57 protein-coding genes, 2 pseudogenes and 1 riboswitch (1 of these 60 running past the window's edge) are annotated in these 57,671 nt (G+C 40.0%); of the genes and pseudogenes, 15 read left to right on the top strand and 44 right to left on the bottom strand.

Going from position 1 to position 57,671, the window contains the following annotated elements:
- The 9 genes and pseudogenes from N0M92_RS17815 to N0M92_RS17775 form a co-directional block, all read right to left on the bottom strand.
- Positions 1-367, bottom strand: the 5' portion of a protein-coding gene (locus tag N0M92_RS17815) for a response regulator transcription factor (RefSeq protein ID WP_260287072.1). The gene continues 326 nt to the left of window position 1, outside the view; the window shows 367 of its 693 coding nt (coding positions 1-367); it begins with the start codon at positions 365-367; the stop codon falls past the left edge of the window.
- Positions 368-462: 95 nt separating this feature from the next.
- Positions 463-619: pseudogene (locus N0M92_RS17810) on the bottom strand (ankyrin repeat domain-containing protein); the annotation flags it as partial.
- Positions 620-857: 238 nt separating this feature from the next.
- A pseudogene (locus tag N0M92_RS17805) lies at positions 858-1,164 on the bottom strand (SMI1/KNR4 family protein).
- Between the two features lie 166 nt (positions 1,165-1,330).
- Entirely contained in the window at positions 1,331-1,666 is a 336-nt protein-coding gene (locus N0M92_RS17800) for a tRNA-Val4 (RefSeq protein ID WP_260287071.1), read from the bottom strand.
- Positions 1,667-1,687: 21 nt separating this feature from the next.
- Positions 1,688-3,418 (bottom strand): T7SS effector LXG polymorphic toxin, encoded by a 1,731-nt coding sequence (locus N0M92_RS17795; protein WP_260287070.1) that lies wholly within the window; start codon positions 3,416-3,418, stop codon positions 1,688-1,690.
- 241 nt (positions 3,419-3,659) lie between these two features.
- Positions 3,660-4,487 (bottom strand): MetQ/NlpA family ABC transporter substrate-binding protein, encoded by an 828-nt coding sequence (locus tag N0M92_RS17790; protein WP_260287069.1) that lies wholly within the window; start codon positions 4,485-4,487, stop codon positions 3,660-3,662.
- Between the two features lie 18 nt (positions 4,488-4,505).
- Positions 4,506-5,168: a methionine ABC transporter permease gene (locus N0M92_RS17785; protein WP_260287068.1), complete on the bottom strand. Its 663-nt coding sequence runs from the start codon at positions 5,166-5,168 to the stop codon at positions 4,506-4,508.
- Positions 5,161-5,910, bottom strand: coding sequence for a methionine ABC transporter ATP-binding protein (locus N0M92_RS17780; protein ID WP_260287067.1), 750 nt, complete (start codon positions 5,908-5,910; stop codon positions 5,161-5,163). Before N0M92_RS17780 ends, N0M92_RS17785 begins: the two co-directional genes overlap by 8 nt.
- A gap of 228 nt (positions 5,911-6,138) precedes the next feature.
- Complete coding sequence (locus tag N0M92_RS17775) at positions 6,139-6,651, bottom strand: helix-turn-helix domain-containing protein (protein WP_260287066.1); 513 nt, start codon at positions 6,649-6,651, stop codon at positions 6,139-6,141.
- Between the two features lie 174 nt (positions 6,652-6,825).
- Between N0M92_RS17775 and N0M92_RS17770 the strand changes: the two genes are divergently transcribed.
- From N0M92_RS17770 to N0M92_RS17760, 3 genes are all read left to right on the top strand, one after another.
- Complete coding sequence (locus N0M92_RS17770; protein ID WP_260287065.1) at positions 6,826-8,124, top strand: MFS transporter; 1,299 nt, start codon at positions 6,826-6,828, stop codon at positions 8,122-8,124.
- A gap of 32 nt (positions 8,125-8,156) precedes the next feature.
- Positions 8,157-9,140 carry an ornithine cyclodeaminase family protein gene (locus N0M92_RS17765; protein ID WP_260287064.1) on the top strand — a complete coding sequence of 328 codons (984 nt, stop codon included), beginning with the start codon at positions 8,157-8,159 and terminating at the stop codon, positions 9,138-9,140.
- A gap of 606 nt (positions 9,141-9,746) precedes the next feature.
- The gene (locus tag N0M92_RS17760) at positions 9,747-11,015 is read left to right on the top strand and encodes an ATP-binding protein (protein WP_260287063.1); all 1,269 of its coding nucleotides are present in this window, start codon (positions 9,747-9,749) and stop codon (positions 11,013-11,015) included.
- Positions 11,016-12,142: 1,127 nt separating this feature from the next.
- Here N0M92_RS17760 and N0M92_RS17755 read toward each other — a convergent pair.
- From N0M92_RS17755 to helD, 4 genes are all read right to left on the bottom strand, one after another.
- Positions 12,143-15,310 (bottom strand): ATP-binding cassette domain-containing protein, encoded by a 3,168-nt coding sequence (locus N0M92_RS17755; protein ID WP_260287062.1) that lies wholly within the window; start codon positions 15,308-15,310, stop codon positions 12,143-12,145.
- A gap of 448 nt (positions 15,311-15,758) precedes the next feature.
- The gene (gene sspL, locus N0M92_RS17750; RefSeq protein WP_034304091.1) at positions 15,759-15,890 is read right to left on the bottom strand and encodes a small, acid-soluble spore protein L; all 132 of its coding nucleotides are present in this window, start codon (positions 15,888-15,890) and stop codon (positions 15,759-15,761) included.
- Between the two features lie 139 nt (positions 15,891-16,029).
- Complete coding sequence (locus N0M92_RS17745; protein ID WP_260287061.1) at positions 16,030-16,266, bottom strand: hypothetical protein; 237 nt, start codon at positions 16,264-16,266, stop codon at positions 16,030-16,032.
- A 78-nt stretch (positions 16,267-16,344) separates the two neighbouring features.
- The gene (gene helD, locus N0M92_RS17740; RefSeq protein WP_260287060.1) at positions 16,345-18,681 is read right to left on the bottom strand and encodes an RNA polymerase recycling motor HelD; all 2,337 of its coding nucleotides are present in this window, start codon (positions 18,679-18,681) and stop codon (positions 16,345-16,347) included.
- Between the two features lie 406 nt (positions 18,682-19,087).
- On the opposite strand from helD, the gene N0M92_RS17735 reads away from it, so the two are divergent.
- Positions 19,088-19,345, top strand: a complete 258-nt coding sequence (locus N0M92_RS17735; RefSeq protein ID WP_260287059.1) for a zinc ribbon domain-containing protein — start codon at positions 19,088-19,090, stop codon at positions 19,343-19,345.
- A 474-nt stretch (positions 19,346-19,819) separates the two neighbouring features.
- Here N0M92_RS17735 and N0M92_RS17730 read toward each other — a convergent pair whose 3' ends face one another.
- On the bottom strand, positions 19,820-20,797 hold the full coding sequence (locus N0M92_RS17730) for a 2-hydroxyacid dehydrogenase (RefSeq protein WP_260287127.1): 978 nt from the start codon (positions 20,795-20,797) through the stop codon (positions 19,820-19,822).
- Positions 20,798-20,892: 95 nt separating this feature from the next.
- Entirely contained in the window at positions 20,893-22,215 is a 1,323-nt protein-coding gene (locus N0M92_RS17725; RefSeq protein ID WP_260287126.1) for an Nramp family divalent metal transporter, read from the bottom strand.
- A 445-nt stretch (positions 22,216-22,660) separates the two neighbouring features.
- On the opposite strand from N0M92_RS17725, the gene N0M92_RS17720 reads away from it, so the two are divergent.
- The gene (locus tag N0M92_RS17720) at positions 22,661-22,957 is read left to right on the top strand and encodes a hypothetical protein (protein ID WP_260287057.1); all 297 of its coding nucleotides are present in this window, start codon (positions 22,661-22,663) and stop codon (positions 22,955-22,957) included.
- A gap of 495 nt (positions 22,958-23,452) precedes the next feature.
- Here N0M92_RS17720 and N0M92_RS17715 read toward each other — a convergent pair whose 3' ends face one another.
- The 4 genes from N0M92_RS17715 to N0M92_RS17700 all read right to left on the bottom strand — a co-directional run bounded on the left by N0M92_RS17715 (position 23,453) and on the right by N0M92_RS17700 (position 26,295).
- Entirely contained in the window at positions 23,453-23,722 is a 270-nt protein-coding gene (locus N0M92_RS17715) for an excalibur calcium-binding domain-containing protein (protein ID WP_098370146.1), read from the bottom strand.
- 163 nt (positions 23,723-23,885) lie between these two features.
- A complete protein-coding gene (locus tag N0M92_RS17710) occupies positions 23,886-24,440 on the bottom strand; it encodes a competence protein ComK (protein WP_260287056.1) in 555 nt (184 codons plus the stop codon).
- A 452-nt stretch (positions 24,441-24,892) separates the two neighbouring features.
- Positions 24,893-25,204, bottom strand: a complete 312-nt coding sequence (locus tag N0M92_RS17705; protein WP_260287055.1) for a protealysin inhibitor emfourin — start codon at positions 25,202-25,204, stop codon at positions 24,893-24,895.
- Between the two features lie 32 nt (positions 25,205-25,236).
- A complete protein-coding gene (locus N0M92_RS17700) occupies positions 25,237-26,295 on the bottom strand; it encodes a M4 family metallopeptidase (RefSeq protein ID WP_260287054.1) in 1,059 nt (352 codons plus the stop codon).
- A gap of 272 nt (positions 26,296-26,567) precedes the next feature.
- On the opposite strand from N0M92_RS17700, the gene N0M92_RS17695 reads away from it, so the two are divergent.
- The 3 genes from N0M92_RS17695 to N0M92_RS17685 all read left to right on the top strand — a co-directional run bounded on the left by N0M92_RS17695 (position 26,568) and on the right by N0M92_RS17685 (position 27,746).
- Positions 26,568-27,026, top strand: coding sequence for a hypothetical protein (locus N0M92_RS17695; protein ID WP_260287053.1), 459 nt, complete (start codon positions 26,568-26,570; stop codon positions 27,024-27,026).
- Positions 27,027-27,450: 424 nt separating this feature from the next.
- Positions 27,451-27,582, top strand: coding sequence for a hypothetical protein (locus N0M92_RS17690; RefSeq protein ID WP_260287052.1), 132 nt, complete (start codon positions 27,451-27,453; stop codon positions 27,580-27,582).
- The gene (locus N0M92_RS17685; RefSeq protein ID WP_192206401.1) at positions 27,579-27,746 is read left to right on the top strand and encodes a hypothetical protein; all 168 of its coding nucleotides are present in this window, start codon (positions 27,579-27,581) and stop codon (positions 27,744-27,746) included. Before N0M92_RS17690 ends, N0M92_RS17685 begins: the two co-directional genes overlap by 4 nt.
- Positions 27,747-27,981: 235 nt before the next feature.
- Here N0M92_RS17685 and N0M92_RS17680 read toward each other — a convergent pair whose 3' ends face one another.
- The 10 genes from N0M92_RS17680 to N0M92_RS17635 all read right to left on the bottom strand — a co-directional run bounded on the left by N0M92_RS17680 (position 27,982) and on the right by N0M92_RS17635 (position 36,791).
- The gene (locus N0M92_RS17680; RefSeq protein ID WP_260287051.1) at positions 27,982-29,181 is read right to left on the bottom strand and encodes a phosphoglycerate dehydrogenase; all 1,200 of its coding nucleotides are present in this window, start codon (positions 29,179-29,181) and stop codon (positions 27,982-27,984) included.
- Between the two features lie 137 nt (positions 29,182-29,318).
- A riboswitch (ZMP/ZTP riboswitch) is annotated at positions 29,319-29,397 on the bottom strand.
- A 110-nt stretch (positions 29,398-29,507) separates the two neighbouring features.
- Positions 29,508-30,848: a sugar porter family MFS transporter gene (locus tag N0M92_RS17675; protein ID WP_260287050.1), complete on the bottom strand. Its 1,341-nt coding sequence runs from the start codon at positions 30,846-30,848 to the stop codon at positions 29,508-29,510.
- A 23-nt stretch (positions 30,849-30,871) separates the two neighbouring features.
- Positions 30,872-31,297, bottom strand: coding sequence for an RbsD/FucU family protein (locus tag N0M92_RS17670; RefSeq protein WP_192206403.1), 426 nt, complete (start codon positions 31,295-31,297; stop codon positions 30,872-30,874).
- The gene (locus N0M92_RS17665; protein WP_260287049.1) at positions 31,290-32,204 is read right to left on the bottom strand and encodes a fumarylacetoacetate hydrolase family protein; all 915 of its coding nucleotides are present in this window, start codon (positions 32,202-32,204) and stop codon (positions 31,290-31,292) included. Before N0M92_RS17665 ends, N0M92_RS17670 begins: the two co-directional genes overlap by 8 nt.
- A gap of 15 nt (positions 32,205-32,219) precedes the next feature.
- Complete coding sequence (locus N0M92_RS17660; RefSeq protein WP_260287048.1) at positions 32,220-32,993, bottom strand: SDR family NAD(P)-dependent oxidoreductase; 774 nt, start codon at positions 32,991-32,993, stop codon at positions 32,220-32,222.
- On the bottom strand, positions 32,990-33,805 hold the full coding sequence (locus N0M92_RS17655) for an SDR family NAD(P)-dependent oxidoreductase (protein ID WP_260287047.1): 816 nt from the start codon (positions 33,803-33,805) through the stop codon (positions 32,990-32,992). Before N0M92_RS17655 ends, N0M92_RS17660 begins: the two co-directional genes overlap by 4 nt.
- A gap of 30 nt (positions 33,806-33,835) precedes the next feature.
- Positions 33,836-34,999 carry a UxaA family hydrolase gene (locus N0M92_RS17650; protein ID WP_260287046.1) on the bottom strand — a complete coding sequence of 388 codons (1,164 nt, stop codon included), beginning with the start codon at positions 34,997-34,999 and terminating at the stop codon, positions 33,836-33,838.
- Positions 34,996-35,325 carry a UxaA family hydrolase gene (locus tag N0M92_RS17645; RefSeq protein ID WP_260287045.1) on the bottom strand — a complete coding sequence of 110 codons (330 nt, stop codon included), beginning with the start codon at positions 35,323-35,325 and terminating at the stop codon, positions 34,996-34,998. The genes N0M92_RS17650 and N0M92_RS17645 overlap by 4 nt, the downstream gene beginning before the upstream one ends.
- Positions 35,306-36,172 carry an amidohydrolase family protein gene (locus tag N0M92_RS17640; protein ID WP_260287044.1) on the bottom strand — a complete coding sequence of 289 codons (867 nt, stop codon included), beginning with the start codon at positions 36,170-36,172 and terminating at the stop codon, positions 35,306-35,308. The genes N0M92_RS17645 and N0M92_RS17640 overlap by 20 nt, the downstream gene beginning before the upstream one ends.
- Positions 36,173-36,344: 172 nt before the next feature.
- On the bottom strand, positions 36,345-36,791 hold the full coding sequence (locus tag N0M92_RS17635) for an ATP-dependent metallopeptidase FtsH/Yme1/Tma family protein (RefSeq protein ID WP_260287043.1): 447 nt from the start codon (positions 36,789-36,791) through the stop codon (positions 36,345-36,347).
- A gap of 153 nt (positions 36,792-36,944) precedes the next feature.
- On the opposite strand from N0M92_RS17635, the gene N0M92_RS17630 reads away from it, so the two are divergent.
- Positions 36,945-37,724, top strand: coding sequence for a VOC family protein (locus N0M92_RS17630; protein ID WP_260287042.1), 780 nt, complete (start codon positions 36,945-36,947; stop codon positions 37,722-37,724).
- Between the two features lie 38 nt (positions 37,725-37,762).
- Positions 37,763-38,278, top strand: a complete 516-nt coding sequence (locus N0M92_RS17625; protein ID WP_260287041.1) for a GNAT family N-acetyltransferase — start codon at positions 37,763-37,765, stop codon at positions 38,276-38,278.
- 54 nt (positions 38,279-38,332) lie between these two features.
- Here the strand turns inward: N0M92_RS17625 and N0M92_RS17620 are convergent, their stop codons facing one another.
- The 5 genes from N0M92_RS17620 to N0M92_RS17600 form a co-directional block, all read right to left on the bottom strand.
- Positions 38,333-39,349, bottom strand: coding sequence for a LacI family DNA-binding transcriptional regulator (locus N0M92_RS17620; RefSeq protein ID WP_260287040.1), 1,017 nt, complete (start codon positions 39,347-39,349; stop codon positions 38,333-38,335).
- Positions 39,350-39,505: 156 nt separating this feature from the next.
- On the bottom strand, positions 39,506-39,922 hold the full coding sequence (locus N0M92_RS17615) for a VOC family protein (protein ID WP_260287039.1): 417 nt from the start codon (positions 39,920-39,922) through the stop codon (positions 39,506-39,508).
- Positions 39,923-40,026: 104 nt separating this feature from the next.
- The gene (locus tag N0M92_RS17610) at positions 40,027-40,518 is read right to left on the bottom strand and encodes a PTS sugar transporter subunit IIA (RefSeq protein WP_260287038.1); all 492 of its coding nucleotides are present in this window, start codon (positions 40,516-40,518) and stop codon (positions 40,027-40,029) included.
- A 69-nt stretch (positions 40,519-40,587) separates the two neighbouring features.
- Positions 40,588-40,977 carry an iron chaperone gene (locus tag N0M92_RS17605; RefSeq protein ID WP_260287036.1) on the bottom strand — a complete coding sequence of 130 codons (390 nt, stop codon included), beginning with the start codon at positions 40,975-40,977 and terminating at the stop codon, positions 40,588-40,590.
- 294 nt (positions 40,978-41,271) lie between these two features.
- Positions 41,272-42,042, bottom strand: coding sequence for an SDR family NAD(P)-dependent oxidoreductase (locus N0M92_RS17600; protein ID WP_260287035.1), 771 nt, complete (start codon positions 42,040-42,042; stop codon positions 41,272-41,274).
- Between the two features lie 260 nt (positions 42,043-42,302).
- Here N0M92_RS17600 and N0M92_RS17595 point away from each other — a divergent pair, with 260 nt between their 5' ends.
- Complete coding sequence (locus N0M92_RS17595; RefSeq protein WP_260287034.1) at positions 42,303-42,899, top strand: TetR/AcrR family transcriptional regulator; 597 nt, start codon at positions 42,303-42,305, stop codon at positions 42,897-42,899.
- A 66-nt stretch (positions 42,900-42,965) separates the two neighbouring features.
- On the opposite strand, the gene N0M92_RS17590 is transcribed toward N0M92_RS17595, so the two are convergent.
- Positions 42,966-43,610 carry an alpha/beta hydrolase gene (locus tag N0M92_RS17590; RefSeq protein WP_260287033.1) on the bottom strand — a complete coding sequence of 215 codons (645 nt, stop codon included), beginning with the start codon at positions 43,608-43,610 and terminating at the stop codon, positions 42,966-42,968.
- A gap of 208 nt (positions 43,611-43,818) precedes the next feature.
- Here N0M92_RS17590 and blaOXA point away from each other — a divergent pair, with 208 nt between their 5' ends.
- Positions 43,819-44,610: a class D beta-lactamase gene (blaOXA, locus tag N0M92_RS17585; RefSeq protein WP_260287032.1), complete on the top strand. Its 792-nt coding sequence runs from the start codon at positions 43,819-43,821 to the stop codon at positions 44,608-44,610.
- 387 nt (positions 44,611-44,997) lie between these two features.
- On the opposite strand, the gene ppsA is transcribed toward blaOXA, so the two are convergent.
- Entirely contained in the window at positions 44,998-47,613 is a 2,616-nt protein-coding gene (gene ppsA / locus N0M92_RS17580) for a phosphoenolpyruvate synthase (protein WP_260287031.1), read from the bottom strand.
- A gap of 897 nt (positions 47,614-48,510) precedes the next feature.
- Here ppsA and N0M92_RS17575 point away from each other — a divergent pair.
- Positions 48,511-48,915: a VOC family protein gene (locus N0M92_RS17575; RefSeq protein ID WP_260287030.1), complete on the top strand. Its 405-nt coding sequence runs from the start codon at positions 48,511-48,513 to the stop codon at positions 48,913-48,915.
- Positions 48,916-49,092: 177 nt separating this feature from the next.
- Here N0M92_RS17575 and N0M92_RS17570 read toward each other — a convergent pair whose 3' ends face one another.
- The 3 genes from N0M92_RS17570 to N0M92_RS17560 all read right to left on the bottom strand — a co-directional run bounded on the left by N0M92_RS17570 (position 49,093) and on the right by N0M92_RS17560 (position 51,186).
- Positions 49,093-49,380, bottom strand: a complete 288-nt coding sequence (locus tag N0M92_RS17570; protein ID WP_260287029.1) for a hypothetical protein — start codon at positions 49,378-49,380, stop codon at positions 49,093-49,095.
- Between the two features lie 302 nt (positions 49,381-49,682).
- On the bottom strand, positions 49,683-50,741 hold the full coding sequence (locus N0M92_RS17565; protein ID WP_260287028.1) for a threonine aldolase family protein: 1,059 nt from the start codon (positions 50,739-50,741) through the stop codon (positions 49,683-49,685).
- 1 nt (position 50,742) lies between these two features.
- Positions 50,743-51,186: a MarR family winged helix-turn-helix transcriptional regulator gene (locus N0M92_RS17560; RefSeq protein ID WP_260287027.1), complete on the bottom strand. Its 444-nt coding sequence runs from the start codon at positions 51,184-51,186 to the stop codon at positions 50,743-50,745.
- 361 nt (positions 51,187-51,547) lie between these two features.
- On the opposite strand from N0M92_RS17560, the gene N0M92_RS17555 reads away from it, so the two are divergent.
- The gene (locus N0M92_RS17555; protein ID WP_260287026.1) at positions 51,548-51,763 is read left to right on the top strand and encodes a hypothetical protein; all 216 of its coding nucleotides are present in this window, start codon (positions 51,548-51,550) and stop codon (positions 51,761-51,763) included.
- Positions 51,764-51,968: 205 nt separating this feature from the next.
- Here N0M92_RS17555 and N0M92_RS17550 read toward each other — a convergent pair whose 3' ends face one another.
- The 4 genes from N0M92_RS17550 to N0M92_RS17535 form a co-directional block, all read right to left on the bottom strand.
- Positions 51,969-52,373 carry a DUF1259 domain-containing protein gene (locus N0M92_RS17550; RefSeq protein ID WP_260287025.1) on the bottom strand — a complete coding sequence of 135 codons (405 nt, stop codon included), beginning with the start codon at positions 52,371-52,373 and terminating at the stop codon, positions 51,969-51,971.
- Between the two features lie 473 nt (positions 52,374-52,846).
- On the bottom strand, positions 52,847-53,254 hold the full coding sequence (locus N0M92_RS17545; protein ID WP_260287024.1) for a YbaN family protein: 408 nt from the start codon (positions 53,252-53,254) through the stop codon (positions 52,847-52,849).
- Between the two features lie 139 nt (positions 53,255-53,393).
- On the bottom strand, positions 53,394-54,038 hold the full coding sequence (locus N0M92_RS17540; protein ID WP_260287023.1) for an MBL fold metallo-hydrolase: 645 nt from the start codon (positions 54,036-54,038) through the stop codon (positions 53,394-53,396).
- A 211-nt stretch (positions 54,039-54,249) separates the two neighbouring features.
- Entirely contained in the window at positions 54,250-54,795 is a 546-nt protein-coding gene (locus N0M92_RS17535; protein ID WP_260287022.1) for a cupin domain-containing protein, read from the bottom strand.
- Between the two features lie 151 nt (positions 54,796-54,946).
- Between N0M92_RS17535 and N0M92_RS17530 the strand changes: the two genes are divergently transcribed.
- Positions 54,947-56,308, top strand: a complete 1,362-nt coding sequence (locus N0M92_RS17530; protein WP_260287021.1) for a D-serine ammonia-lyase — start codon at positions 54,947-54,949, stop codon at positions 56,306-56,308.
- 262 nt (positions 56,309-56,570) lie between these two features.
- Here N0M92_RS17530 and map read toward each other — a convergent pair whose 3' ends face one another.
- The gene (gene map / locus N0M92_RS17525) at positions 56,571-57,311 is read right to left on the bottom strand and encodes a type I methionyl aminopeptidase (RefSeq protein WP_260287020.1); all 741 of its coding nucleotides are present in this window, start codon (positions 57,309-57,311) and stop codon (positions 56,571-56,573) included.
- Positions 57,312-57,671: the final 360 nt, after the last annotated feature.

The following is a 57,671-nucleotide window of genomic DNA, read 5'->3' as shown; positions in this document are numbered from 1 at the left end:
ATTCACCGTATACACGACGAATTTGGCCGTTTATTTTTGCCACTACAACATCCATTAAAAAAGGCTTTGTAATGAAATCATCTGCCCCATTTTCAATTCCATACACTTGATCCAGCTCACTCATCCTAGCTGAGAGAATTATGATAGGACAATTCGATACCTTTCTTATTTTGCGAGACCAATAATAGCCGTCAAAGTAAGGGAGATTTATGTCCATTATGACAAGGTGCGGTTGAAAATCTTGAAAAACATCGAGCACCTTTTCAAAATCCACTATAATGTGGCAGTCATAGCCGTATTTCCCAAAATGGTTTTTTAATGCATTGGCAATATGCATTTCATCTTCAACAATTAATATCTTATACATCAAATTCTCCTTCAAAAAGTTCCAGGGTTTTTATTATTTTTAACTACCACTTTAATATAATTTTCTATAAAGGTCTTTGTAAAGCGGAACAACGCAACCATTTCAAGATGTCCTTTCTTGACAGCTACCTGTAACCACGCACCAAATAAAGTCATTGTGCTCAAAATTTCCACCTATTAATCGTTTTACTTCATTAATATCACCAAGTTTAATTGCATTCCTTTTTGCTTTGTTTACACCTTTTTTATCCAAAACATACCCTCCTTACATTCAATTATCTCCTATTAGCTAATTCACTTAGTTCTTTAAGAGCTTCAAAAGACCATAATCGATTCACAACATTCCAAAGCATCAATACTATGTTGTCCTATTCCAGCATTGGGTGCCCAAATACTAAATAAAAAAATGGATAGTACCTTTGACTTCCGAAAGGCTCTATCCACTTCTTACTTTATAGCAGATCATGATAAATAACTATTACCCTCAACTTTTACCAATCTTCTTCATCTTCATCCCAGTTTTCTTTTGCCAATTCCAGGCGTTCGATTAAATAGTCTAGGAAATTATCGGCAAGCTTTCGGCCATAGCCTTCCTGATTATCCCACATAATAACTGGGCATTCTCACTCCAAAAAGTCCACCGTAACCATAATTTCTTAAAAACCACTTGTAGCTATCCGGTAATGAGACTTGTAATTTTAGTTCAGTTTCTTTTACTTTGTCTTCACTTACTCCACCAGTAAAATCATCACCTTGACCATATTCCTTTATAAATTCTTGTAACTTAGAATAATTCAACCAAATCACCCTTCTAATCTTAGATATCGTATTGCAAGGCTCTCCACCTAAATCCTTGAGATGATGATATTTATACTGTTTCATTCATTCCTTTCGGGTAACTTTACAACTCTATATTAGTTATAAAAAAACCTCGACTGACTTTGCCAATCGAGGTCCGCAGAATTTATCCTTTGAATATTTCTGGAATTTTATCTCGCCAGACTACTAGTAATTCTATAAATTGCTTTGTTTCTATCGTATTTTCATGAGGCTCTTCAATTCTATAAAAGTTTTCAACAATTGTTACATCTTTTTTTATGTGTACACTTGTAGCATTTAATTCAATTTCAAAGTCCTCATATGTTCCGTTTAAAACCTTTTCGATATATTCTATATATTCATCGACTTGGTCTACTGTTGCAATATTCTCAATGAAATCTGAGAAAAGACAAATTTCTTCCGGCAAAATTATTCCTAAATCGCCAAATGGATCTTTCTTAAACTCATATGAATATTTCATATGTTTTGATCCCCTTTTAGATTATTTTTTATATAATGGATATGCAGTTGCAATTGATCCATCTTTATTCAAGTACATTTCTACTTTAATACCTGATGAAGTAATACCCCTATATTTATTTGAGGCGATTTGTTCTTTAGATTGGTAAGCCTCATTAATAGCTTTTAATACTTCGGCACGGTTCCACTCTTTTGGGAAGAAACTTGAATCTGCTATTTTTTTAACACCATCAATCTCGACCTTCGCCATATAAACTCCGTTTTTATCAGGTTTCTTTTCTGTACCTGAAACTATCTTACCACCCATCATACTCTCGTGATGATAACCAACAGCTTTCCCACGCCGGTTAATCTCTCCATGATAAACATGCCTCATAGTATCTATAGTAAACTTTTTCCCACCATCTCCATTGACTTGAGACTCCACTTTCGCCATCGTAATTAATTGTTCTTTTAACCCCGCACCATTAACCACATTATAAGGTACTCCACCTGCCAACGACAGTTGGTTTTTAGGGTTGTATGGCAATAGGTTAGGGATAGTGGCCAGTTCTTTTGCTTTCGTAACGCCTTTGACGGCAGCTGCTTTTGTTGTCGCTACACCAGTTTTCGTTAAGGCCCCCGCGCCTTTTGTTCCTACTACTGATGTGACGACTGTTCCGAGGGCATAGGTTACCCAATGAGACCGCGAGTAGGCATCGCCATTAACCATATCCCGTTCATATGAGTCCGAGATGGATTTTGAAATATATTTATAGGTTTGAATCGGGTGCATGATTGAATTTGCGACGCCTTCAACCGTTTCCCTAGGATTTGTGACAAGGTCCCAAACTCCTGTCACGAAGTCTTTTCCTACATCAAAAAGGCCTACGCCGATTCCTTTAGCAATGTCAGCCGTTTGCTTGGATGCTTCTAGCTGCATGACATATTGCTGCTGGGTGGGCGCTAAGTTTTCGTACCCGATCTGTTTGGAGATTTTGAGAAACTCATCCGGGTCAGTTACATGATCGAGTTGGGCCTTTAAGTCTCTGATCCTTCGATTCTCTGCTTCCTCTTTCTTAACCTTCAGATATTGCGCAGTCTCTTTTTTCCTGACTTCCAGGTTTTTATAGGCTTCACTATTTTTATAGGCTGTGGCATTAAAATAGAGAGGGGATACTACTCCTCCTCTTGTACAGGATACTTTCAATTGTTCCATGAGTGCCGTCACTGCCGCTTGGTCCGCTTCGGATTTGGCATATTCAGCCGTCCACTTATGATCGATTTCGTTTACTTTGTCTATCGTTTCGGTCCGTTTCCTTTCAGCTCTTTCCATATTCTCAAAGAACGCATCATCGGAAAAGGGTTCTAACTGAATGATATCGTCAATTCCAGCCAATATTTTTTTCAGATCATATTTTTGGGCTGTGACCATTTCCTTGGAATTTCGACTGGCGCTTTCCAGCTCTTCCTCTAAAAAAGGGACCGTAACCACGGTTTCACTCAGGTTAGCCTCGATTGTATCTCCTTGAATTCCACTTAAAAAGGCAACATGCCGATTGATCAGACGCAGCCAAGAATCCACGACATCGATCTGTGCTTTGTAAAATCCTTTAATGGCCTCTGCGCTTTGACCCTGCAGCTCATCATCCAAATGAACAATACTCTCAAATCCTTTTTTTAATTCCGTGAGCTGTTCTTTTAGGTCCTTATATTGTCCGACACGCGTTTGCATGGCAGAAACTAGTGTTTGAGATTCGTAAATCATCGACATTATGGAAAGTCCTTTCAACTTCTTTTCTTATAACTAGATTTCATTTGTATGTAATAATTCTATTTATTGTTAAATTATGGTTTAAATATATTTTAGAAGAGTTTCTATATTTATTCAAGAATTGAAGGGGAATTGGACAGTGTTTTTAATAGTAGCTAGACGATGGGCGATCACAAAGTTAAACCGATACGTAAATAAAGGCTATTCCCGTTGAAGGAATAGCCCTTTCTTTGTATCAAAATTAAAATGCCGGTATGGCCGTTTCACTATATTTCTCTTCTAAAAATTTGCGTACTTCCGGGCTTGTCATGGCCTTGGCCAACTTTTGGACTGGCTCGGAATCTACGTTATCCTTGCGTGCCACTAATGTAATCGCAAAGTCATTTTCAACACCTTCTGTGAGAAGAGCGTCATTTTTTGGTGTCAAACCAAGCGGTGCGGCGTAAGCAGGTGTTATCACGATTGCATCTGCTTCATCATACGTTCTCGCCAGCATTAATAAATCGACTTCTTTAAACTTATAGTTTTTAGGGTTCTCAGTAATATCAGACATTGTATAGTATGGACCCTTTTTTTCCTTTAGAGTGATAACTTTATGCTGTGCAAGCAATGCCAATGAACGATCGATATTCGACACATCATTTGCAATGGCAATAACGGCACCCTCTGGCAATTTATCCATTGAATCGTATTCTTTGGAATACACCCCATAATTGGCAAAATAAATCGGTTTCACTGGTACAAGATCGGCATTTTTGTTTCGATTGAATTCCTCCATATATGGAACGTGTTGGAAGAAGTTCACATCCACTTCTCCTGCCGCTAGTGCGGTGTTAGGCTGCACATTATCACCTAAGACAACCATTTCCAGGTTAATGCCCTCCTTTGCCAGCTTTGGTTTCACAAGCTCTAGGATTTCCGTCATTGGGGGAATGAGTGAGGCCACTTTCAATGTTACCTCTTCCTTCTCCTGATTCTGTGCATTTTCTTTCTCTTTTCCTTCATTCGCCTTTCCGCACCCTACTAAAAGCAACATGATTGCTGCCATGAGAAAGAGTATTTTTTTCATGATGTTTCCCTCCATTATTTATCTTTTATCAATCATTCTGGCTACAGCCGTTCCAATGAATTGGATAAGCTGCACTAGAATGATCATAATGATAATCATATAAATCATTAACTCTGTTTTAAACTGCTGATAGCCATACCTGATGGCAAAATCGCCGATACCGCCGCCCCCGACCACTCCCATGATCGTTGAATAGGAAATAAAGCTGATAATCGATGTTGTCAGTCCGAGGACAAGCCCTGAACGGGCCTCCACGTAAAGAAATTTAAAGATGACATCCTTAACAGAAGCCCCCATGGAAATGGCTGCCTCGATCACACCCTTTGGCACATCCAATAAAGATTGCTCGACCAACCGCGAATAATGGGCAATGGCAATGATCGCCAATGGAACGCAAGCAGCTGCTGTACCAATGGCTGTGCCGATTATGAGTCTTGTAAACGGGATTAAAAAAACAACCAATAATAAAAATGGGAAAGAACGGATAATATTGACAAATAAATTCAAAATAGAGAAAGCCCACCGATTTTCAAGCAAATGCCCCTTCCTACAAAGAAATAGCAAGGTACCGACAGGCAATCCAATCAAAATCGCAGCTAAAATGGACACACCAACCATGGTAATGGTTTCTCCAATTGACCGCCAAATTTCTGCCTCATATTGAACTAAAATCTCAGGCATGACCCAGCCCACCATTCTCTGCTAATTGTTCGATGAAGTATTCTGGACGATTATCCTTTTTTTCAATCCCAGTTGGTTCGATTATGATAGTGTCATAGATTTCTCCACCTTCCATGATCGTTACACGATTGCATATACTTTTAATGACATCCAGCTCATGACTGACAATGACAATCGTCACACCGAAGCGTTTGTTTATGTTCTCCAGCACGTCCAATATTTCAGCCGTTGTATTTGGATCAAGAGAAGAGGTCGGTTCATCACATAATAATACTTGCGGGTTATTTGCCAATGCCCTTGCAATGGCAACACGCTGCTTTTGCCCCCCGCTTAATTGTGCAGGATATCTCTCCATCTCACCCTCCAACCCGACAAATTGAAGACACTCTACAACACGGCTCCGACGTTCTTTCCTTGGGTAATTTGCCAGCTCTAAAGAGGCTGCCACATTGTCATAAACCGTTTTATTTGCCACAAGGTTAAAATGCTGAAAGATCATGCCAATCGACTTCCGTGCCCCTCGAAGTGCTTTATTGTTCAATGTGGTCAACCTTTGGCCGTTTACCTCCACTTCGCCCTCATCTGGGGTCTCCAACAAATTCATTAGCCGCAGCAACGTTGATTTCCCTGCTCCGCTTGCTCCGATTATTCCATGAATTTCACCTTTAGGTATTGTTAAAGTAACAGACTTAATTGCCTGAAACTGTGAAAATTTTTTACTCACTTGATGCAGGTTAATCATAAAATCCCACTTTCCATTTGTTGAAAGGTAAGCATAGCGCTCCTCATTATCGTTTCATCAAAGAAACACAACTCATTCTATCAACTAATGAGGACCTAATGCAAAGACACAAATTAACAGTTAGAAAGGATAGATGAACAGTGAGGAATCCCTGTTTACATCTATCCTTTTGTACGACATTTTTCGTTAACGGGTTTACTTGAAAGTTTCATTGATTCTTTACTTCCGTTATTTCGACGACACCACCAGAAACCGGACAATTTGATCCGAGAAGTTAAACCAGTAATGGGCTTTTCGAGCATCGAACATGAATGACTGCTGTTCATGGAGTTCTGTTCTCTCTCCCTCTATTTCAACGGTTAACTTCCCTTCAATAATGAATATAAACTCATGTCCGCTATGGGAAAAGGCGCTTCCTTTATTTTCCCCTGGTTTTAAGGTGACAAGAATGGGCGAAAAAACAGCATCACGAATGCCGCTGGATAAATTCTGATAATGAAATTGTTCATGATTATAATCTGAATTTTCTTGGGAGCGGTCCTCAGAAAAGAAGAAACTTGGGTTGACATCCAATGTATCAGCGATTTTTTTTAATGACTCTAATGTGACGCTTGATTTTCCCCGTTCTACTTGTGATAAAAAACTGATTGAAACGCCTGTTTGTTCAGCCAGACTCTTTAATGTTAGTTTCCGCTCTTTCCTCAATAATTTCATTTTTTTCCCGATTGAATCAAAAGGCATACAGATGCCCCCTTTTTTACATAGTATCTAGCTACATTATACATGACAAGTTTTGATGAATGTTCCGTCATTAATCGCTTACCAAAAAAATATTGACAGAAAATTTGTAATTATTTAAAATGAAGGAAATCATTAATTGAAGTGATACTTCAATTTTTAAAGGGGTGGCTCAAGATGGAGAAGAAACAAATGCGGCGAATTTTAGTCGCGAGTTTAGTCGGAAGTTCGATTGAGTGGTTTGACTATTTTTTATATGGGACCGTTTCAGCTCTCGTGTTTAACCAGATATTCTTCGTGAATGAGGATCCGACAATCGGGCTGTTGCTTGCCTATGCATCCTTTGCGTTAGCATTCTTCATCCGCCCTTTTGGAGGTGTGATCTTTAGCCATATCGGCGATCGTATCGGGAGAAAGAAAACACTTGTTTTAACACTTAGTTTAATGGGGGTTGCAACATTTGGGATGGGGCTTCTGCCTACGTATCAAGCCGTTGGCATTTGGGCGCCGATTTTATTAATCACGTTGCGCTTAGTTCAAGGTCTGGGAATTGGCGGTGAATGGGGTGGCGCGCTTTTATTGGCCGTTGAATATGCTCCCGCTGAGAAACGGGGCTTGTTCGGAGCTATTCCTCAGATGGGAATTACAATAGGAATGCTGCTTGGAACCGTTGCCTTATCTATTATGACAATGCTTCCTGAAAACGCATTCATGACTTGGGGATGGCGTATACCATTCATTTTTAGTGCTTTGCTTGTATTTTTTGGTCTATGGATTCGTAAAGGAATTGATGAAACTCCGTCTTTCAAAAAAGTAAAGGAATCCGGAGAAGTTCCAAAGCTGCCGATTGTAGAAACTCTTAAGCATTATTGGCGTGAAGTGCTTATCGCCGTGGGAGCCAAAGTGGTAGAAACCGCACCATTTTATATTTTCAGCACATTTGTCGTATCATATGCCACTTCAAATCTCGGTTTCTCACGGACTGCTACATTAACTGCAGTCATGATTGCAACAATTATAGCAACGATTTTAATACCATTCATGGGGAAGTTATCCGATACAATTGGCCGCAAAAAGCTGTTCATTGGCGGAACGATTGGGATGGCACTGTTTGCATTCCCATACTTCTGGTTGCTGGAGCAAAAATCGGTCCTGCTATTAATCGTTGCGACAGTGATCGGTTTAGGGGTTATTTGGGCTCCCATCACAGCTGTTCTTGGAACGATGTTCTCGGAAATTTTCGATGCAAAGATCCGTTATACCGGCATCACGCTTGGATATCAAATCGGGGCAGCTCTGGCAGGTGGAACAGCGCCGCTAGTTGCAACGGCTTTACTTAATAGATTTGATAACTCCTATGTTCCTGTCGCCATTTATATTATTTTTGCATCTGTCCTGTCACTAGCAGCGATTTGGGCAGTTAAGGATCGCAGCAATCAGAAATTAGACGAAACGCATAATAGTAGTGCCATGTAATCTATGGTTTTTACTTCAAGGAGGACAATTGAATGTTAGTTATAAGTGAAAAGGAAATTCAACAATCATATGGAATGAAAGACGCAATAGCGGATGTAAAGGCGGTATTGCATGCACATGGTGCTAGAAAAATAGACAACCCTCATCGCACAGTACTTGCTTTCCCTCAACACGAGGCATCGGCACTTTACATGCCTAGCGCTGATTTATCTGAAGAAGTTTCGGCGGTCAAAGTCGTAACGATTTTCCCGAAGAACCCTTCAAGGGAGATGGCCACAACACAAGGAGTCATCTTGCTGTCAGATGCAGAAAATGGCGAACATTTAGCATTGTTGAATGCCTCCTATTTAACACGTCTTAGAACGGGGGCATTGAGCGGTATTGCCACAGACCTTCTTGCTCGTAAAGACGCCCGGGTACTCACGATCATCGGAACGGGAGCTATGGGATTTGAACAAGCAATCGGGGTGTTGGCCGTAAGGGACATTGAACGTATTTTATTAGTGAATCGCACACGAGAGAAAGCGGAGAAGTTCGGTGAAAAGCTGCGCGCATTCGGAGTAACCGTTCCTTTTGAAGTTTACGAAGATGTTTCAGCAGCTGTTCGTCAAGCAGATATTATTTGCTGTGCAACCCGCTCGAACGAGCCTGTATTTAATGGGCAGGATGTAAAGCCGGGCACGCACATTAACGGAGTCGGATCTTATTTGCCGGATATGAAAGAAGTGGACCATACCACGGTTTCACGCGCCGCTAAAATTATCGTCGACGATTTGGCGGGCGTGAAGAATGAAGCAGGAGAACTCATACATGCAGCCAATCAAGGAAATTGGTCGTTTAATGATATTCATGGCGAGCTTTATGAACTCGTAATGCTGACCAAAACAGGCAGGGAAAATGAAGAGGAAATTACCTTCTTTAAATCGGTCGGTGCTGCTTACTTTGACCTCGCTGTCGCAAAAGGTGTTTACCGCCAATCGAAAGAACGGAACATCGGGATGGAGATTGAGGTATAACAGATGCCCATGCATTTTGCTATCGCTTGAATGTAATAACAATTAAAAAAAGAGACCCTTCTTTCGGAAGGGTCTTTTGAGCTGGATTCCATACAGCAGATTTTAATAAACTTAAATCATGAGCTAACTGTTTCTGCTTCAGCTACCCTTTTGACACGTTCCAAAAATTCAACGACCACTTTATCGGTGGCAAATAATAAAAGTAATTTCAAAAACCACTTTAACGGGCGACTGGTGACTGTATATGTAAAGGAAGTTCTATTGTCATTGATTTTATTTAGTTCGTAGAAAGCTGTAATTTCAAACTTTAGCAAGTATAAAGCCCACTTTTAGCTTTTTCTGTTCATCCACTGTATTGTCTGTAAAATATTTTTTTTAATCAACTACTTGTTGATCATATCATTGCTTCTTACTCTTCCCATCTCTCTTTAAAACAATCTAACGAAAAACTTCCTTAATAAATACATTTTTCTTAAAGAGGTGTTTTAACTAACTCTTTTTCTGAATTTACATGTCTTTCTGTAAATAAATTACTTTAATAAGATTCTCTTTTTCACTGTTATTCTTGTATAATATACGAAACGGTTACTTTTTCAGGAGAATCCTATGAATTTTATTTATATTAATCAAAACATATTAGATAACCTCTTTTATATCTTGGTAAGCATTTTGATTTATTACATTTTATTAGATCATGGCAGAAGGTTAAGTCAGTATGGCAAGACCCTTATTACTGCCTGCATGAGCATTCCTATTATATTATGTATGAAGTTTCCTATTTATATAGATGAATACTGTGTCCACGATTTCAGGCAAATTCCTATTATAATAGGGACACTTTATGGTGGTTGGCCTGTAGGGGCTGCCCTGTTAGTCATCATATTGACTTTTAGGTTTGCTTTTTATGGTTTCAATTTCCTTACGTTAATTGTTTATATCGTCATCTTTATTATAACGGCTCTATTTTCTTCCAAGTTCAATCATTTCAATCGAAAAAATAAGTTAAATGGCTCCATATTATTAATTTTGTTTCTAGGAATACTGACCAGCCTTATTTCACTCGGTATGTCTGATTATTTTCGTATAACGGAGGCATATGTATTTTACTTTATCATCCTCCCTCCTATCATTATCGCTTTAGCTGTATATATCATGGAAATTTTAAAAGATGCCATTTTAATCCGAACACAAATGATACGGCTTGAAAAAATGGAGGTAGTCAGTCAGCTTGCAGCCAGTATTTCACATGAAGTTAGAAATCCATTAACAGTTGTGAAAGGATTTGTTCAACTGCTAAAGGCTCCTGATTTAACACAAGAAGTGAAAGAACAATATATACAGCATGTCGTTAGAGAACTTAATAGTGCAGAATCCATTATTAGTGAATATTTAGCATTTGCAAAACCTGCAATTGAAAAAGTGGATACTATTTCGATTAACCGTGAAATAGGTTATGTACTTGAAATGATAAAACCATTGGCCAGCATGAGTTTAGTTACTATATCTGAACAGTTGACTCCAGGCATTACCAGGGGAAATGTTCAACATTTCAAGCAATGCTTCATGAACCTGATTAAAAATGGTATAGAGGCCATGCCAGACGGCGGGGAACTTAGTATTGTTTCCTATATAAATAATTTCGATATCATTATTGAAATAAGTGACAATGGAGTAGGCATGAACAAGGAACAAATAAATCGTTTTGGTGAACCTTATTACAGTTCCAAAGAAAAAGGGACAGGGTTGGGATCAATGGTAGCTGTTAAGACCATCCAAACGATGAATGGCACACTGCATATAACTAGCCTATTAAATAAGGGAACAACGATTTCAATAACCCTTCCTGTTTATCAAGAAGGTTATTCTGTAAGATAATAAAAAAGTCCGCCATTTAGGGCGGACTTTTAGTTTGTAGACAAACTCAATGAAACTCAGTTTGCCTGCAGTTTTTTTATTAAATAAGTTCAGTCGATTTCAGAAATCCGCTCCCTTTCCGCCGACTGTCTGCCAAGCCTCCTCACCGCAAGCGCCTGTGGGGTCTTGGCTAGCCAGTTATTCGGTAGGAGTGTCGCAAATTTCTTCAATCCAATAAGGATTACAGTAAAAAACGATAAAAACCGGAGCACTTTATTCGACCAGCTGCACTTTCTTGGGCCATTGACGCAGTTTATCGATCTAAACCACATAGTATTCGACCTTCACTCACTATTCGGACTCTGAACCTCTTTTATATTCAAACAGAAGTCCGCCATTTACAGCGGACTTTTAGTTTGTGACAAAAGGGGTCTATCTAAATTTTAAAAACAAAGTTGATTGGAACGGAAGGTACGAGACTCCTGCGGGAAAAGCGAGTCCAAGGGAGACCCCACAGGCGCAATGCGCCGAGGAGGCTCCCGGACCGCCCGCGGAAAGCGAGTACCTGGAGCGTAAATCAACGTTTAAATTGTACAAACCCTTAAAAAACTGTAGACAAACTCGGTGAAAACTCAGTTTGCCTGCAGTTTTTTATTTAATAAGTTCAGTCGATTTCAGAAATCCGCTCCCTTTCCGCCGACTGTCTGCCCAGCCTCCTCACCGCAAGCGGCTGTGGGGTCTTGGCTAGCCAGTTATTCGGCAGGAGTGTCGCAAATTTCTTCAATCCAATTAGGATTACAGTAAAAAACGATAAAAACCGGAGCACTTTATTCGACCAGCTGCACTGTCTTGGACCATTGACGCAGTTTATCGATCTAAACCACATAGTATTCGACCTTCACTCACTATTCGGACTCTGAACCTCTTTTATATTCAAACAAAAGGGGTTCTATCTAAATTTTAAAAACAAAGTTGATTGGAACGGAAGGTACGAGACTCCTGCGGGAAAAGCGAGTCCAAGGGAGACCCCACAGGCGCAAATGCGCCGAGGAGGCTCCCGGACCGCCCGCGGAAAGCGAGTGCCTGGAGTGTAAATCAACGGGCAAAGTTTAAAAACCTAAAAAATTGTAGAATGCTGTCATTATTTACTATTTCTGTTCAAGGCATTGATAAACCGCCATCATATCTCGTTTGTTCAGCTCACGAATCCGGGCGAAGATGGGGATATCGGCAACGGCCTCGGTACGTTCACTTTCAGCCACAACATCGCCTACTTTTCCTGTCAGCCAGGTCTGGACGTCGATGTCTTCGACGATTGCTTTACGCCCTTCATCATTGATGCCACTGGCATGACAACTCACACACGGTATCGTTAATTTATATACACCGTCATGGAGGTTATCTTCTGAAATGACTTTCTTTCCATTACAGAATGGGCATTTATGACTTGCTTTGATTTTATTGATTTGGGTCACGATTTTTTTGTAGCCAAATGTTTCATAGACATAGGTTAGTTTTTTGTATTTGCCATTGGTGAAGTATTTATCAATAATGGTTTCTCTTGTTTCGTTAATATCGGCAAAGTCACAGATGGTGATCTGGTTTTTGCTGCTGATTGCTTCGAGATTGCCTTTGATGCTGCCCCAGAATGGCAGGGTATTTTGCAAGACCACTTCATAGCCTTTGAGGCTTGCCAGTTCCAGTTCGAGCATTTTCAACGCTGCTTTTGTTTCCCGAGGAAGGAATGAGACATCATCCGTAAGTGCAATATCGCCGCCTACAATCGCTTTTAGTTTTTCCAGTTCTGGCAGCTTCCCGACCATTTTGATGACTTCATCAATTGGCTTTTGGATGATCTCGCGAATGTCTGTATCACCAAATGTCAGTTTTTTATGATGGTTCAGGATCGTTCCTTTACAGACTGGACAGGCGATCATCTCTTTTGATGCTTTCATCTGCTCTTTAATGATTGATTTCGATATGAACATATAACGTCCAATGATGAAATTGAAGCCTTCCCAAATTCTTGATGCCTTGCCCGCTTTATCATAGAAGGACCTTTCCCAATATCCATATAAGAAGGTTTGCTTTTCTGCATCTGTCATCTCATTATAGCTTTTACTGATGTCGTGACCGAGTTCATTCTTGATCTCATCAAACAGGAATTGCAGTTTTGAATGTTGATAGTATTTTAATACTTCCATCACGTCCGGATGTAATAAGCCATCCCAGAATGGCACGTTTTTGTCTTGAATGACGACATCAAATTCAAATTTTTCAATGACCCGGCGGCCCGAACAGCTTGGACAATGATTTTCTGCAGAATAGAAATCAAAGCTTCTTGTATCTTTATTGGTCGGATGTGCAGCGACTAGATGGTTGATCATCCCGCCTACTTCATAAAGAAACGTATATTGACTGTACAAATGCCGTTCAAGATCGATGGCAATCACAGGTGCGATCGTGTCGGACTCGTATTCACCATAAATCACACGAGCGATTGGTGATAAGCTTTTTAAAATGCCGCCCTTATAGACGTTCTCTGCCTTTTTGAAATAGTCCAGCTGATTTTCCTGTAAATAATGGATGCCCTTTTTTGACCGAAGTGTGGAAGAGATATGCAATGGTTCCGCTCGATCTCCGCTGTCTTTGTGACGATAATGCTCATCATGACTGACAACGTCAAGATGTTGGACAGGTGCAAGCTGTCTTTTACCAAAATCAACGATATAATCCGAGCTTTCCAGCATATAACCATTATGCTCAATCATGATGATGGAGACGGATTCATCCTCGAGGATGACCCTGACACTATCGATGAATTGGTTTAAAATGTTTTGCGATAACCCTTTTGAAGGCTCGTCAAAAATGAACAGCGTGTGTGGGTTTCTTGTCTTTGCGAACAGCTCGGAAACTAAGTGGACACATTGAAATTCACCTGTCGATAGTGTTTGTGTTTTTCTTTCTAACGTTAAATAACCAAGTCCAAGTTTGATCAATAAGCTCAAGCGTTTATGGGCGATGTCTTCCTTTGGCAATTCTTCGATGATATCTTCGATCGAACGCAGAAAAATATCATCAATTTCATCACTGTATTTCGTGAGTTTCTTTTTAATATCAAGAAACGTCGCAACGGTTGATCGACTTGTAATCGATTTGTTTCGGTCCTGCCCGACCATGACCAGCTTGTCCTTTGGATACCGCTTCTGAAAATCCTTGGAGATACATTCATTGACAAGTGTAGATTTACCGCATCCCGACTCACCCGTAAAGGTAACGAGCCTATTCTTGGGAATCCGGATTTCCTCCATTTGAATATTACGGCAGTAAAGATCCTGAAATTGATAGTATTCCGTTGGCGCCGCTTCATTGCGTTCCCAGCTGATTGGTTTGGGACGCGGTGATTCCTCAACGATTTTCCCGCCATATTTACCGCTGCCAGGTCCAAAGAACAATTGTTCATCCGTGCTATCTAACACCGTGTCTGAATGGTCAATGAGCCAAATTTGATTTTTATAACCTAATTGCTCAATCTGTTCCAAAATTTTCAAAAGGGTTTGATGATCAAGACCGACTGAGATTTCATCAATGATGATCACGGTATTTTCACTTGTTGCCATGAATTCGGCCAAATACAGCCGGGTCAATTCTCCCCCTGACACTGTCCCCATAATACGATTCAAGCCTAAATAGCCAATATTCATATTGATTATATTTTGGAGAATATGTTGTTTAGCTTCACTAATATGTAATGTCTCTGCAAGTGAAAGGATGGTTTCAATGCTTAAGTTGTTGATATCGGAAATAGTATGCGGGCGATCTAATAATTCAATGGTATATTGCTCGACGTCTTGATTGTAGCGTTTCCCCTCACACTTAGGACACTCGACATTTTTCGTCGTACCGCGTCCTTTACAGCTGGGACACCAGCCTAAGGCATTATTAAAGGAAAAAACTTCCGGAGAAAGATTGAATTTTTCAGCAAGACAAACACGAATCTCTTTAAACACACCAGTATGTGTGCCAATGGTTGAACGGGGATTGGCTGAAATGGATGATTTGCCGAGAAAAAGGACCAGCGGCATGTCTTCCATCTTGATGGCGCTGAAGTTGGTTTCCATAATATTAGGAAATAAATATTGATATTCAGACTTCGGCAATAAGGAAACGAGACGCTTCTTGGATTCTTCCCCAATGGTTTGACAAAAAGTCGTTTTCCCGGAACCGGATAACCCAGCAATTCCTAATGATTGATCGTCTGGCAGTGCTGCATCCAAATGGTTTATATTGTTCGCTATTAATCGATTTATTTTCATTTGTAACTCCCCTCCATTTTATTAAGCTCAGTCTTTCATATTAGCATAGCGACAAATGTATTTGGTGTTTTTTTAACAGGCAGCCTCCTGTCATTCTTTCACATTTCACTGCTTCAGAAACGGATGATTCATCGACAAAAACTTTATAGATTATGGCTCTTTTCGTAAAGATTGTTGTTTTTAAAACGAAACGATTTAAGGTTGATTGGAGTGGAAGTGCGAGACTCCTGCGGGAGCAGCGGGACAGGTGAGACCCCACAGGCGTTTACGCCGAGGAGGCTCAACGCCCGCCCCGCGGAAAGCGAGCATCTGAAGGGGAAATCAACCACACCGCTTTACTTGGTAAATAGCAAAAAAGTATGCGAAAACATCCTAGATTATAAAAGCCCCTCTCGACTAAGAGAAGGGCATTCTTTATGAAGTATGACCATATTTTTTCCCAATGCGCTTATTTAGTATTAGACTTTTTTGCCTTGTTTTCAAGATCGCTTTTTGGCTCAGTGGAGAATTCCACATCTTTTCCATGTCCCTGCGGGTTAACACTTGGTGCGATACGACCTCTTCCTGTCTTTTTACTCATTTCCTTCACCTCCAAGTATATTATGTCCGAACTGTTATAAATTAAAAACGAGTTGGTTTCTATAAAGATCAGCCCAATAAAAAACCTGCATAGAAACAAAGTCTACACAGGTTTCAAAACAGCTGTTTGTTGGAAGGACCTACTTTAAAGCACGGGTGTAATTTATTGTATCTTTGTTCTGAGGAATATCGCGATTTTCTTTCCCGTCAGGCTGTACCGCTCTTCCTGTATTTCCACTATAGCCTTCTTCCATGGGGCCTGGATAATGATAATGACCATCATTAACTGATTGAGTTGTTGATTCACCAGTCGTCTGGCTTCCTCCCGTGTTCACCCCATCGAGTCTTACGGATCTGTTTTCTTTCTCGTTAGTCAAATCCTCTCCTCCTTTTCTAAAGATTCTTTATAGTATTTGATAAAAGAACAATAAAATGAAAGGAGAAAAAAGGAAGCGTTATTCTGTCAGAAGAAAACGCTCCGCTGCATCGTTTTGCAAGAAAGGACTAGGTTCGCCAACCGTATATATGTGTAAGTTATGCATGGCCCTGGTACATGCGGTGTAGAACAATCTTCGCAGGCTCTCATCACCATATGTTTGCATTGATGCATCATAAATGATGACAGCATCGAATTCGATGCCCTTTGCCAAATAAGCCGGAATGACAACAACACCCTGTTCATATTCATTTGTGCCTTTCTGTACGAGTTTAAATTCACCGTGGATTCTAAGGTCATCGTATGCAGCGGCACTTTCGGCAGCGGATTTACAGATTATTGCGATGGTATTATATTCACGACTTTGAAATTCTTTGACTTTAGCCACGATTTTGCGGTGCAATTCATCACGGCTGGACACTTGAGTCAGTACTGGCTTCTCGCCTTCACGTTCGAATGCCTTTATTCGATGGCCTTCAGGAACTAGTTCACGTGTAAATTCTATAATCTGCTTTGTGGATCTGTAGCTTTGATCCAAGGTTATACTCTCGGTTTCAGTTTCTCCGTATAAACTGGTAAGAGTCTGGAAATCCACCCGTTCGCTGGCATGTGCAAATATCGCCTGATTAAAGTCACCGAGCACGGTCATCCTTGCAGAAGGAAACAACCGTTTCAAAAACTCGAATTGAAATGGAGAATAATCCTGTGCTTCGTCTACAAGCACGTATTTTATTGAGGTATTCGTTTGAAATCCTACAATTAGCTCCTTCAGCAGCAAAAATGGGGTCGCGTCTTCGTAATGCAGTTTACCTTCGTCCAGCATCTTTTGCGTTGATAAACATATTTCCCTTTCGACAGGTGTTTCACCCTCATTCCACAGTTCATTCCGTATTTGTTCGTCAAAGAGTTGCTTGTATATTTGCTTAATATTGATAAAATGAAGTGCTTTCACTCGTTTGCGTAACGTCTTCAATTTCTTGCGAACAATCATAAGCGCGAGCATTTTATGCTCTTTCTCATAATCGTCAAAGGAATCTTCAGTATGGCCGCGTTTTTTCTCTAATAGGTTGTATACCTTTTGATAGTCTTCTTTGCTAAGGTACTCGATTTCCTCCTGGACCCAAGGTTTTTTCAACTCAGACTTTTCCGTTTCATCAAGCATCTCACATAACCACTCTTTCAACTTTTCAACCCTATTGTGAAAACGTAAGGTGGTGTCCGTGTTATAAAATCTTTCCGAGATTTGTTTGGCGGAGACGAGCGTTTCCCCGCGGAACTTTAACCCTCTAAAGATCATTCCAGACCGTTCCAGTGATTGCCTGTATGTTTTGATGATCTCAAAGAAGCGAATCGATGCCTTAAATCGGATACTCGCTGTCCTGGTGCTATAGGAAGGATCATCCGCTGCAGTCAACAAAAATTCCAATTGCTCATAAGGATCCTCAACTTGAAAGGAGTCAGTCAGACGATGATCCAAGTATTCCTGGAATGTTACCTGCTGCATATTCTCTTCGCCAAGTTCGGGCAACACATTGGATACGTAGTTATTAAACATGGAGTTAGGAGAGAATAAAATGATTTGGTCGGCTTTGAGCCATTCCCGATTCTTGTAGAGCAAGTAAGCGATCCGTTGGAGGGCAGCTGATGTCTTGCCGCTGCCGGCGGCACCTTGAACAATGAGCAGACGTCCGCGATCGTTCCGGATAATCCTATTCTGCTCCCGTTGAATGGTGGCCACAATACTGTGCATATGCTTATCTGTTCCTTTGCCAAGCACCTGCTGCAGTATCTCATCCCCAATGGTGAGACTCGTATCGAACATTGATTCGATAACGCCTCCTTTGATGATATATTGCCACTTTTTCTCCAACATCCCAGAAATCATGCCTCCGGGAGTAGAGTATTGTACGGGGCCGGGAGGAAAGTCATAATAAACACTCGAAATCGGGGCCCTCCAATCGTAGACTATGAAATTTTCTCCTGTTGTATCAGTAAGAGTCGAGGTCCCAATATAAATATGTTCTGTAAGGGCAGATCCTTCTTCAGTGATATCAATCCGGCCGAAATAAGGTACTTCCTGCATGCGGCGCAGTGTAGATAACCTCTTGTAGGAATATCTATGTGCGCCTTCCCTTTCTGACAAGGCTTGAGCCTGTTGCCTTAAGCCAATGATGGTCTCGAGGTAATCATCGAAAGTATCCATATTAACCTTGAGGTCATCCCAAAAATGTTTACGGATATTAACAACTTCTTTTCTGCGCTGTGAAGTTTCTCCTTCAATTTTGCCGATTTGTTTCGTTATTGTTTCGATCACCTCATCCAAACGTTCTTGCTCCTGCCGAATTTCATCGTTCATATCAGACACTCCTTCAAAAAATAAAAATAGGGGTTGACTAGAGGTGAGTTTTACCTTATACTTATATTAAGGGGTAAACTGTTGTATTGTATTTATAAATGTGTTTCTATATTAATTTATCACATTTTCAGGACTATATCAATGTATATTGCACAACAGTTGCCATAATGAATCGTCATTTTAAACTCTAATTTAACATGTATATCCATAACCAGTTGAGCAGCGGCTTGACTGGTTATTTTTATGACTATTTGAAAAAATGCTCCGCTAGTCCTGCCTTACATAACGGCAACACCCACATCAACGGTTGATTCGTCGTTTCGATGATATGTGAATCATCTTGTCTTGACTTCATTTTGTTTGTTAGATAATGTTTAGAATAAAACTTTTTGCAGGAGAATTTATCATGAAAAAATATAAAACATGCCAGAGTTGTGGAATGCCGCTATCTAAAGATGAATTAGGTGGAGGAACTGAAAAAGATGGTAGTAAAAGCACTAAATATTGCAGTCATTGTTATATGAATGGTGAATTCACTCAAAATATTACTGCGATGGACATGCAAAAATTTGTTCAAAATCATATGATCGAAAATATGAAAATGCCTAAATTCATTGCTAAGTTTTTTTCTAGGGGCATCCCGAAGTTAGAGCGATGGAAATAATTAACTACTAGAGAACGAAACATACAAAACTCCTGCAGGAAAAGCGGAGGCTCCCGGACCACCCGCGGAAAGCGAGTGCCTGGAGTGGAAATCTATAGTAACTAATTCGCCTACAGCCTGAAGCCATCATTTATAGTGAGGGCTTGTTTGTTTTGCAGAAGTAGAAATATTGAATAATGCGAAATCAAAAAATGGATAGCCCCAAATAAGGCTATCCATCTTAATTTATGGCTCTTTTCGTAAAGATTATTGTTTTTAAAAACTAAACGATTTAAGGTTGATTGTAGCGCAAGTGCGAGACTCCTGCGGGAGCAGCGGGACAGGTGAGACCCCACAGGCGTTTACGCCGAGGAGGCTCACCGTCCGCCCCGCGGAAAGCTAGCATCTGGAGGGGAAATCAACCACACCGCTTTACTTGGTAAATAGCAACAAAGTATGAGAAAACAGCCTAATTTATAAATGCTGTTTAAGAAATCACTTCACCTTTACTCCAGCTTTAATCAAGGTAGGCGGAGTTTCTCCCTGTATTCCGGCTACAAGGTTGGTTGCTGCCAGCTTCGCCATTTTCAGGCGGGTTTCATATGTTGCGGAACCGATATGAGGCAAAGTGACGACATTCTTCATGGAAAGCAATGGATTGTCTTCCTGGACGGGCTCTTGTACAAAGACATCCAGTCCTGCCGCGTGAATTTCACCGTTTTTTAGCGCAGTGATCAAGGCTTCTTCATCCACTGTTTTCCCTCTTGAACAATTGATGAAGATGGCAGTCTCTTTCATGAGCTTGAATTCTTTTTCCCCCATCATCTTTTCAGTTTGGGGAGTCAGCGGTGTCATCAAGCAGACAAAATCAGATTGCTTTAACAGATCTTCCAGAGAACAGTATGTAGCTCCATATTTTTGTTCTGCTTCTTCGTTTCTGGATCTATTGTGATATAGGATGTTCATATCGAATCCAAAACGGGCCCTTTTTGAAACGGCGGAACCTATTCCGCCCATCCCGATAATCCCTAATACTTTATGATGGACGTCCAACCCAAATGATTTTTCTCCGATATTCGATGTCCATTGCCCTGACTTTACCATTTGATCCATCTCCGGCATTCTTCTCGCTGTGGACAGCATCAAGCCCATAATCGTATCTGCGACTGTCTCATTCAATACCTCTGGAGTGTTCGTGGCCATGATTCCTCGATTGGACAACTCGGTTATATCCAAATTGTCGTAACCAACTGACGAATTACAGACGATTTTTAATTGCGGTGCTTGATCCAGTAAAGTTTTATCCACTTTTAATCCTGAACCTAATATACCTTGTGCGTCCTTCAGCTCTTGTAGGAATTCAGAATAATTTTGTGAGTCAAGACCTTCAAAATAAACGACATCACAAGTCTCTCGAACATAATCCAACACTTCTTGATCCACTTTCTTATAGATGATTACTTTCGGTTTCATCATTAGTACCCTCACTTCCAATAAAGTAGGACCCCATCGGGATCAAATGCAGACACATGTATTTTGAAATACCTCTACCTATAATCTACCATTATTTAAAAAAAGGTTGTAGCTAATTGAATGGCGGACCAAATCGCTAAAATGGAAGCTAAAGATAGAATGATATTTTCGAACCAATTGTTTTTATATTTTCCCATCAAGCTCTTTTTATTTGATAGCACCAGCATCCCAATAGCGATAATAGGAAAACCGATGATGTTTATTGCATTTACGCCGATTGTCAATGCGATGAAACCAGGCATGCCGGGAATGGACCAAATGATTGGGGTAACCAATACAAAAATCATAACCCATTTATACATTGGATCTTTTTCATATTTACCATTGTACTTTTCGCGGCGATCCTTATTTATTACATAAAAGGCATCTACTATCAATCTAGGAAAACCAGTTGACTTGCCTACTACACTCGCGAACAATACGCCAAATACACCAAGATAGAAAATGTACCAGCCAAATTGCCCTAACGACATTTGTAATGCCATTGCCAAGTCATCAATCGTTTCCACATGAATTCCATTCGGCTTTAAAATTTCTGCCCCGACCACCCAAATGGCCAAATTAATCACGATGCAAACTCCGATGGCAAACAGCAAATCATTTCTTTGAACCTTTACATGACTCGGTTTCGTCCAGCCCTTTTCCTTCATGAAATATGGATGAACAAAGTTCGAAATCGATCCTGCCACTGCACCGATAATTGAAATCGCCACCAATAATGCTCCATGAACGCCAGTATCACTTGGAATGCTAAAACCAACTGTTCCCTTAATGATTTGCCCCGCATCCGGTGTTGCTTGAATGGCCAGGAACAAGAAGGCAATGGTCAATAACGCCAAAAGCACTTTCATGACACTTTCAATTCTATTATAAATATTCCTGCCAATAAGCATAAAAACTAATCCTACAACGACCATTGAAGCTAAGAATGGCTGGTTAACATGGAATAGGGTCGATAATACCTCTCCCGCCCCCTTAATCATATATGCATTAAAAAGATGACCCATTATTAGTGCATAACCAAACATGAAGTAACCGAAGAATGGGTGGATACGTCCATATCCTTCAAGTATGGTTAACCCCTCTGTGTTACAGAGCTGGAACCTGGCGATAACATTAACGATAAGAAAACGAAGGATTAATGACAGAGCTAAAATCCACATTAAGCTATATCCATAATCTGCCCCGGCAACCGATGAAGTAACCAGATCCCCGGCTCCAAGCCACGTTAACACGGCAAGAATCCCAGGACCATAAGATGTTTTGAACTTCGTGATGAAATTCGGCTTCTTACTTACGACCTCCGGAACAATCACAGTGGATTCAGCAAGGTTTGATTGATTTTTCAAGTTATTCACTCCATTCCAGTGAGTAATGTATCCGCTTTCATTTTTTTCTAAAGCACTCATACTTTGATAACTCTAGACATACAGATTTTGAAATTATGACAAGACCTTATACCGAATTGACATAAAGTGTACACTGCAGTATGTTGTCATGCTTCATGGTGAAGTGAATCAGCTTGTTAAAAAAGCTCCCCTTCCATTTAATTGAATATTTTGACTATTCACTTTGAAATTGTAAGACAATTTAAAATGTAAGTCAATAATAATATTTATAAGTTTTTAAATAACTTTTCATAAAAAAACCTTTTGACACTTCGCACTTGATGACCATTCAAGAGAATTGGCGTTGTTGCGGATTAGAAAATACAGGATTCGTTACTATATGGATTACGGGTAAGAACAGCGTGCGAATAGATTAATGCCATCAGCGGATAATATAAGCGAAGGAGTGAAATATATGCCACAAGATCATAACAATGATTCATTTAATAATGCCGGAAACCTTGATAGAAACCCAACTAATAATGATGACAACGATACAATTGATAGACCTGTAATGATTGATGATAGTTTGAACCCCGGATTTCAAAGGGAAGAACGTCCTGTGCCTAATGGTAATATCCCAACAATAGAGGGAGTTGCAAATATTAAAGAGCGTTTTCCTTCGGACCATGAGAGACTAATGAACAGAATTAATCTTGGTGATGCACTTATAAATCGAGAAAATACACATACTGGACGGTTTGAAAAATAAAAAAGAGAATTTTTAAAAACATAGTGGATTGGAACGGAAAGTACGGGACTCCAAGGGAAAAGCGCGTGCCTGGAGCGGAAATCCCAGAACTTAGATCGAGTTCATTAAAACTAAACTAGAAGGCAGCAGAAACGATCAATGATATGTCGGTAATACAAAAGACCGCCAATTCGGCGGTCTTCCTCTTATTGGTTTAATTATCCCTTCCCTTTCACCCTGTAATGGACTCCATTCATCCTAAACCGCCCGATTGCTTACCATTTATGTAAAGCAGCAATCTAAATAAAAGGCTCTTTTCGTAAAGATTTTTGTTTTTAAAATGAAACGATTTAAGGTTGATTGTAGAGGCGTTTACGCCGAGGAAGCTCACCGCCCGCCCCGCGGAAAGCGAGCATCTGAAGGGGAAATCAACCACACCTCACTACTTGGTAAATAGCAATGCGAAAACAGCCAAATAAAAAGAGACCTTCTTTAAAAGGCCTCTTAGAATAATCCTTATTTTTCACAAGCAATCAAGTCTTTGTCACGATCGCTTTTTTTATTGGCGTCATATAGCGCCTTAGAAACATGAGGTTTGTATTTCGTTTTTCCTCCTTTATTTTTAACGGAAGATGTACGAGCCACGCCTCCTTTGTAGTCTTTATTCAATGCTGTACAGTTTTTATACGTCTTCACCTTTGTTTTGGCACCGGCAACATCATTCGCGCCAAACGAGAGACCCAAAACTAGTCCAAAAGATAGTAAAATAGCAAATAATCGTTTCAAAATATGAACTTCCTTTCCTAAAAATTAACTTTTTACTAATCATAATGTATCATTTCATTTTTTACAATAACTATATTTCCATATTTTAAATTAAACCCGCTCTCCCTTGATTTACTCCTAAAAAAAGACCGCCAATTCGGCGATCTTCTTCTCATTGATTTAATTATTCCTTCCCTTTCACCCTGTAATGGACCTCCCCAGGTTCTTTGCAAAAGGTGATTCCGCTTCCCGGCTCGTAATAAAAGGTCTTTCTGCCTAATGAGCGTTCATGGAAGGTCGTTTGCAAATAGGAGGCTTGATCCCTTTTGAAGGCAAGCTGATTTTTGCTTAAGTTTACAGGAAGGCAATGCCCATAGTTTGTGTGGACCAATGTTTCTTTTTCGTTCATTTCCTCGAGATCTCGAATATGAATGTAGGAAAACCAGATTCCTCCCCTTTTCCGGAATGACCGGGAGGAGAACCAGACCATTCGCAGCTGGGCGTTTATGCAGACAGGCAGCCTGTATTTACCGCCAAGCACGGATTTGGCTGCTGCAAGTCCTCCATCTAGATCCAGCCCAAAGTGGTTCAGCGTGTTATTCAGGATTTCCTGTCGCGGTTGGGCAACATGGAATGTGTTCTCACCTTCCACTACCGTGGTCATCTCCACACCATTGGAATCGTAATGCTCCATCATTCCGACCGTTTCCATATTCAATAAATAGTTTTTTCGTATCATCGTTCCATTCACTCCCCATTTCCCTATTCATTTTTTTGGAGTATACTGGACATAGAGGCAGGTATACTCCTGCTCGCAAGCCCTTAGGTGATGTCTTCCAGGACGTCCTCACCTAGGGGTTTTTATTTCCGTCTCTAGCACTCTCCTTTCAGATATGTCACTCACCTCCATGCGACTATTATCCTATTTTATGTATTTTTTGTAAAATCAATCTGATTTTACCTCTATCAAAATTCCTTCCCTTTTGTGGCTGCATTTCCTGTTTAATTGGCTCACTCTATAAAAAATCTTGAATTTCCTTTTAAAATCTGCTGCTCAGATCGGGATTTCCTTGTTATTTTGTGTCCATTTAGAGAACAAACAGCCAAAAAGTGAAATGAAATGACATTTTTGTGAAGTTTTAAGATACGTCAAAAAAAGCCTATCGTGATGATAGACTTTTTTTGACGTGGTTATTCTGCCATCTTTTTTTCAATCGCTAAATTCCGTAAATAATCCAATAAGGGCCGCACTTCCTCTGGAGCTGATATGTCAGTAAAAGAGAAAGACTGCTTCTTCTTTTCATCCGCTATATCCAGTTGGTATGAAAACGCGTCGAACCCTTGCGCTTTTACTTTTTTGCTTTCGGCAGCATTAGGAAGATCTGCTGTCATCATTAAGTTCTGCAATTCTTCCTTTTGCTCTTTTGGCAATTCATCTGTATCTATCTGGCAATTCAAGTCGAGGTTGGCAAATCCCCCTATGCAGCTAAATTTGATATGCATGTTAGATGAGTCCTCCTATTCATGGAATATGACTACTCAGGCAATCCAACTGCTTTAAAAGCATTTTCAATTGTTCCTATGGCTGTTTCAGGCACTTCTCCGCTATCAACGAGTTTTTGCGCTGCTTTGATGACAATTTGCACGAATTGATTGAAGTTCGCCGTTGCAAATAAATTCTGCATCGCATTATACCAGATCAAAGCCGCCTTGTCCGTTCCGATCTCCATGGATACTAGATAAAAGGCCTTGTTTGGTATGCCGCTATTGATATGGACACCATGATTATCGCGTTCTCCTTTATAGAAGTTCTTCATATGATCAGGCTGAATATCTTTACCCATTAACTTATTGTCAAATGCAGTACCTGGCGCCTTCATCGAACGGAGTGCCTGCCCTTTCAGTGTTGGTCCCATTATATCAGCACCGATTAGCCAATCGGCATCTCCTGCCGTTTGCTTTAAGTGAAATTGTTTTATGGCAACTCCAAACACATCTGAAAGATGTTCATTCAAAGCCCCGGACTGACCTTCATACTCCAATCCGCTTGTGAACTGCGTAACCCCATGTGTCAGTTCGTGTCCAATTACATCGAGTGAATTGGCAAAATTGCTAAAGATGACCCCATCGCCGTCACCAAATACCATTTCATCTCCGTCCCAATAGGCATTCGTGAATTTATTCCCATAATGAACGTTCAGAATGAGATCAAGGCCTTGGTTATCAATTGAATTACGGTGCAAGACATCCTTGAAATAGTCACGCACAACTCCGCTATAATCGTATGCCGCGTTAACAACAGGGTCTGCACTTGATCGATCTCCTTCTTTCCTTGCCTCATTCTGCCGGAGTTTCGTTCGTCCTTTACAATCGTAAACATGTCGGGCAGATTCACCTTGACGTTCAGATCCTGCATCCGTTAATGCGATAACACCGTCAATATCATATTCTTTAATGATTCTGCGCCTGCGCATTTGACGGCTTTTCGCTAAACTGATCCGCGCTTCTTCCACTTCATTTTGTGCCAAATTCTCAAGAATATAATTAGGTACGATGAAACACTGACACTTTTTGGAACAATCCTTATTATGCATATTCGTCACTCCTTTAAAGTTTTTTACGATCTATACCATTTTTTTAAGAGTGCTGCTTTTCTTCAACACATTTCTATAGATTACTTTCGCCGTATTTACCTCATTTCCCTTCATTCCATTCCTCGCGACCCGTTCAATCCTTTTTTCAGGCAGGGATGTAATACTTCACCTTTGTTTATTGGATTATTCTGCCCGTGCTGCATATACTGGATTGTATCTTTACACAAGGAAGCTTCCTCAGACATAAACAACATTTAAGGGAGGGCATAGCATTGGTAACACAGGGCACTGCTTCGGTTAGCTTTCCATTCCCAACATTATGGGGCATCCACGCTTCAATTGCTGGCAGAACGATCATTTTCGGTACACTTGCCATTAACTCTATTACGGATAACAGGATAATGGGTACAATTAATTTTCGGGGTACACCAATTCCAATTAATGGATTTTGGAATGAAAGCACTAAACAAATCTCATTTGATTCACCTTATGCCACATTCTCTGGCAATTTAACCATGATTGATGATAAACAGATTAGGATTCGGCATTTTATTTTACAAGGACGTTTTCTCATGAAGCCTCCCTCTCTGCAAGCAGGTGAGTCTGGGTCTTGGATTGCCACCACTGATATACCTTTGAATCAATTTCCTGCTAGCGGTAGCGCCTTTACCGAGCAATTACCTCCTGTTGGAGCTTTTTTAACATCGAGTATCCTTCATCATAATTTGTAGGGAAGTTGATATAGGGTAATCATTCTGTGCAGTAATCGTGTTTAACATAAGGAATCGTCTCTGTATCACATTGGGACGATTCTTTTACGATAGCAAATTACCAAGCGCCTTATTGAACTGACAGGATGGATGAGCATTTGGAGATTACATTGATTCAGGTTCGCACCAAGTGACCCCTTGGCACTTTCACTTGCAATTCAACTGACCGCATTGCTTATCCTGTTTGAGGGGTCTTCTGAATAAAGACATGTACCTTTTTGCCCATCTCACTAAGTAGATATATATATGAGATAGTGATTTTGGTAGACAACTTTAACTCAAAATGAGTACAAATGGAATATAGATTGACATCATTTCCCCTGTCCTTCATACTATTGTAGTAATACTATTGACAGAATATTCTGTAATCTAAGGGGATGAAACTATGAAACCAGCAGATGTTCTTAAGGAAAATAATTGTGCAAGTTTAATGAAAGCAATAGCAGAAAATGATTTTCAAATGGCTCAACTGCTTGATGTATTATTATTCGAGGCTAACTGGGAGGATGACCTATGACTAAGCTGAGAATCCTTTTAACCATTCCAATTTTGCTATATGGAATTTACATATTTGTTGTCGTTCAAAACGATAAGAATATTCCACTTTATTTGCATCTTCTATTCGCCATCTACTTGATGTTGTTTGTACATTATGAAGAAAATCCTGATGTGAAACCATAACAGGTTTTTGATTGGAGAGTTTCGATGCTTAGCAATTCGTGATGTAGGAAGTTTTTACCTCAATTGAATGTATGGAGCTGCCGGGATGTGTTCGTTTTAAACCCTAGGTTCTCAACACGCAATAACTTGGCATTTTTATCACAAAAATCAATAACAAGGCCTAAAAAAGCCCCAGCTCCGTAAAGGAATTGGGGCTTTCACTTATTATTTGAGCAAGAAAGTCTTCCTGTTCAAATTAGATAATGCGAGTTGTAACGATGCCTTCGATTTGTTTGATTTTTTCTTCCAAGCCAGGAATGATATCGCCGTTTACTTCACCGTCAATGTCGATGATCGTATATGCATATCCCCCACGGCTTCTGTTAACCATGTCAGCGATGTTCAGATTAAAGCCAGATACAGCCAGTGTGATTTGCCCAACCATGTTCGGAACGTTTTCGTGGAAAGTTGCCACACGACGGTTTCCTGTATAAGGAAGGGAAGTATTTGGGAAGTTCACAGAGTTCTTGATGTTCCCAGTTTCTAAAAAGTTCTTCAACTGACGGGCTGCCATGATGGCACAGTTTTCCTCTGATTCAAGCGTAGAGGCACCAAGATGCGGAATTGGAACGACATTTTTCATTTTCAACACGTTTTCATTCGGGAAGTCAGTAATGAACTTGCCTACTACTCCGCTTTCAAGTGCAGCTTGCATATCATCTTCATTCACTAGCTCGCCGCGTGAGAAATTCAAGATATGTACGCCCGGCTTCATGATGCTGAATGTTTCTTGGTTAAACATTCCTCTTGTGTCGTCAGTTAATGGAACGTGTACTGTAATATAATCAGATTCTGCAAACAATTCTTCAATTGTCATGGCGCGCTGTACATTGCGGGACAAGTTCCAAGCTGTATCAACAGAGATGAACGGGTCAAACCCAATGACATCCATGTCCAAATCCAGGGCATCATTCGCTACAAGTGCACCGATCGCACCTAAACCGATTACGCCAAGAGTTTTCCCCTTGATTTCTTTACCAACGAATTGTTTCTTTCCTGCTTCAACAAGCTTTGGGATTTGTTCTCCTTCGCCTTCAAGCGTCTTAGTCCAGGCCACACCTGCAAAAAGGTTACGAGATGAAGCCATTAATGACGTCAGCACCATTTCTTTTACAGCGTTTGCGTTAGCACCAGGTGTATTGAAAACGACAATTCCTTGCTCCGTGCATTTATCGACCGGAATATTATTGACTCCAGCCCCTGCCCTTGCGATTGCCTTTAACTGATCGCCGAATTCCATAGTATGCATGTTAAAGCTGCGAAGAACGATCGCATCAGGGTTTTCACTGTCATTGTCGACCTTGAATTCGCCTTTATTGAATACATTCAGCCCGCTTTCGGCAATATTATTTAACGCTTTGATCGTTTTGACTTTTTCTAAAAGTAATGTGCTCATTTTGTTTGCTCCTCTTTCGCTTATGATAGTTTTGAAATTTCAAAATACTGACAGGATTTTTAAGCCCATGAAAATCTGCATACTTTAAACCTTCACTATCTATTAATATACAGAAAGAGGCAAGGGATAACATCCCTTACCTCTGCCCAGGCGAACGGCTACGACACTATGTGTTCCCTCACGGTTATCCGTGTTTCGCCAGTTGCACATAGTCTTTTTCATTTATTTTATTTTATCAAACTATTCAGCAACCTTCAATATCATTTTTAAAGGTTTATCTCTTTTTTTGCAGAAGCCGCAACTTACCATGGCTGCAATGGCCGAATTCAAGCAGGTTTAATGGCCTTTGCCAAATCTTGTTCACGCCAGTATTCTTCAATTTCCTCCAATGATTTCCCTTTCGTTTCAGGAGTTTTATAGTGTATGAATACGCAAGCGACCACTGATAAGACCGCATAAATGAGAAAGACGTTATTGCCAATGACACTTAACAGTGGCGGGAACGTGTATGAAAAAAGGAAGTTCAATGTGTATTGTAAAAAGGTGATGACGCCCATTCCGATCGCTCTTGCCTGCAATGGCAGCACTTCCGGAATGAATAGCCAGAAGACGGGTCCAAGGCCGATTCCGAATGCGAAGACATATAAGAACACACAAACCATGCTGAAGATCGTATAATCCGAAAGTAGTGCCAATCCGATCAGCGGCAGGACCTGACCGCCAATACTGTAGATGAGCAGCGTTTTTCTGCCTAGTTTATCAACGATGAATAACGAGATGGCAGTGGAAACGACCAAGGCCGTCCCGATTCCGAAGTTTGCTATATTGGAACCGCTCCATCCGTTGATTTCAACCCCGTCGAAAATGATTGGGGCAAAGTATACGACGGCATTGATTCCCGTGAAGACCTGGAAGAATGTTAGAATGAAATTCATATTCAATATTTTTTTATATTGGTGTACTAAATGTTTGAACCCTACGCTTTGCTGTTTAAGAGAATGCTTGATATCGTTTATTTCATCTTCCACTTCCAGCTTCGTTCCCCTTAGTTTCATCAAGACTTTCCTTGCACGGTCCTCCTTTCCTGCAGTCATGAGCCACCGTGGGCTTTCCGGTGAGATAAGCATTCCAAATGTGAAGATTGCTGCTGGAATGATCCCGATTCCGAGCATGATTCTCCAAGATCCGCTAGCGGAGAAGGAAGCCCCCACTATGTAAGCACTCAAGATCCCGACGTTTACACTTAATTGATATAAAGCACCGATCAATCCCCTGATTTTAGGAGGAGCCAATTCCACCAGATAAATAAGAGAACACATATTGGCTATTCCACAGCCGATTCCAAGGATGAATCGCGACGCAATTAAAACGCTTACATTTGTAGCGAAGGCACAGCCAATCGACCCGACGATGAATGTGATGCCTGCTCCAATCAGGAGCGATTTTCTTCCAAGCACCTTTGATAGTGAAGTGGAGAGGACTATGGCAGGCAATGCCCCCAATAGCAGGAAACTCACGATCAATCCTTGACCTGACGGGCTTAGTCCAAACTCCTCGGTGATGAATGGGATTGCAGGAGAAATGGCCCCGGAATCAAAACCATATAATAGTCCGGCCAAGCCGCCAAAGATCGCATAAACATACATAATATTCGGAATTTTTTGCAAAGTGTTCACTCCTTTTAGATAAATTAAAGTACACCTTTTTTCAATATGAGATTCGCATATTGTGCCCGTTCACTTGTTGCGATAATGGCATAGGCCGCTTTACTTCGTTCGTAAAAGTCCATTCGTTCCAGTTTTCCGATGTTGATGGGGATATGGTTCGATTTTTTTATTATATCTTCATAACTCTTCCAGATTACAGGGCTTTTTTCATCGCCTTCCACAGGGTTCATCAGTATGACGGGATGTGTGACATACGTATCGAGTGGAAAAAACGCCAATATCGCTTGCAGGAAGTCGGCCACACCATGTCCATGACCGTTGATGATCCGGTTTGAATGACTTGCAGCCGGGTAATTCCCGTCTGCAAGTACGATTTCATCACCGTGCCCCATCTCCATCATGATCTTCATCAATTCAGGAGAAAGTATGGGCGGAATTCCTTTAAGCATTCGTCATGGCCTCTTCGCTTTCAGTCACGAATGTGTTCGTGAGTGCTCCCAGTTTTTCGATTTCAACGGTGACCACATCCCCTGGCTGAATATACACACGCTGTTCGGCCGGCAAGCCCAATACCACTCCTTCAGGTGTACCTGTCAATATAAGATCACCCGGTTCCAATGTCATATGCTTGGAAATATAACTGATGATTTCCGCGCATGAAAAGATCATATCGGATGTATTTGAATTCTGCCTTATTTCATCATTTACGTACGTTTTCAACTGCAGGTCGTTTGGATTTCCCACTTCGTCCGCTGTTACCAAGTAAGGTCCAACAGGGCTGAAATCATCGCACGTTTTCCCAAGCAGCCATTGCGGCGTTCTCATTTGCAGATCTCTTGCCGACAAATCGTTGACCGTACAATACCCGAACACATGGGACAGTGCCGCTTCTTCCGAAACGTTCTTTGTCTTTTTGCCGATCACGATTCCGAGTTCCACTTCATAGTCCAGCTCGTTCGTTACGCTTGGAATGGCAATCTCACATCCATGGCCCGTTAATGTATTATCAAACTTGTTAAATAAAATTGGCACTTCAGGATATGGTGCATTCGTTTCATCCGCATGTCTTTTGTAATTCAATCCAACGCAAATGATTTTATGCGGCTTCGTCACACTGGGACCGAATGCGAGCCCTTTCTCTTCCATTGTAGCTGCCATTCCTTCTCTGACAGCCTCATGGATCTTCCTTTCAAATTCGTCCCGTTCGGATTGGCTGAAATTTATCACTTGCATGACATCCGACACGATTTGGTTCCATTCATTTCTCTTCGCCGTTTCTTCGATATCTATTAACTGATCCTCAATGTGAACAGCCAGTTTTTGCTGTTCACCTTTTATAAAAGTAGCTAACTTCATCGTTTCTTCCTCCTTTTATGCATTTTTTCCAAAAACAACCCCGCCATCGATATATAAAGGGGATCCCATCATGAACGCAGACTCGTCCGAAGCTAAGAACAGTGCCGCTTTTGCCACATCACCAGGTCTGCCCAAATCTCCGCTCAATTGTCTTTTCTTGATCGTGCCGATGGCTACCTCAGGATCGTCATAGGAAGTTTTCAAGTAATCTTCGACGAACGGAGTCAGGATCGTACCTGGCAATAAAGCGTTCACCCGAATATTATAAGGCGCATAGTCCACTTGCATCGCTTTCGTCAAAGCAAGTACAGCGCCTTTCGTTGCTGAGTATGCGGCGCGTTTCACGAGACCCATTTCCGCTGCACATGATGACATATTGATAACGACCCCGCTTTTTTGTTCCATCATATAAGGAATCGTGTATTTAGAAGGCAGATATACCCCCTTCACATTCACGCTCATGATTCGGTCCCACACATCCGGTTCCACTTCGTCCACCCTGCCCACATTCGAGATTCCGGCATTGTTGAACAATATATCAATTTTCTTATAGGTTTCGATGATTTGGGAGATTGCAGATTGAACCGCTTCCGGATTCGTTACATCCACCTCATAAAATGCCGCTTTCCCGCCAGCTTTCTTTATTTCAGAAACAGTGCCCTGCCCATTTTCTGCATGAATATCGGTAATGATGACAAATGCGCCTTCACTAGCGAATAAACGGGCTGATTCCTTTCCGATCCCGCTTCCCCCGCCAGTGATGACAGCGATTTTATTTTGCAGTCTCATGACGTTACCTCCTGTTCATGATTCATATGATCTTCAGGCTGCGCCGCTTTCACCGTTAAACCGCCATCCACCATTAACAGATGCCCGTTGATTTGCATAGCTTCATCGGAAGCCAAAAATACGACGGAATCACCAATTTGCTTTTCCGTCCCAAGTCTTTTCATCGGATTGGCTTCAATCTCTTTTGCGAGAATTTGCGGATCTTCCAAATATTCCTCACACATATCCGTCGCAACGGTGCTTGGGCCGACAGCATTCACATTGATATTGTATTTTCCTAGCTCGACCGCCAATGCCTTCGTTAAATGAGAGGCAGCTGCTTTCGATGAAATATAGTGGGGAATGACCGGACTCGTGACAAGGACGCTAGCCGTTGATGTAATATTGATGATCTTGCCATATTTATTTTCAATCATTCTCCTCGCCACTCTTTGCGTCGTCAAAAAGATCGATTTCACATTGGTCCGATACGTATCATCCCATGTTTCTTCCGAAAGGCTCAAAAAAGGCTCAAACGGGGCAATGCCAGCATTATTCACTAAAATATCCACTGTTCCCAATTCTTTTTCCACTTCATCGATCATGGCATCGACATCTTCCTTCAACCCAACGTTCGCTTTCACGACGATCGCTTGGATATGAAACTCGGATTCTACTTTTTCTTTTAAAGCGTTCGCTTTTTCAAATGAACCTGGTGATGTATAGTTGATAGCCACATTGGCACCTTCCTCAGCCAATCTCATGACAATCGCTGCACCGATTCCCCTGCTGCCTCCTGTGACAAGTGCTGTTCGATTATTCAATTTACCCATATGAATTCTCCTCCCTTTTCCTATCCGTTTCTAAAGACTGATGCTGATCCGGCTGATGCTGAATTCCTGATGCCCTAGAATTTCCGCCTTTGTCAGCTCACCCTGTGCCGTTTTAACGATCGTTTCGTAAATGCGATTTCCCGCTTCCTCTGTCGTTTCTTTTCCTTTCATGACAGGGCTTGTATCCATATCGATGTTATCGATCATCTTGATGGCCGTATGTTCATTTCCCGTTATTTTGATGACCGGGATAATTGGGTTCCCTGTCGGTGTCCCTCTTCCCGTCGTAAAGCAGACCATATGTACACCGGCTGCCGCCATGCCTGAAACACACTCGATGTCATTCCCCGGGGAATCCATGAAGTAATAGCCATTACCCGGGATTGCTTCCGCAAATGATAAGACATCGTTCAATGGGGCTGTACCTGCTTTACTTATGCAGCCAAGCGATTTTTCCTCGATGGTCGAGAGCCCTCCCTCAATGTTGCCCGGGCTCGGGTTTCCGCCGCGCATATCGGCCCCGATGCGTTCCACTTCTTTTTCGAATCTATCAACATATGCATATAGTTTATTTGCCACTTCTTCACTCACTGCTTTTTGGGCAACAAGATGTTCAGCTCCGATGATTTCCGTGGTTTCACCCATTACGATCGTACCTCCCTTTTTCAGGAGCTGATCAGCCGTCCTCCCTAAAGCGGGATTGCTGCACAATCCGGATGTAGCATCGGAACCGCCGCATTTCACGCCTACTATCAATTCTGAAATGGGGGCATCCACTTGCGGCACTTTTTCGAGTTCCAGAAATAACCCCTTCGCCACTTCAGTCCCCTTCTTAATCGCGTTTATCGTCCCGCCTGCATCTTGGATATCTAGCCACTCCACTGGTTTTCCCGTTTCTTCTTCGATTTCCTGTTTCAATACTTTGGCATCAATCACCTCACAGCCCAAGCTGATTAACAGGACCGCTCCAACGTTCGGGTTTTTCCCCATTCCGCCAAGTAGTTTATGTGTACGTTCTTTATCATCACCAATCTGGCTGCATCCATGCTGATGCGGAATGGCCACTGATTCCGGTACAGCTTGCTGGATTCTGTTGGCCACATGATTGGCGCAAATGACGGTAGGAATGATCAATAGATGATTACGGATTCCAAATTTCCCATTTGAACGGCGATACCCTTTTATCATGCTCATTGTTTTTGCTCCCCTTCCGCCTTATCACCTCTTCCTCTGATTCCCTCAATATTATGTACATGGACATGTTCACCAGGCTCGATATCCATCGTCGCTGCACCGATCACTTCTCCATATTTGATGACAGCCGCCGATCGCTGAATCGGTTTGATTGCGATTTTATGCCCAAATGGAATCGAACGCTTTGCTTCCACTGCCTCTTTTTGACCATTGATGACATAGAGTAATGTTTCCCCTTCTTCTACATCTTTCAATGATGTCGCAACATTATCCTGATCAGACATGACGATGCTTGTAATGTCCTGTTCATAAACTAGCTTGCCCATTTTCTTCTCCCCTTTCCTTTAGCTTGTAAAAGGCTTTAGCATTTCCATGAAATATTCCATCTATTTCAGCTAGTGTCAAAGTTTCCGGTAAATTCCCTTTTATGACCGCCACTGCCTCTTCATAGCTCCCAGCTGATAAACATACAGGCCAATCACTGCCGAAAAGTAAACGGTTCGGCCCGAATACCCGAACAATATGTTGTATGTATGGCTTAAAGTCATCCATCTTCCACATTTCAGGAGCCGCTTGGGTCAATAAACCCGACATTTTGCACCACATATTCGGAAACTGTGACAAAGCATTCATCTCTTCTTGCCATTTGCATAATTCCCCAGCTGATATATTCGGTTTAGCCATATGGTCGATGACAGCCTTTAAATCCGGAAGCGTTTTCATTAATGTTAAAACAGTTGAAATATGTTTATGATTAATCAACAAATCCAGCGGAAGATCATATCGAATAAGCTGTTTCAGATTTTCCACCACTTGTTCTTGTAAGATCCAGGCACTGTCTTCCAAATCCTGCAACATAGGGCGTAAACCAACAATTCCCGGTCGTTTCATCAAAGAATCCAATTGCTCCGGGAATGCTGGAGCAGATAAGTCAAGCCAGCCCACCACGCCATATATCCAGTCATGGCGGTCATACAAGGATAATAGAAATAGAGTCTCTTCATAGGTTGGAGCCGCTTGTACCAGGATCGTCCCCGAAATATCATTCTTATGCATTAAGGGTGATAAATCATCGGGAAGATAATCCCGATATAGGACTCCCATATCATGTGTAAGCCAAGAGTAATCACCTCGGTCAATTCTCCAAAAATGCTGATGTGCATCAATCACCATGCTGACCTCCTCTTGTTATCTTTATGTTACCGGTAACATTAAAATAACAGCAATATTTTAAATTGTCAATAAATTTAATGAAATCTCTTGAACTGTCCAAATGGAATTACCATTTTCAACTCTTATTAATAAGAAAACTCGCCATTCCCAATTGGAACGGCGAGTTTTTTTATCATCTAGGACGGTTCAATCTTTTTATTACAACTGTAAATAGTAAAACGACCAAGAACAGGATGAAAATGATTACGAACGGAATGGTCGTTGTAAAAAAGGTGACCCATCCACTTGTCTCTTTGTTTTCTGGCGTAAACTCAATTTTTTCTATATCATGTTCCCTTATGGCGTGATTCATTCTATCTTGCCAAATTTCACTATCTGGTACAGATGCGATAAAGTATCGATCCTTTTCATACCCTGCCAACCGGCCTCTTATTTCATAAACACTATTTTGTGGCTCCACCTTTAAAAATGTCACTTTCCCATCCTCTAAAGTTGTAAAAAATTCATCTTCAGTTAATTTCTCAGTCGGTTCTTTATCATTATTAAAAACCAGCACAATTCCCAAAGTAACCAAAAAGATTAATAAATAAAATACTTTACTACGGAAAATCCGCTTCATATCAAATCTCTCCCACAAAAACAAACTACAGGCAATAGTATCATATATAGTTAATTATTAACAATTAAACTATCGGTGTATCACTTGTCAAATGGATAATTTTAGTAAAAAATAGAAGGTATAGCAAACTAGAGGTTTAAGGGGGGAAAATTTTTGATTACTCATTTCGCGGATTTAGAATTACTGACAGTATCTATAGAAGGCGTAAAGCAATGCTATGCTAAACGCCTGCAGCTTCCCATTCTATTTGAATCTAAAGACTTTATTCAGTTTCAGCTTACGCCCTTTACGACGTTAAGTTTTAAAGAAGCGTTTGAACCCATTTCTCCAGCACACTTTGCTTTTCAAGTCCCCTATTCTCATTTTGATGAAGTCGCAGCATTTGTGCAACAATCCGGATTATTGGTCCTAAGCCAAGAACAGGGTCAGTATATGGACGAAACGAACGGTAGAAAAAATTTATATTTTCGTGATGGAGATGGTAATCTTCTCGAAATTATTGCCCATGATTACGTGAATGAGGATGAACTGAAGGCATCCGGTATGTTACAAATACTTTATTTAAGAGAGATTGGCTTCCCTGTGGATTCGGTACCAAACTTACGAGAGTGGCTGAAAAGTCACTTTGGTATGAAAACGGAAAAAGATCAAGATATATTTAATTTCGTCATTAGCGGAACAGCACATGCAATAGTGGTTTCAAAACTAAGGCCTTGGATTCCTATTGCCATGAAGGCCTTACCGCCAAAGATGGCGGTGACATTCGGTACACCCAATAATCGTTTTATTAATGACCTATCAAAACAAATGGATCGCACTTCTTCAGATGGCTCCAAGAAACTATTTCTGTCTAAGGATAGTTATTCTTTTTATATTGAACATACCCCTGAATTCAGTGAATCAATGGTGAAAAATCTGAATTTACCTATTTGAACCGTTGTTTCTCATTTAACCTAAAAGGAGGAATCGATATGCCAATAAGGGAGGCAACAGTGACTGATGCCGAAGGAATAGCTATAGTCCATGTGGATTGCTGGAGAACCACTTATAAAGATATAATGCCGAGTGATTTTTTAGATAATCTGTCTTATGGGCAAAGGAAAGAATTATGGAAAAAGAATATATCCAGTGATGGAAATTATGTTTATGTTGCTGAAAATAACGAGGGGAAAATAGTAGGATTTATAAGTGGCGGGAAAAGGGAAAAAAATAAAGTTGAGGATTCTGGTGATTTAACTTCAATTTATATCCTCGAAAATTTTCAAGGAATGGGGATAGGTAAGGAACTCATCAAAGAATTATTCTTTAAATTCGACGAACTGGGATTTAAGACAATTTTCGTTGAGGTGCTTGAAGATAATAAATCTCGATACTTCTATGAGGCATTTGGTGCTGAATTGCTTAAAACCGAAAAAATCAAAATGGCTGGCGCTGAATTGAATCTATTGGTTTATGAGTGGAAGGATATTAGCCCAGTATTGTTATGAGCGGCATGCTACCGGGAGAGGCCACTTTTTCTTTGGCAAAACCAAAAACTCCTATTATTTAATAGGAGCTCCAGATGATTTCCTGATTACCAATTCAGGCTTTAAATTGATCGTCCGATAGTCGGCAGGACCGACTTCATCCACTCGCTCGATCACTAATTGTGTTCCTAGATATCCGAAATCGTAAGCAGGCTGTGAAGATACGGTTAAAAAAGGATCGAAGTCCGAGAATAATTCTAAGTCGTCAAAGCAAACGACGGCAATGTCTTCAGGCACTTTAATCTGTTTTTCTCGTAAACTTTTTATAATTTTGATGGCAATGAAATTGTTGGCGGCAAAAATCGCCGTTGGCCGCTCAGAGGGCGGGACATTCATCAACCCGTCAATACCGTTCCATTGCTTTTCCTGTTTGTAATGAGTCTCTATGACGAAAGAGTGATTGATGGTCAAATCATTTATTTTCAGCGTTTCAATATAGGCCTGATAACGCTCTTTCGAAGTGGAGATCGTTAGCGGACCATGAACCATAGCGATTCGTTCGTGTCCAAAATCGATGAGATGCTGAAGAAGCTTTTTCGTTCCTTCATAGTTATCACCAAGTACCCGATCACAAGAAACATCTTGAATTTGCCTATCTATCAATGTAAATGGAACCCTGTTTTTTATTAATTTCTTTAAATTTTTCATCGATTGATCGCCTGTTGGTGCAATGATTACGCCATCCACCCGTTTTGAAATCAATGCATCGATATATTCGCTCTCTTTTTCGTAATCCTCATCGGTATTGCATAAAATGAGCTGATATCCCATTTGATTGGCTTTATCCGCGGCCCCTCTCGCCACCTGGGTGAAAAAGGGGTTCGTGATATCGGTTATGATTAATGAAAGCAGCTTCGTTCTTTTAATATTCAAACTTTGGGCAGCGGAATTCGGTATATAGTTAAGCTCTTTAATGACCGCTTCAACTTTTTCCCTTGTCTTTTCACTGATATTCCCTTTATTATTAATGACTCTCGATACAGTCATCGTTGATACATTCGCTTTTTTCGCAATATCGTAAATTGTCGTCACTTTTTGTACCCGCCTTTACATTATCCCTTATATTGTATCATAAGTATAAATGGTTATTTTATACTTTAGCACTTGGAAGATCATGTTGACCCGGATACGGTACGGAGATTCAAAAAAGACACAGTCCTTCGGAAAGGACTGTGTCTTGCATTTCATTTAATTTTGATTAAATCCGCTTTCGTCCATGTAAAATACTTCCCAAGAATGCCCGTCGATATCCAGAAAACTCCAACCGTACATGAAACCATGATCAATGGCTTCATTGAAAGGCTTTCCGCCAGCATCCAGTGCCCTATTCACGATTTCATCGACTTCTTCCTTACTTTTAACGGACAGGGCGACGATGGCTTCCGTACTCGCTGCTGAATTCGGGATGTCCTTCTTCGTAAACGTTTTAAAGTACTCTTCCACCAATAACATGACATATATGGACTCGCTGATAACCATGCATGTTGCATTTTCATTGGTCATTTGCTCGTTAAACTCAAAGCCGACCTTTGTGAAAAATTCTACTGAGGCATCCAAATCTTTAACAGGCAAGTTTACAAAAATCTTTTCCGCTTGAACTCCCATCCAATTCACCCTCGCTTGATTTATTTGTTCACTCACCTACTATTCGCTGCATTTTTCGATTATCCTGCTTGCAGCATAAAAAGTGAGATCACCATAAAATCTTCCTACTTCAAATAAACACTCATAATCTGTGTTTCGTTTATATTCGCTTGGGTGCTATTTGTTTTTTCCAATTTTTCAACTAGCTCGCCATTCGTGACAACAATCGGAGTTACGATGCTTGGAGCTTTGGATTTTATCAGATCGATATCAAATGTAACAAGCTTGTCTCCTGCTTTTACATTTTGCCCTTCTGCGACATGGACTTCAAATCCCTCACCATTAAGGTTAACTGTTTCCAATCCAATATGAATCAACAATTCAATGCCATGCTTTGTGCGGAGGCCCATTGCATGTTTAGTATGAAAAACCTGGATTACTTCTGCATCGATTGGAGATACGACCAACCCCTCCTCAGGAAGTATCGCTATTCCGTCCCCCATCATTTTACCGGAAAACACCGGATCTGGAACATCTTCAATATTTATTACTTGTCCATTAATAGGAGCAAGCAGCTGTTCCACACTTTCTTTTTTACTGAATAATTTCTTGAACATGCTATTTCCACCCTTCTCTTTCGTTCTTGAATCTCACAAATAGTTGATTAATTCTGATAATCATTTCTATTATTTATCCTTTTTTGATTTGCCTTCCGCTTTTTTCTTTTTGTTCTCTTCCACTCTAAATATAACCATCTCGGTTATTAATTCATAAGGAATTGGCTTGTTTAGCGGAAACTGAACGGCCCCTTTTGAACATTTATATTCCGTTAAAGCAGATTCAAACGAAGTGATTGCGCTAGGGGTCGGATAGAATCCAATATGTTTTTTATAGGCAGCGAAATGTACCAGATTTCCATATAAAACAAAGGTAGGCATTTGATAGCTTATCTTTTCTTCTACATCCGGTGCTGCATCCTTTATGACTTTTCTCAACGTTAGTAGTATCTCCTGAACTTCTTCGGGAAATTGTATAATATATTCATCAATTGAATGAAATGTATTGGTTCCTTCCATGGTTTCTCCTTTCTAAAACCAAATGATTCGTCATCAATACCTTTAATATAACATTTTATCCTTCCACTATCATGTTCCGTTACCTTTAGGGAAAGGAACCCGGGCACTCGCGGCTAATTCCGCCAGTTTTCCCCAGTACAAATCATATGATTGGAGATCAAAAAGATAGTTGGATACTTTCAATAAAAGCTGGGAGGCACAATTAACGAGGCGGATGCTTAGATAGACATTGGGCATTTGAATGACAAAACCCCCGAATTCGAATGAATTCAGGGGTTTTGGATTTTTTTGTATTTAACGGCTCGTGTAACCTGCATCGACATGCAAGGTTGTGCCCGTTACATAAGAGGACTGGTCTGAAGCTAACCATAAGCTAGCCTGTGCGACTTCCCTTCCTTGCCCAAACCGGTTCAACAGGCTAAGCTGCGGTGCGTATTCTTCTTCGGTGAAACCAAACTGGTCCAATGCTCCTCGTAACATCGGAGTATCAATGGCACCAGGGGCCACAGAGTTAACACGGATGTTTTTGTCTCCATTTTCTAGTGCAGCGACTTTCGTCATTCCGACAACTCCGTGCTTTGCCGCGACATAGGCCACATTATCCGGCTGAGGACGGAAGCCGCTGACGGATGAAATATTGATGATCGATCCACCGTTACCTTGCTTAATCATCTGTTGCAGTTCATATTTCAAGCATAATGCTGTTCCTTTAAGGTCTATGGACATAAGCTTGTCCCAATAATCTTCATCAAACTCGGCTACTGGTTTGTCATCAGGAGTCAGGGCTGCATTATTGACAGCAACATCCAGCCTTCCAAATTTCTCAACCGTTGCATCAACTAGTGCTTTAACCTGTTCCGTTTTGGAAATATCGACTTTTTGGAAGAATGCGATTCCGCCGTTAGCCTCAATTTCCGAAACTGCCTGCTTACCTTTTTCTTCGTTAAGGTCAGCTACCACCACTTTGGCACCTGCTTCTGCAAATAGTTTAGCCGTTTCGAGACCCATGCCCATTGCAGCTCCTGTTACGATTGCCACCTTATCTTGCAATACTGGATATGTCATTCCAATCACTCTTCCTTCCTATATCTTAGAGTATCGTGTAATTTCATCCAAACCGGGGTTCAGGTAATTTATCCCACCTAACCTTCCCTAAATCATGGATATTATCCAAAATGGAAACTATCTCGACATTGAGATATCATAAAACAATTAAAGTATAAAATGTTTATGAAAGGGCTTCAATATGCAATACTATAAGAAATGTATGATACCCGACAGATTCATCGTTTTTGTCCATTAAAAAATCAGGAAGGAGTATTTCCATGTCCATTCAGCATCCAGATAGACGAGTAAGAAGAACAAAAGAGAGCTTTAAAGCAGCTTTATTAACTTTGATGGAAGAAAAAAACTTCCATACTATCACCATTACTGAAATCGTGAATATGGCGAATTATAATCGTGGAACATTTTACTCCCATTACGAGCAAAAGGAAGATTTATTGGATGAAATAATCGGGGAGATGTTCGAAAAATTGAATGAAGCTTACCGTAAACCTTATCGCGGCTTATCAGTCGTCGAATTCAATAACTTACCTTCAAAATCGATTGTATTATTTCATCATTTCTTAGAAAACAAAAAGTTTTATAAACTGATGTTACACCCAGAAACTGCCTATAACTTCCGTGAAAAAATGACAACCAAACTAGCTGAATTATTCAGGGAAGACTATAAATACTCGACTGAGGTAAATCCGAATATTGATATTGACCTTTTTAGCACGTATCGGATCCATGGCATCATTGGATTGATAATAGAATGGATTGACAATGATTTCGAACAATCACCTGCGTATATGGGCGACCAGCTTATTCAAATATTGAATTTTCACACACCGAAATTCTATCTAAAAGACCGCTGACCCCCACATAGCTTCATTGATTTTCTTGTTTTCCTTGCCTTCCCCCTATCGTTTAATCGCAATTATCTATCCTTTTATAAACTCTTCCATTCTAATCATTACACCTTCCAGCATGGTAATCGACCTTGAGGCATTCAAAGGTTCCATATCCAAGGAATGGTTTGCCTGCGGGATTTTATCGATTCTTATGTTCGTTTTATTTTCAATCGCTTGAATTTTATCTGGAATATAATGATGATCTTTTTCTCCTATAACTATATGTGCTGAATGATTGCTGCTCAATAATCCATCAAAAATCGAATCGAACTTCAATAGGGGCGTAAGCAAAATCATTTTGGCTTTCATAAACCGCTCACTTTTCATAATTCCGTTGATGATGGGGATGGTACCAAGTGATTTACCTAAAAACACCGTTCCTTGATATTCATGGTTTTGAAGTACTTCCGTAATGACGGGATTTATATCATTAACGATCACTTTTGTTATATCTACCAATGGATGCTTGAAAATATCCTGATCGTAAGCGTAATGAATATGCACGACATCATACTGATTTTGAAGCATCACCATCGTCGAATAATAGAATAACGGCTTCTCATACGTGTACCCCGCACCTGAAAACATAAAACACACGGCTGGACTTCCGTTTTCAATATGTGTGTATGTAATTTCTTTTTCATTACTATTTACTTTTCTTTGGTTAGCCTTCATGATAGATTCCTCCCTTTATCCATTCTCGCACTTGCTCTAAACATTCATTAGCCACCCGCTGCATTCCTCCTTGACAAGATACTATCTAGATAGAATCCAAGAATTGGGTTTCGTTTTTTATCGGGAATAGGTATACTTTAGCTATTAACCTATTTTATGGAAATTACTTCTGATGATGTATCAATCCAGCCTTAAAGGAGAGTGTGTAATGAAAATCAAAACGTTATGTTTCATTCTTGTCCTGCTAGTCACTGGTTCCATGGGTACGATTCAAGCAAGTGCAAACGATCAAAAGGTGAAAGAACTGGATATCGGGGAGTCTTTCGATGGTGCGGAAGGCACGATGGTTCTCCAAAACTTAAAAAATGATAAAGTATATATCTATAACAAACAGAGAAGTAAAGTACGCTACACCCCAGAATCGACATTCAAAGTCGCGAATGCATTAATCGGTCTACAGACAAAAGCGGTGAGCGATGAATATGAAGTGAAGCGCTGGGATGGCGTAATCAGGGAATTTGAGGATTGGAACAGAGATCATACGCTGGCTTCAGCCATGAGGCATTCCGTGATCTGGTATTATCAAGCAATGGCCCGCGATATCGGGGCGGAAAACATGCAGAAATATGTGAGCCTGATCAATTACGGCAATCGTGATATCTCCGGTGGGATCGATCAGTTCTGGCTCGACAGCAGCATAAAGATTTCTGCCCGGGAACAAGTCCAATTCATTGAAAACCTTGTAGAGGAAAAACTGCCTATCGATAAACAGCATATGAGAACCGTAAAGAGAATCATGATCAATGAAGAAGCAGACTCATATGTCCTCCATGGAAAAACCGGTACACGCCTTTCTGATATGGGATTGGGCTGGTATGTGGGTTACATCGAAACGGACAAAGGCAAATGGGCCTTCGCAACGAACATGGACGGCAGCGGAAGCAAAGCCAAAACGATTACACTTGATGCCCTGAAAGAGTTGGATATCATAAAGGAATAATAGTTCACGCATGCTCAAAATTCTTGGGCATGCGTTTTGCTTTGTCTTAAAGATATCTAAAAAGTTGATTGGAACGGAAGGTACGAGACTCCTGCGGGAAAAGCGAGTGCCCTGCGTTCCAACGCAGGCTTTGTGACTTTCTGAGAGAGTGCGTCCAACTCCAGAGGCTATTGTGAGTAAATGGAAACAAATTTTTCCAGAACGGTTCCCCTCCAAGAGATTCGAACAAGCTAAAATAGCTTCACTTGAATAGATAAACGCGAAATTACGACGTTATTAAAATCGAAATATAAAAAAGCCCCATTTCCCGGTGCTGCAGGCGGGAAATGGGGCTTTGGTTACTACATGAAAGCAAATGCTCTCCTTTTATGATTTACATGTAATGAATTATATTATTTCGATATATCCTTCTGTTCCATGCACGCGAATTCGTTGACCATCTCTTATGATCTTGGTGGCATTTTCCACCCCGACAACCGCCGGTAAGCCATATTCACGCGCGATAACCGCTCCATGGGTCATCAGTCCGCCAACCTCGGTAACTAGACCTTTTATGGAAACAAACAATGGTGTCCAGCTAGGGTCGGTAAAGGGGGTGACCAATATATCTCCCTCCTCTAAATCCGCATCTTCCATGTTTAAGATGACACGTGCCCTTCCCTCAATAACTCCGGAAGAAACAGGTAGCCCTATAATAGCTTCGGCTGGGAGATTTTCTCGTTTGTACTCACCCACAATGATTTCACCATCAGACGTGATAACACGTGGCGGAGTTAGTTTTTCATATAATTTGTACTCTTCTTTACGTTTGCTGATGATCTTATAATCCAATTGATTTGTGTGTACGACTTCGTGAAGTTCTTCAAAAGTGAGGTAGTATATATCTTCTTTTTCACGAATGACTTTGGCTTGTAAGAGTTGTTCGGCTTCTTTCAATAAAGCCTGCTTATAAACGAAGTAGCGATTAACCATGCCGTATTTTGGATATTCCCGATAACCGATGAAATTCCGGACTAGGCTGATCATTCGTTTTGTTTCTTTGGCTTTTTGTTCACCATCCGGTAATTGCTTCAATCGATCTAATAACTCTTGTTCTTTTTTCAAAGCTTCCTGTCGCCCTTGCTCAAATTTCCGATTGCTGGCATTAGGCTCAAAGTTTTTGATATTGCTGAGAATCATAGGGATGAGTGTAGACGGTTTTTCGCTCCAACGAGTTTTAGTAATATCGATTTCTCCTGTACATCGCATTCCGTATTTGCGGAGATAATCATGGATAGCGTCTTGGGTTTCCTGTCCACCATCAAACTTAACCAGTTCATCCAAAAAGTTATCATTTTTTACATGTTGTAAATAATCAATTACTTCTGGATAAGGACGAATCACATCTGCGATATCCAATAGCGCCAGACCCATTTCCGAAGTAATATTGTTTGGTACAGATTGAGAAAGCGTATCTGCTGCGTTTTTTTCACCTAACCACTTGTTCATTTTTTCATTGATCCATGATGAAGCATCCATAGCAGCCATAAACACAGCTGAACTTTTTGGGTCAAATAAAATCTTCTTTAATATCTGGATATCTTCCAGAATAAAATCGAGTAAATCCGATCCTGATTTCGTTTGGATGTTTTGTTTTAACTCTTCTATCGATAGTTGACTGCTCTTAATCAAATCAGAAACGATTGTCGGGTCGTTTTCGATTTGTGCCCTAGAATCCGCGGACGACACACTTTTATTGCTTTTACCGGAACCCTGCCCTTCCTTATCATTTGGTAAGGGTTTTATGAAATCTCCTCGCTCTATTATGGTAATGAGTGCGTTTTTCATGAGCGGATCGTGTTGTCCCATGCCATCTAATAACATTTTTCTGCTGTCAGGTGAAGCCAGCATATGTGTGACATCAACAAATAACCTTCCACCAGCTTTACGCATGGGTGCATTAGTCGTTAACAGGAAAAAGGACAATCCCAGCGGTTTCATGGAATCGGTCATCATTTGTTGGTGACCAACAGATATATACACGTGATTCTCCTGATCATTTGCTTCAGGAATGGGATGCAAAGTAGTGATTGGCCGGCTCTGGACAATATAAAATGTATCATCAACCAAACACCATTCGATATCTTGCGGGCAGCCAAAGTAAGCTTCGATCTGTCTTCCTGTGCGTGCTAGTTGTAATATTTGTTGTTCAGTAAGAGTTTGAGTCTTTTGCCGATCGGGATCGATCTGCTGGGTCTCCGTTCCGCCTTCTTTTAGTCCATGGATAGCCAATTTTTTGGTTGCTATCCTCTTATCGACGATTTTCTCTTCTTGCACTTTATAGTTATCGGCAGAGACCAAACCAGAGACCAATGCTTCTCCAAGTCCAAAACTCGCATCGATCGATAGCAGCTTTCGGTTAGAAGTAATCGGATCAGCGGTAAATAAAATCCCTGAAGCCTGTGGGAAGACCATCCTTTGAACGATAACGGATAAATAAACCTGACTGTGGTCAAATCCATTTTGCATACGGTAAATTACCGCGCGATCCGTAAACAGGGAAGCCCAACATTTGCTGATATGCTGCATGATGGCATCGACGCCGATGATATTTAAATACGTGTCTTGTTGACCAGCAAAAGAGGCATGTGGCAAATCCTCGGCAGTCGCACTAGAACGCACTGCATAAGCATGTTCATCACCAAACAGGGAGAGATGGTGAGCAACAGCCTTCACTACATCGGAAGGAATTTCTACTTCCATTATGATTTTCCGAATCTTCCTGCTGATCTCGCCAATTCGATCTCGATCCTCTACTTTTAACCGTGTTAGTTGATCCACCAATGCGCAGAATGCTTCGTTTTGTTCAAGGGCTTTTTGATAACCTTCTGTCGTAATACAAAATCCATCTGGCACTTGTATTCCCTGAATCTTCGATAGTTCCCCTAAATTCGCTCCTTTTCCTCCGGCGAGTAAAAGTTGCGTTTTATCGATCTCCCGAAACTCTAGTACATATGGTTTCATTTCTTTCCCTCCCATTTATCGCTCAATACCAAGACAAATCATTCTCTGATCAACCAATTGCGCGGTACATTCTTTCTTGCACCTGATGAAGTTCCACGTTCATCAAACACTCCTTAAAAAATAAAAATAGGGGTTGACTGAAAAGGACTTCATGAAGTATAATTAAAATAGGGATAATTTATACAAAAATACTTTGAAGTTGTGTAACTATATAAATTTACCACAGTTTTTCTTTTTTATCAATGATTAAAAGAAGAAAAATTTCACAAGACCATTGACTACAAAAATGATATCCAAATAGACGATCATTTCATGTTAACGTCAGGAAAATGCCGATTTACAATGAAATTCAAATATTAAAAAGCCCAATTTCTATATAAAGAAATCGGGCTTTTTTCGTTCCCCCATTAAAGTGCCCTTTAATAAGGCTGTTTTCGCATACTTTGTGCTATTTACCAAGTAAAGCGGTGTGGTCAGATGCTCGCTCCAATCAGCCTTAAATCGTTTAGTTTTTAAAAACAACAATCTTTACGAAAAGAGCCTTTAATAAGAACAATGAAGAAACTAGTTATCTCGAATTAACCTAGAATAGTAAGTGGAGGTGAATCGGTCTTTTCTATTTCCATGATGGTTTTCTTGTTTTGTTGTACTAAATGAACGCTAAACCTTTTTCCAGGATCGCACCCGATTGCGGAAGATGATTATAAGTTTTGCTCACATTCCAATTACGGAAACCATTTCACCATGTTGCACGAGGAGAATAAAACAATGATATTTTTGTACATAATGGTACAGGTGTAAGTTTTAGAAGTTTCCGCTTGAAAACAGAACCTATGTTCGTGTATACTTTAGCAGTTATTACTAAGGAATCCAATTTTAATTCAAAGGGGAATGAAAATGATTAGACCGTATTTAATGTTTAACAGAGAATGTGAAGAGGCTTTCAAACTTTATATGGAGGCATTTGGCGGGGAACTTATTGCGATGCAAAAATATAGTGAGCTCCCTTCAAGTCCAGACTTTCCTGTTGAAGAGAGTGATAAAGAACTTGTTCTATACTCACAATTAAGAATAACAGAAGATGGATTTATTATGGGTTCTGATTCAAAACGCGAATTGAATGATAGTGACAAAGTGGTTGTAAGCGTGGAGCTTAACTCGGAGGAAAAAGCCAGAAAGGCATGGAACCTATTAAAAGAGGGTGGATCTATACATATGGATCTTCATGAAACATTCTTTGCGAAACTTCACGGTTCGTTGAAGGATAAATTCGGCATTTCATGGATGTTTACTGTCAACTAAATTGAATCCAATGCCAAAAGACAACCCGTTATATGACTGGTTGTTTTTTTTATTCGGATCACAATCCTCATTTAAAAATCACTCAACCACCTGGCATTAGCTCCATAAAAAAAGAGCTGCCAATGCAACTCCCTTATTGAAGTAAGGCCTGTTAATTCCCTTGTATCCCCATTCATTTCAATACAAAAAAAATAGTGTGAACCATACAAACGCAACACCAAAATCAAATAATATCCGGCTCTTATTTTCCTTTTTTAAGAGTTTTTCGAATGCGTCCATTATTGACCCAATCCCTAATAAGATTAATAAATATTTTATGAAATTAAAATTAAAATCATGTATTATTCCTAATATTAAATTCAAGCCCATTAATATTATCATTAAATATCTAATCAGAGTAAACGGTTTTGTACTTTCACTTTTTTCAAAAAACAATCCCATTACATCTTTCAACTTATTTGACATTAAATTTCCCCCATAAAACTACAAACAAATTTAATAAACTATACCATAACGCAAACTGGTCTTCTTCAACAAGCTAACCTTTTGTTGCATAAGAAAAGGAGCTTCAGATCAGCTCCTGGTAATGAAGTAAAGCACCCGCTAATTGGATAACAATTGGCAGCTGTTTTTTTACTGTTAATATATACAAGGCTGCCCACCGCACCCTGGATAAAAAATGGTTTGATCGAACACGACAAACCGGTCTTGTATCGAATCAATATTTGCCGAACATTCTTTTAGATATCTATTCTCTCTATATAACTCTATTCGTGGCCATTTTTTTCTCTTTTTATTGCCTTGATATCCTCTGCCAGCATGTCAACATGTTCTTTTTTCGTAGCCCAACTGGTGCAAAACCTTACAGCACTGTGTGCAGCATCGACCTTTTCCCAGAAGGAGAATGAATACTTTTTGCCTAATTCCAAAATTACATCTTCAGGCAAAATGGGAAACTGCTGATTTGATGTGGAATCATATCGTAATGAAAATCCACTTTCAACAAATGCTTCTCGAATCATCATTGACATTTCCACGGCATGATTAGAAATTTCATAGTATAAGCCATCTTCAAATAAGGTTTCAAACTGGATCCCCAATAGTCTCCCTTTAGCCAGTAATCCACCCTTTTGCTTGATAAAATACCGGAAATCCTTTTTCAGGGCATCATTCATGATGACTGCCGCTTCACCAAACATTGCACCAACTTTTGTTCCCCCTATATAGAACACATCACATAGCCTTGCAACATCTGCCAAGGTTAAATCGCTGTCTTTTGAAGCCAAACCATACCCTAATCTAGCTCCATCCAATACCAATGGCAAACCACATTCCCGGCAAACTTTACTTAATGCTTCCAATTCTCCTTTACTGTAAGTCGTTCCATTTTCCGTAGGGTTAGAAATGTAAACCAAGCCTGGCTGTACCATATGCTCATGAGTAACATCATTCCAGTGGGCATCATATAATTCTTTCACCTGTTCAGCTTGAATTTTTCCATCATCACTCGGCAAGGTAAGTATTTTATGACCAGTGGCTTCAATTGCTCCTGTTTCATGTACTGCGATATGCCCGGTAATTGCAGCAACTGCACCTTGATGCGGCCGCAAAATTGAAGCGATGATGGTTGTATTCGTTTGTGTTCCCCCTACTAAAAAGTGTATATCTGCATTCGCCGCATCACACTCTTTTCGAATGTACGCTCTCGCTTTTTCACAGTGCTCATCCACTCCATATCCCGGTGTTTGTTCTTCATTGGTTTCTATTAATCGTTTCAGAATTCGCTCATGAGCACCTTCTGTATAATCATTTTCAAAACGTATCATCCTATATTCTCCCCAAACTATCCAGTTTCTTCTGAATGAACATCATAGAAGCATGGATTTCTTTTATTTCATTTTGTGATAATCCTTGGAATAACCTCACTATTTGTTCATCAGATCTTTCATTAAGCTGGTTAAAAAGAGTCATCCCTTTAGGGGTCAGCCGAATCAAACTAGTCCTGTTATCCAAGGTCGAGTTTTCCTTCATGACCAGTCCATCTTTACTCAGCTTGCTAATTATTCTGCTCATATAGCTGCGATCAATTTCCAGCTTATCAACCAAATTGCTTGCTATACACTGCTCCATCAAACCGATTTCTAAAATGACCCGTGCCTCAGTGAAGGAATACCCGGTATCCAAAATATGCTTATCCAATACACCAAGTATATTTGTATAAAATCTATTGAACTGCCGTATATCAGCCATGGTATTTTTACTAATATTCATTGTTGACTTCCTTTTTTAGTGGACTTTATCCACTAATACTTTATTGTAATTAGTGGACTTTGTCAACATTTTCATAAATCTTTGAAGAATCCATCGATCCACTAGTTTAACCTATTTCAAAAAATTCACTTTTAGCTTGAAATTGATTTAGGTTTTTTAGGGTGATTTTTTATTCTCAAGGAAGTTACAATGATTCAATTAGAAATAATTGTAAAATATCTCCCTCTATTGTTGTAAAAAGGGAATCCTTTGATTCATAACTTTAATCTATAAAATTAGAGAGTTATCAAACACGGGATGAGTTAAGGTGCATAATATAGGATTATGATATTTAACTATATTTCTGAAAGGATGTAATATTATGTATCCTCCTTACACTAACCCACACCATCTCAAACAAGAAACATTATCACAGGTTGGCCCTTGGGTACAGTATGGTTTAAACGAAGCTCAAAAAACATCGATCCCTCATGCAATGATGGAAATTGCAGCTATAGCCTATCTGATGGGTAAAGGATATGATCCAAGGATGGCGCATCAAATGGTCGAATCATGGGAAGTTAATGAAATGTTTTAACGACTGTAGCTTTAAAATAAAGATTAAGCAAAATGTCCTCTTTCCCCCATATTAGCGTAAAAAAAAATCCATTTTGAAAAAGGATTGATCAAAATGGATTTTCTTGTGATTCAGTTTTTTTGATTATTTTTGTGAGTCTTTATGAACTACCCACCCGTTAGTTGCATAAGACATTCTGATTTTAGCTTCCGATTTAAAATTCAACTTAAGCTTTTAAGACTTTGAATGCTTCCCGAACTTTTCGAGCAAATTCCAATGGTGGTTCGATTGATTCAAAATGCATATACATGGCTCTAGGATTTTCAAACAACCAATGATTATGAACTGCCGTTACAATAATATCCCTTTCCCTTAATTCTGTTAACAATGGATTGACCTCGACTTGAAGTAGAACTGTTTCACCTAGATTTAGTGCATTTCCTTTACTATCTATATTCTCAAAGCTGAAAAATTGAGGATTTACTAACGGTGAATTAGTTCTCCTTCCAAGTATTTTAAATGGTATGTCTCTAAATCTTTGAACTAGACATACTCCATTCATAAAACTGGCATTACCGTCAAGAATCCTTGCAAATTCACTACATAAATCCCTTTTTGAGTCCTTCCCCATCAAGTTCACTCCTCATAATAAAACCATTTGTACCCACTTAATCTGGTTTTATTGTATGCGGGTGGATTATTTAAGATTGGGCAAATGAATGGAAATAACAAACCTCATTGGGTCCATTCATAAAAACACCAAGGAAAGATCTTTTTTTACCCTGCCCTTTGGGGTAGGGGAAATTTGCTTAGAATACGTTTTCCGCGAAATACTTGCCGGTACCAAGTGTCCATCACGCTACGAAAACAATCCCCCAAAAAACGAGCCCAAAAATTTCATTCGGGGGTAGTTATGGGATTTTAACTTGATGGTTATGTGGCCATACCTCCTTAAGGGTACTTTTTATATTCAAAAGGCCGCCAAATGGCGGCCCTCTTATCCAGAATGCATTGTTTTCCTTACTCCCCTATCCCGTTAATTCCATAGGAAAAGAGCTGCCGAAGCAACTCCCTAATTGAAGTAAGGACCCGTTATTTGAAGGTTCAAAAAGCTCTTTGTTTTGTATTGTTCGGGTCGATTGTCTTAATTTTTTTAATGAAATAATAATGTTTGTAGAGGGCGAGAGCTATCAATAAGATTTTCACTAATAGGATGTCCACATAAAATACAGAAATTACGATGAAGAAATCGGCAATTATATTGATTCTGATTTTCTCTTTTCGAGTCATACCTTTTTTTTGCAGGAATGCTACAACGTATTTTTCATATAATGAAGTGCTTTTGAACCAGTTTTCAATCTTCTTGGAACTTTTAGCAAAGCAAAAAGCAGCAAATAAGTAAAACGGACCGCCCGGCAGAACTGGTAACACAGTCCCTGCAATACCAATCAAAAGAGATATGGACCCAAGAAGAAAAAATAGGATACTCTTTATTTTTTTAATTGTAATCACCTTTTTATTTATATTCTATCCCCTTAAAACGTAAAGAGGAAGTCTAATTGATTCAACATCAATGATTAATATCTTCCCTTTTTCTTTTCGAACTAACCTGTCCCTTTATAATGAATAGAGGATAAACAGGATTTCTTATTCATTCATAAAGCATGGTTACGACACCAGCATATTCTGACAAATTTTCTTTGGAAATATCCAATGTCTCAACTTCGGTTGTTCGCTGTCCGGAAATCTGAAGAAACTTATCTACCTTTGAAAACATCAGGCCAACAACCGACAATGCCTTCGTTCTATAGTGCATGGGAATTGTAATGGTAGATTTCAATTGACGCATCACTTGAGCAGCTTCCATTGCACTAATCGTGAATGTACCTCCTACAGGAATGATGAGAATGTCCACTTTTCCAATTTCATTTACTTGTTCTTCTGATAATATATGCCCTAAATCTCCACAGTGACAGATAGTTAGCCCGTCCATTTGGAAACGATATAAAATATTGGGGCCTCTTTTCTCGCCATTTACCTTGTCGTGAAATGTCTTAAATCCACTAATTCTTACATCTTCGCGGATGTATTCCTTCGGCTCATTAACAAGCAAGTATTCACCTGTTGCAGCTTCAATCTTATTGTGATCGAAATGATTATGTGTAACGGCAACTATATCAGGTTCAACACTCGGCATACGATAACGAATGAAACGATGATATGGATCAATAAGAATTTTGGTTCCACTGTCGGATGTTAGTAAAAAGGCAGAATGTCCAAACCATTTTATTTTCATACTAAAATTCTCCTCACTATGCAATTGATTCAAAAGTATTAAAATCAAGCAACTTTTAAGGAAGCCCGGACCTACAGTTCAATATTTATCCATTTATTATAATTCCATATTCATGAAATAGTCCTTCTATACCTGATCTGCCCCTTTAGTTCCATAAGAAAAGCGATCCTCATTAAAGAATCGCGCCCAATCGTGAAAGGAAATTTTTTTATTAAAACGCAGGCGGGGTAACTGAAAATAATACAGCTGCATTCTGACTAAAATTATTTTCCCATTTATGTTTGAAATTTGCCGGTATTTTCACACTATCACCAGCTTCCAATATATATTCTTCTTCGCCTAAGTATAGCTTGATTTTCCCTTCCAAAATATATGCCACTTCCTCTCCCCTATGTTCTATAGGGCTTTCTGACGAGGAGATATTTGGAGGAACTTTCATAATCGCTGTTGCTAGATTACCCGTAAAATCAGGTGACAATAACTCATAAGACAAATGATCAATGATCATTTTCTTACGTTTACTGGACCTCACGATTAAATCCTCCGTAATCGTTTCTTCAAGAAAAAAACTAAATGTTGGAACATTCAAGGTTTTAGCTAAGACCTTTAGGGTTTGAATAGAAGGATTCGCCAAACCTCGTTCAATCTGGCTTAACATTGAAGGTGTAATTTCAGCTAATTTCGCTAACTCTCTACTACTCAATCCTTTAGCTCTTCTATATTTTTCAACTTTCTTGCCAATATCTATATTTTCCATTACTGATACTCCTTAACAACATATTAAATCACACTTAAATAAAATTAATATAAATTAACACCGAGGTGATTGTGTGTTAAACTGTATTAAATTTTATTCAATTATAGTTTACAAAGTGACCTGTTACAAGAAAATGAGGAGGATCAAACAAATGAAAGAGATTGAAAGTAAAGAATTACAATCATGGAAAGACAAATATCCTTTATTAAAGAAGCTCATATCGTTGGATGAAGTATTTTGGCTCAACCCAAATGTCGAAAAATTTCAAACCGGAATTAAAAAATCCCCCCTTACTCAAGAAGATGTAAGAGATGCAGAGGAAAGGTTGAAACGTTTTGCTCCATATATCGCCAAGGTTTTCCCTGAAACAAAAGGGACGAACGGTATCATAGAATCTCCTTTAGTGAGAATTCCTGCCATGAAACATTCCTTGGAACAGGATCATCAACAACCTATATTAGGAGAATTATTACTAAAATGTGATAGTCACCTTCCTATATCAGGATCCATCAAAGCAAGAGGCGGGATCTATGAAATTCTCAAACATGCGGAAGAATTAGCTTTCCAACATCAATTGTTAACCATTGATGATGATTATTCGATTTTGGATAGTGATAGGTTCCGAACCCTTTTCTCAAAATATTCAATCGCAGTAGGCTCGACTGGAAATTTAGGACTTAGTATTGGCATCATCAGTGCAAAGTTAGGTTTTAATGTTTCCGTTCATATGTCAGCTGATGCAAAGCAGTGGAAAAAAGATTTGCTTAGAAGCAAAAATGTCAATGTCATTGAATATGAAGCTGATTATAGTAAAGCTGTAGAGGAAGGCCGTATCCAAGCAGATAGTGACCCGACATGTTATTTTGTGGATGACGAAAATTCCCACGACCTATTTTTAGGATATGCAGTGGCTGCATCCCGTTTGCAAAAGCAATTGGAAGAGCTAGAGATAATTGTAGATGAAAACCATCCTCTGTTTGTTTACCTTCCATGCGGAGTGGGCGGTGGTCCTGGAGGCGTAGCTTTTGGTTTGAAATTATTGTATCAAGACCATATTCATTGTTTCTTTGCAGAACCTACCCACTCGCCATGCATGCTACTCGGTTTAATGACTGGACTACATGATAAAGTTTCAGTACAAGATGTTGGCATCGATAATGTGACAGACGCGGACGGACTTGCTGTTGGAAAGCCATCCGGGTTTGTCGGTAAAACGATGGAACCCTTTTTAAGCGGCAATTATACGGTCAGTGATGAACAGTTGTATAAGTTGCTAAAAGAACTGGTCGATACAGAGGGGATCCATTTAGAACCTTCCGCACTAGCAGGCATGATAGGACCAAGTAAATTATGTAAAGAGGGCATCGATTATTTACAGAAGCATCATTTAACGGAAAAGATGAGCAATGGTACACATATTATTTGGGGGACTGGCGGAAGCATGGTTCCTGAAGAAATGATGAAGCAATATTATCAAAAAGGGTTGAAAGCAGCGTTAGGGAAACAGAAGTAATGTACGTGGCCATCAAACAAAAAAGACTGTAGGCAAAAGGATTCTATCTAACTGTTAAAACAAAGTTGATTGGAACGGAAGGTTCGAGACTCCTGCGGGAAAAGCGCGTGCCCTATGTTCCAATCAACGTTCGAATTTTTTTTCAAAAAAAAACTGTAATGCAGACTGCAGCAATTCTACCCTGCCCCTTTAACTCCATAAGAAAAAGAGTTGCTAAAGCAACTCCCTTATTCAAGTGTTGGTTCACCGATCGAAAATTGAATTAAAGTGTGACAATGATCGGACCATTTTTAGTAAGGATAATCGTATGTTCCAATTGAGCTACATAGCTTTTTTCCGTAGCATAGGTCCAACCGTCTTCTTTTTGGAATACTTCTTCTTCAAAGGTTGAGATAAATGGTTCGAATGCGATAACCATCCCTTCCTTTAATAGTTCATTATCCCATGGATCATTATAATTGCAAATATGGGCAGGCGCTTCGTGTATTCCACGTCCAACACCATGTCCTGTAAGGTTTTTGATGACAGTGAGTCCATGCTGTCTCGCTGTTTCGTATACTGCTTTTCCGATTCTGCTTTTTTTGGAACCGGGTTTTGCTTTCTTAAGACCTGCTTCAAATGCCTTTTTAGCAACGTCGCATAATTTCGTTAATACTTCTTCCCCATCCCCTACTACAAAAGAGATTCCTGTATCTGCGAAATAACCGTTCTTTGAAGCAGATACATCTATATTCACTAGATCCCCTTCATGAATAACCCGGTGACCCGGAATACCATGTGCCACTTCTTCATTAGTACTAATGCAAGTAAAGCCAGGAAAATCATATTCACCTTTCGGAGCTGAAACTGCACCCGCCTTTTCTAAAAGTTCTCCGGCTACATCATCAAGTTCCTTGGTCGTAATCCCTGGAATTGTTCTTTGTACCAATTCATCTCTAATCGAGGCAACAATTTTGCCAATTTCCTTCAAACCGTTAAAATCTTCTTCTGTTTTTGCAATCATTTATTCCTACCTCATTATCTTTTATAGTCTAAAATCCATAAGCTAAATAAGTATTAATTGTACCTTTATTTTCCCGAAAAATAAAAGCGATGTAAATGATTCGCTACAATACCTTTTTTTTCAAGGTCACCATTAGTTTACCATAACTAATTCCAAGACGTTCTATTATTGAAAATTCCTTTACTAAAGCCCAATTGTTGAACAAAGGTCAAACAGTCTCCTTTAGCTCCATAAAATAAAGTAGGGAAACCACTCTCGTGGCTTCCCCCTTATCAAACCGTACGTGCCCTATTAAGGCATACGGCTTACCCATATGTTATAAATGTTTATCAAGAGGATGCGTTCCAGGCATTTTGCATC

Origin of the sequence: Peribacillus aracenensis, from assembly GCF_025175645.1 — a bacterium.
GTDB lineage: Bacteria > Bacillota > Bacilli > Bacillales > DSM-1321 > Peribacillus > Peribacillus aracenensis.
This window is presented reverse-complemented; position numbering and strand designations above follow the sequence as displayed.

Bases quoted from the DNA above. Each gene is read 5' to 3' on its own strand.
- N0M92_RS17800 (WP_260287071.1), bottom strand. From the start codon at position 1,666: ATGAAATATTCATATGAGTTTAAGAAAGATCCATTTGGCGATTTAGGA.
- N0M92_RS17795 (WP_260287070.1), bottom strand. From the start codon at position 3,418: ATGTCGATGATTTACGAATCTCAAACACTAGTTTCTGCCATGCAAACG.
- N0M92_RS17790 (WP_260287069.1), bottom strand. From the start codon at position 4,487: ATGAAAAAAATACTCTTTCTCATGGCAGCAATCATGTTGCTTTTAGTA.
- N0M92_RS17785 (WP_260287068.1), bottom strand. From the start codon at position 5,168: ATGCCTGAGATTTTAGTTCAATATGAGGCAGAAATTTGGCGGTCAATT.
- N0M92_RS17780 (WP_260287067.1), bottom strand. From the start codon at position 5,910: ATGATTAACCTGCATCAAGTGAGTAAAAAATTTTCACAGTTTCAGGCA.
- N0M92_RS17775 (WP_260287066.1), bottom strand. From the start codon at position 6,651: ATGCCTTTTGATTCAATCGGGAAAAAAATGAAATTATTGAGGAAAGAG.
- N0M92_RS17770 (WP_260287065.1), top strand. From the start codon at position 6,826: ATGGAGAAGAAACAAATGCGGCGAATTTTAGTCGCGAGTTTAGTCGGA.
- N0M92_RS17765 (WP_260287064.1), top strand. From the start codon at position 8,157: ATGTTAGTTATAAGTGAAAAGGAAATTCAACAATCATATGGAATGAAA.
- N0M92_RS17760 (WP_260287063.1), top strand. From the start codon at position 9,747: ATGAATTTTATTTATATTAATCAAAACATATTAGATAACCTCTTTTAT.
- N0M92_RS17755 (WP_260287062.1), bottom strand. From the start codon at position 15,310: ATGAAAATAAATCGATTAATAGCGAACAATATAAACCATTTGGATGCA.
- sspL (WP_034304091.1), bottom strand. From the start codon at position 15,890: ATGAGTAAAAAGACAGGAAGAGGTCGTATCGCACCAAGTGTTAACCCG.
- helD (WP_260287060.1), bottom strand. From the start codon at position 18,681: ATGAACGATGAAATTCGGCAGGAGCAAGAACGTTTGGATGAGGTGATC.
- N0M92_RS17735 (WP_260287059.1), top strand. From the start codon at position 19,088: ATGAAAAAATATAAAACATGCCAGAGTTGTGGAATGCCGCTATCTAAA.
- N0M92_RS17730 (WP_260287127.1), bottom strand. From the start codon at position 20,797: ATGAAACCGAAAGTAATCATCTATAAGAAAGTGGATCAAGAAGTGTTG.
- N0M92_RS17720 (WP_260287057.1), top strand. From the start codon at position 22,661: ATGCCACAAGATCATAACAATGATTCATTTAATAATGCCGGAAACCTT.
- N0M92_RS17710 (WP_260287056.1), bottom strand. From the start codon at position 24,440: ATGATACGAAAAAACTATTTATTGAATATGGAAACGGTCGGAATGATG.
- N0M92_RS17705 (WP_260287055.1), bottom strand. From the start codon at position 25,204: ATGCATATCAAATTTAGCTGCATAGGGGGATTTGCCAACCTCGACTTG.
- N0M92_RS17700 (WP_260287054.1), bottom strand. From the start codon at position 26,295: ATGCATAATAAGGATTGTTCCAAAAAGTGTCAGTGTTTCATCGTACCT.
- N0M92_RS17690 (WP_260287052.1), top strand. From the start codon at position 27,451: ATGAAACCAGCAGATGTTCTTAAGGAAAATAATTGTGCAAGTTTAATG.
- N0M92_RS17685 (WP_192206401.1), top strand. From the start codon at position 27,579: ATGACTAAGCTGAGAATCCTTTTAACCATTCCAATTTTGCTATATGGA.
- N0M92_RS17680 (WP_260287051.1), bottom strand. From the start codon at position 29,181: ATGAGCACATTACTTTTAGAAAAAGTCAAAACGATCAAAGCGTTAAAT.
- N0M92_RS17670 (WP_192206403.1), bottom strand. From the start codon at position 31,297: ATGCTTAAAGGAATTCCGCCCATACTTTCTCCTGAATTGATGAAGATC.
- N0M92_RS17665 (WP_260287049.1), bottom strand. From the start codon at position 32,204: ATGAAGTTAGCTACTTTTATAAAAGGTGAACAGCAAAAACTGGCTGTT.
- N0M92_RS17660 (WP_260287048.1), bottom strand. From the start codon at position 32,993: ATGAGACTGCAAAATAAAATCGCTGTCATCACTGGCGGGGGAAGCGGG.
- N0M92_RS17655 (WP_260287047.1), bottom strand. From the start codon at position 33,805: ATGGGTAAATTGAATAATCGAACAGCACTTGTCACAGGAGGCAGCAGG.
- N0M92_RS17650 (WP_260287046.1), bottom strand. From the start codon at position 34,999: ATGAGCATGATAAAAGGGTATCGCCGTTCAAATGGGAAATTTGGAATC.
- N0M92_RS17645 (WP_260287045.1), bottom strand. From the start codon at position 35,325: ATGGGCAAGCTAGTTTATGAACAGGACATTACAAGCATCGTCATGTCT.
- N0M92_RS17640 (WP_260287044.1), bottom strand. From the start codon at position 36,172: ATGGTGATTGATGCACATCAGCATTTTTGGAGAATTGACCGAGGTGAT.
- N0M92_RS17635 (WP_260287043.1), bottom strand. From the start codon at position 36,791: ATGAAGCGGATTTTCCGTAGTAAAGTATTTTATTTATTAATCTTTTTG.
- N0M92_RS17625 (WP_260287041.1), top strand. From the start codon at position 37,763: ATGCCAATAAGGGAGGCAACAGTGACTGATGCCGAAGGAATAGCTATA.
- N0M92_RS17615 (WP_260287039.1), bottom strand. From the start codon at position 39,922: ATGGGAGTTCAAGCGGAAAAGATTTTTGTAAACTTGCCTGTTAAAGAT.
- N0M92_RS17610 (WP_260287038.1), bottom strand. From the start codon at position 40,518: ATGTTCAAGAAATTATTCAGTAAAAAAGAAAGTGTGGAACAGCTGCTT.
- N0M92_RS17605 (WP_260287036.1), bottom strand. From the start codon at position 40,977: ATGGAAGGAACCAATACATTTCATTCAATTGATGAATATATTATACAA.
- N0M92_RS17600 (WP_260287035.1), bottom strand. From the start codon at position 42,042: ATGACATATCCAGTATTGCAAGATAAGGTGGCAATCGTAACAGGAGCT.
- N0M92_RS17595 (WP_260287034.1), top strand. From the start codon at position 42,303: ATGTCCATTCAGCATCCAGATAGACGAGTAAGAAGAACAAAAGAGAGC.
- N0M92_RS17590 (WP_260287033.1), bottom strand. From the start codon at position 43,610: ATGAAGGCTAACCAAAGAAAAGTAAATAGTAATGAAAAAGAAATTACA.
- blaOXA (WP_260287032.1), top strand. From the start codon at position 43,819: ATGAAAATCAAAACGTTATGTTTCATTCTTGTCCTGCTAGTCACTGGT.
- ppsA (WP_260287031.1), bottom strand. From the start codon at position 47,613: ATGAAACCATATGTACTAGAGTTTCGGGAGATCGATAAAACGCAACTT.
- N0M92_RS17575 (WP_260287030.1), top strand. From the start codon at position 48,511: ATGATTAGACCGTATTTAATGTTTAACAGAGAATGTGAAGAGGCTTTC.
- N0M92_RS17570 (WP_260287029.1), bottom strand. From the start codon at position 49,380: ATGTCAAATAAGTTGAAAGATGTAATGGGATTGTTTTTTGAAAAAAGT.
- N0M92_RS17565 (WP_260287028.1), bottom strand. From the start codon at position 50,741: ATGATACGTTTTGAAAATGATTATACAGAAGGTGCTCATGAGCGAATT.
- N0M92_RS17560 (WP_260287027.1), bottom strand. From the start codon at position 51,186: ATGAATATTAGTAAAAATACCATGGCTGATATACGGCAGTTCAATAGA.
- N0M92_RS17555 (WP_260287026.1), top strand. From the start codon at position 51,548: ATGTATCCTCCTTACACTAACCCACACCATCTCAAACAAGAAACATTA.
- N0M92_RS17550 (WP_260287025.1), bottom strand. From the start codon at position 52,373: ATGGGGAAGGACTCAAAAAGGGATTTATGTAGTGAATTTGCAAGGATT.
- N0M92_RS17540 (WP_260287023.1), bottom strand. From the start codon at position 54,038: ATGAAAATAAAATGGTTTGGACATTCTGCCTTTTTACTAACATCCGAC.
- N0M92_RS17535 (WP_260287022.1), bottom strand. From the start codon at position 54,795: ATGGAAAATATAGATATTGGCAAGAAAGTTGAAAAATATAGAAGAGCT.
- N0M92_RS17530 (WP_260287021.1), top strand. From the start codon at position 54,947: ATGAAAGAGATTGAAAGTAAAGAATTACAATCATGGAAAGACAAATAT.
- map (WP_260287020.1), bottom strand. From the start codon at position 57,311: ATGATTGCAAAAACAGAAGAAGATTTTAACGGTTTGAAGGAAATTGGC.